Raw genomic sequence first — 57,671 nt, forward strand, 5'->3', positions numbered from 1 at the left:
CCTATGAAGCCTTGAAAGAAGCCATTCTTAAGATGGACATCTACACCTCGCCCGATCCGGTGATGCTCGATGAGCGCGCCCTGTCGGAACGGCTCGGTGTCAGCCGCACACCTATCCGCGAAGCCATTGCGATGCTGGAGCAGGATGGCTTCGTAAAGACCGTGCCACGCCGCGGCATCGTCGTTGTCAGAAAGACCAAGGTCGAGATCGTCGACATGATCCGCGCCTGGGCGGCGCTGGAAAGCATGGCCGCGCGTCTGATCACGACCACCGCACGCAAGAAAGATATCTCGGCGCTGCGCGACTTCTTTAAGGACTTCAACAAGGACCGTCTGCCGCAGGACCACGTTGAGGAATATTCGAAGGCGAATATCGCTTTCCACCAGGCACTGATCTCGCTCAGCGAGTCGCCAGTGCTGGTCGATATGACCAACGATATTCTGCTGCATGTGCGTGGCTATCGTCAGCTGACCATCGGACGCACGGACCGTACCGCGACGTCCCTGCCCGAACATCTGGCCATCATCGAAGCGCTTGAAGAGCGCAACACCGAGCTCGCGGAAAAGCGCGCGCGCGATCACACGCTCGGTCTGGCTTCTTATGTCGAAGCCCACGGCCAGGAATTGTTTACGTAAGCGCCGTCTCGCGACGGTTCACCACTCCGCACCACGTCCAATTGAGCAACGACCAACAGTCACAAGAAAAGTCAGGGAGAGCGGGATGTCCGCAGTAGTCCAGAGCATCGATACCAACGCAGCCGCCGAGCAGGAATTGACCGATGGCTTCCATCTGATCATCGATGCACTCAAGCTCAATGGCCTCAACACGATCTATGGCGTGCCGGGCATTCCGATTACCGACTTCGGCCGCATGGCGCAGGCCGAGGGGATCCGCGTGCTCTCGTTCCGCCACGAACAGGCCGCAGGCTATGCCGCATCGATCGCCGGCTATCTCACCAAGAAGCCCGGCGTCTGTTTGACCGTGTCGGCTCCCGGCTTCCTCAACGGCCTTACGGCGCTGGCTCACGCCACCACCAACTGCTTCCCGATGATCCTGATCTCGGGCTCGTCCGAGCGCGAGATTGTCGACCTGCAGCAGGGCGACTATGAGGAAATGGATCAGCTCGCGATCGCCAAGCCGCTATGTAAGGCCGCGTTTCGCGTGCTGCATGCGGCCGACATCGGCATCGGTCTCGCCCGCGCGATCCGCGCCGCAGTGTCCGGTCGTCCCGGCGGCGTCTATCTCGATCTGCCTGCCAAGCTGTTCGGTCAGGTGATGAACGCCGACGCCGGCAAGAAATCGCTGGTCAAGGTGATCGACGCCGCGCCGGCGCAGATCCCTGCCCCGGATTCGATTAAGCGCGCGCTCGACGTGCTGAAATCGGCGAAGAAGCCGCTGATCATCCTCGGCAAAGGCGCCGCTTATGCGCAGGCCGACGATGCCGTGAAGGCGCTGGTCGAAACCTCCGGCATTCCGTTCCTGCCCATGAGCATGGCCAAGGGCCTTCTGCCTGACACCCATCCGCAGTGTGCGGGTGCTGCACGCTCCACCGTGCTGAAGGATTCGGACGTCGTCATGCTGATCGGCGCACGCCTGAACTGGCTGCTGTCGCACGGCAAGGGCAAGAGCTGGGGTGATGCACCGAAGAAGTTCATCCAGATCGACATCGAGCCGAAGGAAATGGACTCCAACGTCGAGATCGTCGCACCTGTTGTCGGCGATATCGGCTCCTGTGTCGCCGCTCTGCTCGATGGCATGGGCAAGGGCTGGCAGAAGGCGCCGGTAGACTGGGCCAATGCCGTCACCAAGAAGCGTGAAGAGAACGTTGCCAAGATGGCGCCGCGCCTGATGAACAACAACTCGCCGATGGATTATCACGGCGCGCTCGGCGTTCTGCGCACCATCATCGCCGAACGTCCCGACGCGATGCTCGTCAATGAAGGTGCCAATACACTCGATCTCGCCCGCGGCATCGTCGACATGTATCAGCCGCGCAAGCGCATCGATGTCGGCACCTGGGGCATCATGGGCATCGGCATGGGCTATTGCATCGCCGCTGCGGTCGAGACCGGCAAGCCCGTGCTCGCGATCGAAGGCGACAGCGCCTTCGGTTTCTCCGGCATGGAGGTGGAGACGATCTGCCGCTACAATCTGCCGGTCTGCATCGTTGTCTTCAATAATGACGGCATCTATCGCGGCACCGACGTCAATCCGACCGGCGGTTCCGACGTGGCACCGACGGTCTTCGTCAAGGGCTCGCGCTACGACAAGATGATGGAAGCCTTCGGCGGCATCGGCGTGAACGCGACCTCGCCCGACGAACTCAAGCGCGCCGTCAATGCGGCGATGGATTCCGGCAAGCCGACGCTCATCAATGCGGTGATCGATCCGGCGGCCGGCAGCGAGAGCGGCCGTATCGGCAACCTCAATCCGCAGAGCGTGCTCAGCAAGAAGAAATAACACATCAGGCGGGGTCGCGAGACCCCGTCTCCTTTTCTCATATGCCGAGGCGGCAAAACTAGTTTACGGGAGCAAAACAATGACACAGGCGCTCAAAGGCGTTCGCATTCTGGACTTCACCCACGTTCAATCTGGCCCGACCTGCACGCAGTTGCTGGCATGGTTTGGCGCTGATGTGATCAAGGTCGAACGGCCCGGCGTTGGCGACATCACCCGCGGCCAATTGCAGGACGTGCCGAATGTGGACAGCCTGTATTTTACCATGCTGAACCACAACAAGCGCTCGATCACCCTCGACACCAAGAACCCGAAGGGCAAGGAAGTGCTCACCGCGCTGATGAAAGAGTGCGATGTTCTCGTCGAGAACTTCGGACCCGGCGTGCTCGACCGCATGGGCTTCCCGTTCGAAAAGATTCAGCAGATCAACCCGAAGATGATCGTCGCCTCGATCAAGGGGTTTGGTCCAGGTCCCTATGAGGACTGCAAGGTCTATGAGAACGTCGCGCAGTGCACCGGCGGCGCAGCTTCCACCACCGGCTTCCGCGACGGCCTGCCACTCGTCACCGGCGCGCAGATCGGCGATAGCGGCACTGGCCTGCATCTCGCACTCGGCATCGTCACCGCGCTGTATCAGCGCACGCAAACCGGCAAAGGCCAGAAGGTCACCGCCGCGATGCAGGACGGCGTGCTCAACCTGTCGCGCGTCAAGCTGCGCGACCAGCAGCGCCTCGCTCACGGTCCGCTCAAGGAATACAGCCAGTTCGGCGAAGGCATTCCGTTCGGCGATGCCGTGCCCCGCGCGGGCAACGACTCCGGCGGTGGTCAGCCCGGCCGCATCCTGAAGTGCAAGGGCTGGGAAACCGACCCGAACGCCTACATCTACTTCATCACTCAGGCGCCGGTGTGGGAGAAGATCTGCGACGTGATCGGCGAACCGACCTGGAAGACCGACCCGGCCTATGCCAAGCCGGCGGTGCGCCTGCCCAAGCTCAACGCGATCTTCGCGCGCATCGAACAGTGGACGATGACCAAGACCAAATTCGAGGCGATGGAAATCCTCAATCAGGACGACATCCCGTGCGGCCCGATCCTGTCCATGAAGGAACTGGCCGAAGACCAGTCACTGCGTGCGACCGGCACCGTGGTCGAGGTCGATCACCCCGAGCGCGGCAAGTATCTGTCGGTTGGCAATCCGATTAAGCTATCGGAAAGCCCCACCGAAGTGACGCGCTCGCCCCTGCTCGGCGAACATACCGACGAAATCCTCAGGCAAGTGCTGGGCTTCAGCGATCATCAGGTGGCCGAAATCCACGATTCAGGCGCGCTCGACCCGCCGCGCAAGGTTGCCGCTGAGTAATTTCACCAGTTATTTCAAATAATTACATGCGAAAGGCCGCCGATTGGCGGCCTTTTTCATTTATGGTGATCCAAGCGGAACTTTAATAAGAAAATCAAATCGACCTATATCGCACTGCGAAATCCTCATGCTGCCATGCAAACAAGACAATTGTCCTTGGCATCTGGTATACGTAAATTGATCCCAGATGATGAGGCGCCAAGACGCGGCGGCCTCCAGCAAAGGATCAAATCATGTCGAAGACTGCTTCTCTCGACCTTACCACGTCCACCAGCTTCTTCGCTCGTTTCATTGCCTCGCTCGATCGCGCGCTGATGGCCAGCGCACGCATCTCGGCCCGCAACGGCGACCTGCCCCGCTTCGGCCTGTAAGGCTGCAACTTCACTACGTTTGCGCGGCTAGCCCGCGCAAAATTCTCTGCGTTCCTCCCGACGACTGGCCCCGGATTTCCGGGGCCGTTTTTTTTGTTTGTGTAGTTGCATCGCAGCGACGTCTCGCGCTCCCTGCGACATTTCAGCCTCCCCGGCTTTTAACGGCTCTAATCGCTTGCCGCTTGGCATATCGCATACCAAAATGCGCGAACGGTAATGCTTCACGTCTGAATAGAAAGCATACCTGGGGAGGACAAAGGCTGCGCTGCCTTCGCGGGCACGCGATGCCGTATGCGCAATGACAGAGCGATCCAGACCCACTCATCCTTTTTGCAGGCGAGCCGCTTCGATGCTCGACAGTCTGACGTGCGCATATGGCGCATGCAAGGGCGCGTTTGAACACCTGCAGTCAGGACATTCGAAGGAAGACCCGACCACGCACTGACGATTTCAAAGTCGACGAACGATCGACGCTATCAAAACGAATGGGAGAGAAACAATGAAACGCCTTGGTTCATGTCTCACGCTGGCCGCCGCTGCATCCATTCTCTGCCTGGGAGCGTCTCTCCCGGCATCTGCTGCATGGGAGCCGACGCGCCCCGTCGAATTGATCGTTCCCGCAGGCACCGGCGGCGGCGCTGATCAGATGGCGCGCACCATTCAGGGCATCATTACCAAGCACAGCCTGATGAAGCAGCCGCTTGTCGTCATCAACAAGTCGGGTGGCGCGGGCGGTGAAGGTTTCCTCGACGTGAAGTCGGCGAACAACAATCCGCACAAGATCATCATCACGTTGTCTAACCTGTTCACGACGCCGCTCGCCACCGGCATTCCCTTCAATTGGAAGGATCTCACCCCGGTCGCAATGCTGGCACTCGACGAGTTCGTGCTGTGGGTAAATGCCGACAAACCGTACAAGACGGTGAAGGACTATATCGACGCCGTGAAGGCTGCGCCGGCCGGCACGATCAAGATGGGCGGCACGGGCTCGAAGCAGGAAGACCAGATCATCACGGTCGCGGTCGAGAAGGCGATCGGCAGCAAGTTCACTTACATCCCTTACAAGGGCGGCGGTGAAGTTGCAGTGCAGCTCGTTGGTCAGCACGTCGACTCAACCGTGAACAATCCGATCGAGGCAGTCGCGCAGTGGCGCGGCGGCAAGGTGCGTCCGCTCTGCGTCTTCGACAGCAAGCCGATGGCCTATGACGAGCAGGTCGCCGACGGCAAGGGCTGGAAGGACATTCCGACCTGCAAGTCACAGGGGCTCGACATCGAATATGTGATGCTGCGCGGCATCTTCATGGGGCCGAAAGCGACGAAGGATCAGATCGATTATTATGTCGAACTGTTCAAGAAGGTCCGCGCGACGCCCGAGTGGCAGGACCTGATGAAGAGCGGCGCCTTCAACACGACCTTCATGACCGGCGGTGAATATGCCAGCTGGGTTGGCACCGAAGAGAAGCGCCACGAGACGCTGATGAAGGAAGCCGGCTTCCTCGCGCAAGGCAACTGACGCAGGCGCCATGACGCCGGACCTGATCGCACATCAGGTCCGGCACATGCAACACGCTGATCGACGCTGATCTCTCACACAGAGTTGTCCATGACCACGCAGCAATCTCACAACGTAGGCCCGTCCCACAAATCCGTCGAAGCCGGCGTCACCACCGTCATCGGCCTGTTCGGCGCCATCGTCGTCTATGGCAGCGTCAAGGCCGGCATCAACTGGGGCGCAGAGGGACCGAAAGCCGGATTCTTTCCGTTCTATATCGGGCTGTTCATCATCATCTCCAGCCTCGTCAATATCTGGAACACGCTGCGCGAGGACGACGGCAGCCTTTTCGCCGAATGGGGCCAGTTGCGCCAGGTTTTCAGCGTCGTCATTCCCACCGGCATCTATGTCGGCGTCCTGCCGTTCATCGGACTCTACGTGTCCTCGATGATTTTCATCGCATGGTTCATGCGCTGGCTTGGCAAATATGAGTGGCCGATCATCGCCGCGATCTCTCTCGGCATGCCTGTCGTCACCTACCTGATCTTCGAACGCTGGTTTCTCGTGCCGCTCCCCAAAGGACCGCTTGAGGATCTGCTCGGTCTCTGATTTCCGCGATCTTTAATTCCGTTGCGTCTGCCGGTCTCTTTCTGAGGACTACTCGAAATGGAAGAAATTGCTAATCTGTTCCAGGGCTTTGCGGTCGCGCTGCAGCCATTCAACATCGCGGTGATGGTGCTCGGCATCGTGCTGGGCGTCATCATCGGCGTGCTGCCCGGCCTTGGCGGCGCCAATGGCGTTGCAATCCTGCTGCCCCTCACCTTCAGCATGCCGCCGACATCGGCCATCATCATGCTGTCCTGCATCTATTGGGGCGCATTGTTCGGAGGTGCGATCACCTCGATCCTGTTCAACATCCCCGGAGAGCCATGGTCGGTGGCCACGACATTCGACGGCTATCCGATGGCGCAGCAGGGCAAGGCTGCCGAAGCACTAACCGCCGCCTTCACCTCCTCTTTCGTTGGCGCACTGTTCGCCGTCGTCATGATCACCTTGGTCGCGCCGCTGGTCGCAGGCTTCGCCTTACGATTCGGACCCGCGGAGAAGTTCGCGGTCTATTTCCTGGCGTTCTGCAGTTTCGTCGGGCTGAGTAAGGAGCCACCTTTCAAGACCATTGCGGCGATGATGATCGGTTTTGCCCTCGCCGCGGTCGGCCTCGATTCCATTACCGGACAACTGCGACTCACGTTTGGTTCGACCGAACTTCTCAATGGCTTCGACTTCCTGATCGCAGTCATCGGCCTGTTCGGCCTTGGCGAAATCTTCCTCACCATGGAGGAAGGCCTGCGCTTCCAGGGCGGCAAGGCGAAGATCGATCTTCGCGTCGTGCTCCGTACCTGGATGAGCTTGCCGCAATACTGGATGACGTCACTGCGCTCCTGCGTGATCGGTTGCTGGATGGGTGTCACGCCCGCAGGTGCGACACCGGCATCGTTCATGAGTTACGGGATCGCCAAGCGCGTCTCCAAGAACGGCAACAATTTCGGCAAGGGCGAGATCGAAGGCGTTATCGCTCCGGAAACGGCCGCGCATGCCGCCGGTACCGCAGCCCTACTTCCGATGCTCTCGCTCGGCGTCCCCGGTTCGCCAACTGCCGCTGTGCTTCTTGGTGGTCTGCTGATCTGGGGCCTGCAGCCCGGCCCGATGCTATTCGTCGAGCAGAAGGAGTTCGTCTGGGGCCTGATCGCCTCGATGTATCTCGGCAATCTCGTCGGCCTGATCATCGTGCTGACCTGCGTACCGATCTTCGCAGCGATCCTGCGGGTTCCATTCAGCATCATCGCACCTCTTATCCTGGTGCTCTGTGCGATCGGAGCCTACTCCGTCCACAACTCGACCTTCGACGTGGTGATGATGCTGGTATTCGGAATCATCGGTTACGCACTGAAGAAGTGTAACTATCCCCTCGCCCCGCTGGTGCTGGCCATCGTGCTTGGCGACAAGGCCGAGGAAGCCTTCCGTCAGTCGCTGCTGGGGTCGCAGGGATCGCTCGGGATCTTCTTCTCGAACACGCTGGTGAGCAGCATCATGATCCTCGGCCTGATCGCGCTGTTCTGGTCGGTGATCCAGAACGGCTTCACCCGGCTGCGTACTCGCACTGCAGCAGCGTAAGTAACGATACAGATAACTGTTCAAACCCAAAAGCCGGCGGTCTGGACCGCCGGCTTTGTGCTGTCTTGTAGTATCGCAGTACAGCATTCAGTCATGCGAAACTTGCAGCGGCAAATTGGCAAGATTTCGCTTGTTAGTTGGCATATCATATACCAAACTATCCTTCGCAGCTGTCGAGCTCTCAATAGAACAGCGCTTTAGGAGGAACTATGACTGATGCAGTTCACGGGGTGGCACCAGCTGCCGCACGTGTCAGCGATGCCTACCGCTGGACACAACTTGCCATCGGCGTTGGCGCGATGGTGATGATCGCCAACTATCAATACGGCTGGACGTTCTTCGTCCCCGACATCCAGAAGAAGTTCGGCTGGGATCGTGCGTCGATCCAGTGGGCCTTCACCCTCTTCGTTCTGTTCGAGACCTGGCTGGTGCCGGTCGAAGGATGGTTCGTCGATAAATACGGCCCGAAGCTCGTCGTCCTTATCGGCGGCATTCTCTGCGGCATCGGCTGGGCGATCAATGCACAGGCGGAAACGCTCAACGGCTTCTATCTCGGCATGATCGTTGCGGGCATCGGCGCTGGCGGCGTCTACGGCACCTGCGTCGGCAATGCCCTGAAGTGGTTTCCTGACAAGCGCGGCCTCGCGGCTGGCATCACCGCTGCAGGCTTCGGTGCCGGCTCCGCCCTCACGGTCGCGCCGATCCAGGCCATGATCCAGGATTCCGGCTTCCAGACTGCATTTCTGTATTTCGGTCTCGGACAAGGCATCATCATCGTGATCCTCTCCTTCTTCCTGTTCGCGCCAAAGGCTGGGCAGGTACCGGCGGTCACGCAGAACGCCAACGTGATCCAGACCCGCCGCAACTACGCGCCGACAGAAGTCATCCGCCATCCGATCTTCTGGCTGATGTACTTCATGTTCGTGATCGTCGGTGCCGGCGGCCTGATGGTGACGGCCAACCTGAAGCCCATTGCGGCCGACTGGAAGATCGACAACGTACCCGTCACGCTGATGGCCATGACGATGACGGCGGTTACCTTCGCAGCCACCATCGACCGCGTACTCAACGGCCTGACACGTCCGTTCTTCGGCTGGATCTCCGACATGATCGGCCGCGAGAACACGATGTTCATCGCCTTCGGCATGGAAGGCGTCGGAATCTGGGCGCTGTATATGTGGGGTCACGATCCGCTGTGGTTCGTGCTGTTGTCGGGCTTCGTGTTCTTCGCCTGGGGTGAGATCTATTCGCTCTTCCCATCGACCTGCACCGACACCTTCGGCTCCAAGTTCGCAACGACCAATGCCGGCCTACTCTATACGGCAAAGGGGACGGCAGCACTTCTGGTGCCGGTCGCGAACTACATGCAGCAGTCGTCGGGCACGTGGGACAGCGTCTTTCTCATTGCAGCCGGCGCCAATATCCTGGCTTCACTGCTCGCCATTGCGGTGCTGAAGCCTTGGCGTAAGGTCGTCGTCAGCAAGGCGCTTGCGACCTAAAAAACGCAAAAGCCTCAAGAAAACAACGCGCTCAGCCCTGGCTGGGCGCGTTTTGCGTGGGCGATGCGCTGCTCGCCAAGGCGTGATCACCTTCACGCAACAATCGGCCAAAACCACCTTGCATCGTGGAATATAATATACCAGTCTCCGACCAAGCGACGCCTGCGGCAATACGCCACAACCTTAGCGACACCACGCCGCAAGGGAAAAAGCGCGCATCGGAGGAAACACGATGGCTCAGCCAGACTTCACCACCGCGTCCAACCCACCCGGCAGCTTCCGCTGGATTCAACTCGTGATGGGCATCGTCTGCATGGCGATGATCGCCAATCTGCAATACGGATGGACGCTGTTCGTCGATCCCATCGACGCCAAGTATCACTGGGGTCGCGCCGCGATCCAGCTCGCCTTCACGCTGTTCGTCGTCGTCGAAACCTGGCTGGTGCCGGTCGAAGCGTGGTTCGTCGACAAATACGGTCCCCGCGTCGTCATCATGTTCGGCGGAGCCATGATCAGCCTCGCCTGGGTGCTGAACTCCTATGCGGACTCACTGGTGATGCTTTACGCCGGCGCCGTCGTCGGCGGCATCGGCGCCGGTTCGGTCTACGGCACCTGCGTCGGCAATGCTCTGAAGTGGTTTCCCGATCGCCGCGGCCTCGCTGCGGGCGCCACGGCGGCAGGCTTCGGCGCTGGCGCTGCGATCACCGTCGTGCCGATTGCGCATATGATAGCCGAGAGCGGCTATCAGCACGCCTTCTTCACCTTCGGCATCGGCCAGGGCGTGATCGTGTTCATGCTCGCCTTCTTCATGCGTCCGCCTGGGCAGGCCGTGCCGGTGACGAGGAAACAACTCAATCTGCCGCAGACAAAGACGGATTTCACGCCGCCGCAAGTGCTGCGCAGCCCGATCTTCTGGGTCATGTATCTTGTCTTCGTGATGGTCGCCGCCGGTGGCTTGATGACCGCAGCGCAGATCGCGCCCATCGCCCACGACTACAATATTGCGAATTCTCCGGTGACACTGGCCGGCTTCCAGATGGCAGCACTGACCTTCGCCATCTCGCTCGATCGCATCTTCGACGGGTTCGGCCGCCCGCTCTTCGGCTGGTTGTCCGATCAGATCGGTCGTGAACACACCATGTTCATCGCCTTCGGCACCGCCGCGCTGATGCTGCTGACGCTGTCGGCCTATGGCCACAACCCACTCGTCTTCGTACTGGCGACGGCGGTCTATTTCGGCGTCTTCGGTGAGATCTACAGTCTGTTTCCGGCGACGTCAGGCGATACGTTCGGCGCCAAATACGCCGCGACGAATAACGGCATGCTCTACACCGCAAAGGGCACGGCGGCATTGTTGGTACCACTCGCGAGCCTGATCGCAGCGAGCTATGGATGGCAGGCCGTGTTTGTGATCGCCGTTGCGCTCAATGCCACGGCTGCGTTGCTCGCTTTGTTCGTTATCAAGCCGATGCGACGTGCATTCATTCTGGGGAGCGAGCCTGCCGTACCGGAAGCCGCGGCGCACAGCGCCAAGACCGCCTGATCGATCGAAGCTTGTTCAAGATTTAAGGGGCGCACGCGAGCGCGCCCCTTTTTTCATGCCCAACTGGCATGCCAGACCTCCAACTGGATTCGCTGGTGCGATAGAAGCACGGCGAAAAACACACGCCACGCAGCAATAAACGTCAGAAACACTGACTTTCTTTCTTGACCACCGGGCTTCGATATCCTCGTTTCCGCGTTGACAACTGGCATACCGTATACCAATCTTGCGCCTACAAGATCGATCCTCAGCCGATCAGCCAAGGGAGGTTATTGCCATGCAAGTCGGAGATATCCTGCGTAGGAAGAGCACCCGTATCGCCACTGTCCGCATGAACGAGACCGTCGCCATCGCGGCGCAGTTGCTTCGGACGGGCAATATCAGCGCACTGGTCGTGAAGGACGTGTGCCGCACCGAGGGCAACACCGCGGTCGGCATGTTCTCCGAGCGCGACGTGGTTCGCGCGATCGCCGAACACGGCGCCGCCGGCGTCAATCGTAAGGTCTCGGATATGATCTCGGTCCAGGAATTGATTTCCTGCCACTCGACCGACACGCTCGAACATGTGCGACACTTGATGAACAAGCATCACATTCGGCACGTCCCGGTCATCGACGATCACACGCTGATCGGCGTGATCAGCATCCGTGACATCAGCAGGGCGCTCGATCATGAGGATGTACCGCAAGCGCATGCAGCGGTCGCCTGAGGCCTAGCCTCAAGCTCACTTCGCGTTTCATACCGGTATCGACACGGACCGCCAGCGGTCCGTGATGCCAGTTCTTTTGCCTTGTCCGCGCCCGTTGCCTTGGTGACATTTCATGAAGATCTGCATCTACGGCGCCGACGCCATCGGCGGCTATCTCGGCGTTCAGCTCGCGCGGGCTGGCGCCGATGTCAGCCTTGTCGCGCGCGGCGCGCATCTTGCGGCGATGCGCGCAAATGGACTGAAGCTGCTGATAGCAGGAGAAGAACACGTCGTGCATATCCCCTGCACCGACGATCCAGCAGAACTCGGCGAGCAGGATTATGTCATCATTTTCCTGAAGGCCCATTCGATCACCGGTGTGATCGAACAGATGCAGCCGCTGCTCGGACCAAGGACACGCATTGTCACCGCGATGAATCTCCCACGACATGACCCTGCTGCCGGGCGATCTGATCTGCTGCGGCACCCCTGTCGGCGTCGGCGTGATGAAGGAGCCTGTCAACACCGTAACCATCGCGATCGAAGGTATCGGCGAGCTACATAACGAATTCCACCAATAGGAATTAGGCACTCGCCCCGCCAAATCCGCATGGCGCACCGCCGGCTGTCCGATGGACATTCACCCGGTGCGACGGCATCCTCCGCCCCCCAAAGATCAACAAGCCTCATCGGGCCCACCCGATGCGCCTGCGAGGGAACAGAGGACCAATCATGATCAAGACGCGCTTCACCGAGCTCGTGGGTGTCGAACACCCGATCGTCCAGGGCGGCATGCAGTGGGTCGGCCGCGCCGAGCTCGTCGCCGCAGTTGCCAATGCCGGCGCGCTCGGCCTGATCACCGCACTGACCCAGCCGACGCCGGAAGACCTCACCAAGGAAATCGCGCGCTGCCGCGACATGACCGACAAGCCGTTCGGCGTGAACCTGACCCTTCTGCCGACCATCAAGCCGCCACCCTATGCGGAATATCGCCAGGCCATCATCGAGGCCGGCATCAAGGTGGTCGAGACTGCCGGCAACAAGCCGCAGGAACACGTCACCGAATTCAAGAAGCACGGCATCAAGGTCATCCATAAATGCACCAGCGTGCGCCACGGCCTCTCCGCCGAGCGGATGGGCGTCGATGCGATCTCCATCGACGGCTTCGAATGCGCCGGCCATCCCGGTGAGGACGACACCCCCGGCCTGATCCTGATCCCGGCCGCGGCCGACAAGATCAAGATCCCGATGATCGCCTCGGGCGGCTTCGGTGACGGCCGCGGCCTTGTCGCCGCGCTGGCGCTTGGTGCCGAGGGCATCAACATGGGCACGCGCTTCATGTGCACCAAGGAAAGCCCGATCCATCAGCTGGTGAAGGAGCGCATCGTTGCCAATGACGAGCGCGAGACCGACCTGATCTTCCGCACCATGCGCAACACCTCGCGCGTCGCCAGGAACGCGGTAAGCAAACAGGTCGTCGCCATGGAGAAGGAAGGCGCCACTTTCGAGCAGATCAAGGAACTTGTCGCCGGCGCCCGCGGCAAGCTGGTCTACTCGCACGGCGATGCCGAAGACGGCATCTGGTCGGCCGGCCAGGTCCAGGGCCTGATCCACGACATTCCGAGCTGCCAGGAACTCGTGTCGCGCATCATGCATGATGCCGAGACGATTATCCGCGCACGCTTCGAAGCCATGCTTGATGGCAGCCAGCGCCAGGCCGCTGAATAGACGGAACGGAAAGCAGAGCCATGAAAGCTTATGTCTACGGCGCCAACGGCGCTGCGATCGGTGATGCCCCGAAACCCTCACCCACGGGCACGCAGGTGCTGGTCAAGGTGAAGGCCTGCGGCCTCAACCGCGCCGACCTCGGCATGACCAAAGGCCATGTCCACGGTGCTGCCGGCGGCGTCGGCACGGTGCTGGGAATGGAATGGGCGGGTGAGATCGCCGAACTCGGCCCGGAGGCCAAGGGCGTCAAGGTCGGGGATCGCGTGATGGGTTCCGGCGGTGCGGCCTTTGCCGAATTCGCAGTCACCGATCACGGCCGGCTGTTCCACATGCCAGCCAGCATGAGCTTCGAGGATGCCTGCACCCTGCCCGTCGCCATCACCACGATGCACAATGCGCTGGTGACGAATGGCGGACTGCAGCCCGGCCAATCCGTGCTGATCCAGGGCGCCAGCTCCGGCGTCGGCCTGATGGCGCTGCAGATCGCCAGACTCAAGGGCGCAAAGACGGTGATCGGCTCATCCACCGACCCTGCACGTCGCGCCCGGCTGAAGGACTTCGGCGCCGACCTCGCCATCGATTCGAAGGATGCCGGCTGGGTCGATCAGGTGCTCAAGGCCACGGACGGCGACGGCGTCGATCTGATCGTCGACCAGATCTCGGGCCCCGTCGCCAACCAGAACCTGAAAGCCACGAAGGTGATGGGACGCATCGTCAATGTCGGCCGCCTCGGCGGCACCCACGGCGATTTCAATTTCGATCTCCATGCCGCACGCCGCATCACCTATATCGGCGTGACCTTCCGCACGAGGTCACTGCAGGAGATTCGCGACATCTTCAGTGCGGTGCGTGCGGACATCTGGCCCGCCATCGAAGCCGGCCAACTGAAACTGCCGATCGACAAGGTCTACACATTCGACGACATCGGAACGGCGTTCGACCACATGGAAGCAAACAAGCATCTCGGCAAGATCGTGGTCACGTTGTAACGCGCGTTCTGCGAGTCTTCGATTTCAACGCCGCGCGTGATTCTCATGCGCGGCGTTCCTGTTTCGGACTCATGCAAGTACCGAACAGTGATGAAATTCTCCGGTGGATACGATTTATTTCACGTTAACGTTTCGTTGACTCTCGACAGCCCTGGCAAAGTGGATTCTTATTGGTCTTGCGATTCGAAGTGGCGGGGCAGTTGTTTCGAGCGACGCGGGCGAGATTCTTCCGAGGGGGCTAAGTATGTCGCGTGCGCATGCGGACAACGCATGCGTCCAATCCGATTCGATCAAAGGATTGGCGCAGTCTATCGCGAAACCGGCCTATCACAGGCTGCTGATCGCAGAGCCGGCACTTCGCCGGGCCGTCCCTACACTTATCATCGCTTTTCTCATTACGATCTTCTTCGGCGCCTTCGTGCAGGTGGTCGATCAGAGCCGGCAGAAGCAGGCATCGATGAAGCGCGATCTCGCGGCGCTCGCCGATCTGCTCGCCGAGCGTCTCGAACGCAACGGCACCATCCGTCAGGATCGTTCTGCTGCCGTCGAGCGCCTGCAGAGCCTGCTGCCCAGTCTGATTCCATCCTGGGGGATCGCTGGGGGACGCCACGTCATCGTGCTGGGCGCCGATCAGAGCATTCTCGCGCGCGTGCCGATCGACCTGCCGCCGGGCGACGCCAATCGCATCCTCGACGTCCTCAGCGCAACACAGACCATGGCTGCGCAGGGTCAACGCACCGACGTTGTCGATGTGAAACTGCCCGACAACAGCCATGCATTGGCCACCCGTCGCATCGTCAAGGCGCTGCCGGGTCAGGTGGTCGTCATTCAGGAGAATAACGAGCCGATCTGGCGCTCGGACTCCGCGCTGTCGATCACGCTCTCGGCTACCACCGGTTTCGTGGTGCTGATCCTCGGCTTCGCCTTCCACTGGCAATCGACCCGCGCTCGCGAGGGCGACGCGATCAACGACGCCGTACGCGGCCGCATCGACACCGCCCTCAATCGCGGCCGCTGCGGATTGTGGGACTGGGATCTGTCGCGCGGCCGCATCTTCTGGTCGCAGTCGATGTTCACCATGCTGGGCCTCGACAGCCGCAGCGACCTGCTGACCTTCGGCGAAGTCAACGCGCTGGTACAATCCGACGACATCAACCTGTTCGAGATCGCCGATCAGCTGATTTCGTTCAAGATCGATCACATCGACCAGACCTTCCGCATGCAGCACAGCAACGGCCACTGGATCTGGCTGCAATTGCGCTGCGAACTCGCGCAGGGCCAGAACGATGGCAGCCAGCACCTGATCGGCATCGCCATCGACGTCACCGAACAGAAGAGCCTCGCCGAGAAGACCGTCGAGGCCGACGTCCGGCTGCGCGACGCCATCGAGACCATTCCCGAAGCCTTCGTGCTGTGGGACGCGGAGGATCGCCTGGTCCTCTGCAACTCGCATTTCCAGCGCCTGCACAAGCTGCCGGACTCGGCGGTGTCGCCGGGGACGTCCTACGAGACCGTGCTCGAAGTCGGCAGCATGCCCGAGGTCCGCTCGCGTCTCGCGGAATCCGGCGCTGCGGCCCCTGGCGCCCGTACCTTCGAAGCGCAGATCGAGGACGGCAGCTGGCTGCATATCAGCGAGCGCCGCACCAAGGACGGCGGCTACGTCTCCGTCGGCACCGACATTACCCGCATCAAGGAGCACGAGCACAAGCTGGTCGACAACGATCTGCGCCTTCGCGCCAGCGTTATCGATCTCAAGCACTCCCAGGCTGCGCTGGAGAAACAGGCGCTCGAACTCGCCGACCTCGCCCAGAAATATTCCGACGAGAAGAACCGCGCCGAGGAAGCCAACCAGACCAAGTCGAAATTCCTGGCCAATATGAGCCACGAACTGCGCACGCCGCTGAACGCGATTATCGGCTTCTCGGAAATCATGGGCAGCGGCATGTTCGGCAATCTCGGCTCCGACAAATATGCCGAATACTGCCACGACATTCTCACCAGCGGTCACTATCTGCTCGAAGTCATCAATGACATTCTCGATATGTCGAAGATTGAGGCAGGTCGCATGCAGCTGGACCTTGAGCCACTCGATCTCGGACAGACGCTGTCCGAATCGCTGCGTGTCGTCTCCGGCCGCGCCGACGACAAGAATCTGACACTCAGCGCGGACATCGCGGCCGATGCACCGGTGGTGGCCGACCGCCGCGCCATCAAGCAGATCCTGGTCAATCTGCTCTCGAATGCCGTGAAGTTCACACCCGATGGCGGCCGTGTCACCGTGCGCAGCCGCGTGCTGCGCGACTCCGTCGCACTGATGATCGCCGATAGTGGCATCGGCATCGCCCCGCAGTCGCTGAAGCGTCTGGGACGCCCGTTCGAACAGGTCGAGAGCCAGCTCGCCAAGACCTATCACGGCTCGGGCCTCGGCCTGGCTATCGCCAAATCGCTGACCAACCTGCATGGCGGATCGATGAAGCTGCGCTCCAAGCTGGGCACCGGCACCGTGGTCTGCGTCACCATCCCGCTCCGCGGCAGACACAGGCCAGCGGAAATCTCCGAGGCCGCCTAGGCGTCGATTGCTTCCCACCTGACCGGACCGAGCCAACGCCCATGGCATGATGCCCAAGCGTCAAATGGCCGCTTGGGAGGCCCCTGCCCATACCTATACTAAAGGTTGCAGGTCGCTATATTGGCGCGTCGGCACGGCCGGTCTGGACTGGGACCGCTGTTCTTTCTCGTGTGACCTATCAATTTTCAAAGCCACCATCTGCGAAGTATTTGCCAACAAGACTGTAGCGGCTGCCGACTGAAGGGAGTTTCTGAACTCACGAACCACACTGCTCTTCAGCACATGGAGGAGCAGTCCAGACAAGAGCGACACGGAGATTGTCGCCTGTTCAATAAACAAAAGCATTCCAGTGGAGGAAACGACGATGAAACTGAGCCATCTCGCCGCGGCGGCATTCTGTCTGACAGTGCCAGGCATGGCAGTCGCGCAAGACTATCCCGCGAAATCCATCACGGTGATCGTGCCTTTCACTGCCGGCGGCGCCAGCGATACGACAGCGCGCATGACGACGCAGAAGATGCAGGAAAGCTTCGGGCAGTCCTTCATCATCGAGAACAAACCCGGCGCCAACGGCTCCATCGGCGCAACGCAACTCGCTCGCTCAAAGCCGGATGGCTACACTCTGATGGTGGGCTCGATCGGGGTCATCGCGATCAATCCGGTGCTTTACAAGGACCCGGGCTATCACCCGCTCCAGAATTTCGATCTGCTCAGTGTCGCTGTGCGCAATCCCAACGTGCTGATCACGCGCCCCGATTTCCCGGCCAATACCGTCCAGGAACTCATCGACTATCTCAAGAAGAATCCCGACAAAGTCACGTTCGCCTCATCGGGCGTGGGCTCGTCCGACCATCTGACGGCGGTGTTGTTTTGGCAGAAAACGGGGACCACCGGCATCCACACGCCCTACAAGGGTGGCTCGCAGGCCCATACGGACCTGATGGGCGGACATGTCGACGTCTCCTTCCAGAATCTCGGCGCAGTCGCCAACTACATCCGAGGCGGCAAGATGAAAATTCTGGCCGTTACCAGTGACGCGCGCTCTGATTCATTCCCGCAGACGCCAACGATGAAGGAAGTCGGCGTCGACGATCTCAATATCTATTCGTGGCAGGCCTTCGTCGCGCCCAAAGGCCTTCCGGCCGATGTGAAGACCAAGCTCGAAACATCGATCACCACCGCCCTCACCTCGCCCGATCTCAAGAAGCGGCTGACCGACAGCGGCTTCGAGGTCGTCGCCAATACGAGCGCGGAATTTCAGAGCTTCCTGGAAAAAGAACTCGCCCGCTGGAAGACGGTTGTCGAGATCGGCAAGGTCAAGCCGGAGCAATGATAACGCCGCGCTCGTCTCGACCGGACGGTCGATGCAACTGATCCCTGGAAATTGCGGCTCGCCGAGCTTGAATTTCCAGGAGGAGGCTAACTTGCGCCTTCCACAACCAGGCGGAACACCTGGCGCACATCAGCCTGCGTCTCATGCACGCGTGCTTGCAGCGAAGAGAAGTCCGGCTCGTTGCTCACGCGTGCGAGTATGCGCAACAGATCGGTGCCTGCAGTCTCTGGCTTGAACTTGTCGCTCACGCATAGCCGCAGCACCTGCGTGAGGTCGTGATAGAGCCGCACCGCGGGACGCAGCACATCGGCGGCAGCCGGCGGCAGAATGCCCAGCCGCGCCGCGCTCTCGAGCACCTGTTGCGTGCTGATGCTGAGGATCTCGGGCTTCTCTGCCGCATGCACCAGTTGCAAATATTGCGCGATGAATTCGATATCGACCATGCCGCCGGCAGCATGTTTCAGGTCCCAGATATCGTCTTCGCCCTTTTCCTCGGCGATGGCCTGACGCATCTCGGCAACGTCATTGGCGATGATCGTCGTTTCACGTGGACGCGTCAGCACGTCGCGGATGACCAGTTCGATTTTCTCGCGGAACGCGGGCGTCGCCGAAATCACCCGCGCGCGCGTCAGCGCCATGTGCTCCCAGGTCCAGGCCTCGGTCTCCTGATATTCAGCGAAGGAATCGATGCGTGACGCCAGCGGCCCGGCCCGGCCCGACGGGCGAAGCCGCATATCGACCTCGTAGAGCACGCCATAATTGGTGCGCGTGGTGAAGGCGCTGATCAGGCGCTGCGTCAGCCGAGCGAAATATTGCGCGCCGTGCAGCGGGCGTGGTCCATCGGAATCCGGCGCGTCATGATCGAAGTCGTAAATCAAAATCAGATCGAGATCCGACGCCGCCGTCATCTCGCGGCTGCCGAGCTTGCCCATGGCTACGATCGCGGTCTGCTGATCCTTGATGCGGCCGTGCTGGGCGACGAACTGATCGAGCACGAGCCCATGCAGCGTATGCGCAATGCCTTCGGCGACGTCGGCGAATGCAATCCCGGCCTGCTGCGCCGACACCGTGCCCGACAGGATACGCGTGCCGATCAGGAACAGGCTTTCCTGTCCGAACAGCCTCAGACGATCGAGAAACTCTTCATAGGAATTGGCGTCTTCGAGCGTCGCCGCCAGCCGCGTCGAAAGCTCGCGCTGGTCCGGCATGGCGCCGAAGAAGCGCGGATCGATGAGCCCATCCATGATCTGCGGCTGCCGCGCAAGCATGTCACCCAGACGCGGCGCCGCGCCAAGTACAAGCGCCACCAGCGCGACGAGATCGCGGTTCTGGCTGAGCAGCGAGATCAGCCGGCCGCCGCGCTGTAACGCCTGCAGAAAGCGGTCGAACGCGACGACCGCAAGATCTGGCTCTTCGGCATCGGCCAGCCCCACGATCAGCGAAGGCACGAATTCCATGAACGCCTGCCGCGTACCCTCATATTTGAGGGCGCGATAGTCATCCGTCATCCAATGCTGCACCGTCTCCGCCACCATCGCGGGCTTGCGGAATCCGAGCTTGGTGAAATGTTCGAGCAGCCGCTGATCCGTTGCGCCTGCTTTGTAGTCGACAGCCGGCAGATGGACGTTGTCGGTCGGATCTCCCTCGAACAGGCGGCCATAATGCCCCTGCACGCAATTGAGATGCCCGAGCAAATCGCTGGCAAATGCCTCGCGGCTGCCATAGCCGAAGAAGCGCGCAAAGCGTTCCATGGCGCCGACGTCATCGGGCAGCGAGTGAGTCTGTTCGTCGGCCACCATCTGCAGCCGATGCTCGACACGGCGCAGGAATTCATAGGCGAGCGTCAGTTCATCGCGCGCCTCAAAGGTGATCCAGTTGCTGGCAGCGAGAATATTCAGCGCCTCCAGCGTCGGCCGCACGCGTAATTCGGGATGACGCCCGCCGGCAATCAACTGCTGGGTCTGCGCGAAGAACTCGATCTCACGAATGCCGCCGCGCCCGACCTTGACGTTATGGCCCTCGACGGAGATTTCATTCTGCCCGCGAAACGTCTGCATTTGCCGTTTCATGTCGTGGACATCGGCCAGCGCGGCGAAATCCAGATGCTTGCGCCAGACGAACGGCGCGATCTCGGCCAGCAGGGCCTCACCGGCCTTGAAATCGCCGGCACAAGGAAACGCCTTGATCATTGCCGCGCGTTCCCATGTGCGCCCCTCGCGCTCATAATAATGCAGTGCCGATGCCGTCGAGACGGCTACTGGCGTCGAGGCCGGATCGGGTCGCAGCCGCAGATCGACGCGGAACACATAGCCGTCGCCAGTGCGCTGCTGCAGCAGCCGCGACACGCCCTGCGCGATGCGCACAAAGAATGAATTCGGCTCGATATCCTCGGCCAGCGTATGCGCCTCGAGATCGAAGAAAACGATCAGGTCGATGTCGCTGGAATAGTTCAGCTCGCCGGCGCCCATCTTGCCCATCGCCAGCACGATCAGGCCGCTACCATGCTCCGGATGATCGGGATCCGGCGGCAGGATGCGCTTGCGTGCCATGTCCTGGCGCAGCAGATAACGCACCGTCGTCTGGACGGAGGACACAGCGAGATCGGTCAGCGCCCGCGTGACGCGCATCACCGGCCAGACGCCGCCGATATCGCACAGCGCAATCAACAAGGCCGCTTCGGATTTCATGCGTCGCAGCAGATGCATGACATCGGGATCGCCGCCGGCGGCAGCGACATTCGCGGAGGTCTCGGCGATCAGAGTGGTGAGCAGGCGCTCGGGGTCACAATGCAGCAGACGCAAGGCACGCCCGGCATCGGCGCGGATCAGATCGAACAGATAGGGCGAGGCCTCGGCAATGCCGAGCAGGATCGCCCTGGCATGCGGAAATTGGTCGGTGATCGCGCGAAATGCGGCAGCATCGTCCGGCGCGATATCGGCGAGCCATTCGCCGAAGCGCTGCTCGGCATCGGCGGGGGCGAACAGCTGCGGTCCGCTGACGAATTGCGCGGCCAGCGGGAGCTGGCCCTCGCCTGTTGCGGCTGAGGTCATGCCGACTTCTGTGGCACATTCCCCGTTTGACCCGCAAGGCCTTCGGCTGCCACTGCGGGCAGCGCCAGTGTGACCCGCAACCCTGGATGATTGTCGCCCAGCTGCAATTCACCGCCGTGCAGCGTGGCCACGGCAGATGCAAGACTGAGACCGAGGCCGGAACCGGGCAATGTGCGGCTCGCTTCCAGCCGCACGAAGCGCTCCACCGCATGTTTCCGATCGGCTTCGGGAATGCCTGGACCATGATCCGACACGCTGAGCAGCACCTGATCGCCCTCGCGCCGCGCCTCGATCACGATGTCCTTGGCAGCCGCAGCGCCCGCGCTATCGGCATTCTCGTCCGTGATCGCAGGTTTGCCATATTTGATGGCGTTTTCGACGAGATTGGCGAGCGCCTGGCTGATCAGTTCGCGATTGCCGCGCAGCGGCGCAGCCGCGGTCTTGACGGTCAGCGTAAGATCGCTGTCTTCAGCCAGCGGTTCATAGAGCTCGTGGATGCCCTCGGCCACTTCAGCAGCGTCGAAATTGTCCATATTGCCGCGCGCCTGCCCGGATTCAGCACGTGCGATCATCAGCAGCGCATTGAAGGTCCGGATCAGGCCATCGGATTCCTCAATGGTGCGTTCCAGCGCCGCACGATATTCGGCCTCGTTGCTGGATCGCGCCAGCGCCTCCTCCGCCCGATTGCGCAGCCGCGTGAGCGGCGTCTTGAGGTCATGGGCGATATTGTCCGAGACTTCCTTCAGTCCTGTCATCAGCGCTTCGATGCGCTCCAGCATGGCATTGAGATTTTCCGCGAGACGGTCGAGTTCGTCGCCACTGCGTCCGACCGGCAGACGACCGGAGAGATCGCCCGCCATGATGCGCTGGGTGGTGCCGGTCATCGCGTCGATCCGCCGCAGCACGCGGCTGGCGACGAAGATCCCGCCGCCGAGTCCAAGAACAACGACAATCAACACCGACCACTTTGCGGCATCGCCGACGATGTCGAATAGACGCCGGCGTTCTTCGAGATCATGGCCGATCAGCAGCCGGAAGCCGCTGCTCAATTGCGTCACCTTCACCAGCGCGCGATGGTTGGAAGAGTCGGGATCGTCGAGGCGGCGATAGGCGGTCTCGGACCAGCCCGTGGTCGCCATCACGCCGGGCGCCAGTGAAGACACGTTGCCGGCGATGGATTGACCCGCCGGTGTCGTGATCAGATAGAGGTTGGCGCCAGGCCGCAGCGCCCGGTTCTCGATGGCGCCCACGATTCCCCGCAAGCCGCGCCGCCCGAACAGATCGCTCAGCTCGGTCATTTCGTCATCGACCGTGGTCGTGATCTGATCGTTGATCAGCCGGTGTGTATTCCAGGCGAAATAGCCGAGCAGCGATGCTGCAAACAGCGCGAACAGCAGCAGATAGGCCAACGTCAACCGGAAGGCCGTCGTGCGAAACAGTTTACCGATAGCCGTCACGGGTCACGCTCGGGACGTGCGGAAATGGAAGGTTCTGGAAGTCATCCCCTGTTCTAGCAGGCGCAAGCTGTAACAAACAGGGCGTGAATATGAGATGTTGGTAATGTCGCCCGACTGCAGGAATTTTCTCTTTCAGCCAGGTTCATTCCGGAAGGCCGGCTTTTCGCAGGCCTTCCGATGCAAGTGCGAAGTCCTGCGGTCGCCGCACCAGCAGCCAGTCGTCAATATTGCTGAGCCGCAATGTGGGATCGAGCCGGCGCACATGGCCCATCGCCTCACGCGCCTCTTCCATTCGCCCACCCAGGGCATGCGCAGCGGCCTGGAATGCGGCGACCCGAAGAATGTTCGGCACCTCGCGCGACGCCTCCCGCAAGCAACCGAGCGCGGTATCAAAGCGTCGCGAATAGAGATGCGACATCGCGATTCCCGTATGCATCTGGAATGTCTCGGGATCGAGCGGACTGAGCCGCATGGCGCGTGAAAAATAGGCGATGGCCTCGTCGTGTTCGCCGAGCGAGACGCGTTGATAGCCGCCGAGGTACCAGATCGTCGAGAGATTGGGATTGAGCACCAGCGCACGATCGACATAGGCGACGCAGGCATGCAGGTCGCCACCGAAATGCGGCCACGCGTGGCCGCCGCGTGTCAGCGCTACCGCATCGTTCTTTCCGAGGGTGACGGCGCGTTCGGCAAGCTGCGCCGCTTCACGCCCGTCAGCCACACGATCGGAAAGCCAGCGGTTCATCTTGCGCCAGTAGAAGCATCCCGCGGCCATCCCATAGGCCGCAGCGAAGTCTGGATCGAGCTCGATGGCTTTGTAGAAATTCGCCAATGCCGCATCGATCCCATCGCGCGTCGACACATGAAAATTCGCCAGTCCGCGCAGGTAGTAATCATAGGCGTCGAGGCTTTCGGTCGGCTTCCGCTTGGCGCGTTCGATCTCCGCAAATTCAAGCTGCGGCGCGATAGCGCCCACGACGCTCTCCGTGACCTGGTCCTGCAGATCGAAGATGTCATCAACAACACTCTCGAAGCGCTCGCCCCACAGATGCATGCCCGTGGTGGTATCCACGAGCTGTCCGGTGATGCGCACGCGGTTCGCCACACGGCGCACGCTGCCTTCCAGTACATAGCGCACGCCAAGTTCGCGCCCGACCTCGCGGACGTCCACGGCACGGCCTTTAAACGTGAAACTGGAGTTGCGAGCGATGACGAACAGCCAGCGAAGCCGCGAAAGCGCGAGGATGATGTCCTCGACCATGCCATCGACGAAATAGTCCTGCTGCGGATCGCCGCTCAGATTGAGGAACGGCAATACTGCGATCGACGGCCGATCGGGCAACGTCAGCGCGGCGTCCGGGTTCACCGTCGATGTGGCGTGATCGGCAACCGCCGCGTCAGACCGCGCCGGCATTGCCGTCTCGGTCACATCGCCGACGAAACGAAATCCCTTGCGCGCCACCGTCTTCAGCAGCCGCTGTTCATCGCCGCTATCGCCCAGCGCTTTGCGTACCGCATTGATGTGACTGGCCAGCGTCGATTCGGACACGATCCGTCCCACCCAGACGGCGTCGAGAAGCGCATCCTTGCTGACAACGTGGTCGCGGTTCTTCACCAGATGCAGCAGCAGGTCGAAAGCCTGCGGCGTGATCGCCACTTTGTCGCTGCCATGCGACAGCTCTCTGCGGTCGGGATCGAGGACATAGCCTGCGAACAGATACGGCACTCGGCGCTCCATGACTGCCTGCGTTTTCGGCCGGCGGCAATGAACCGTCAAGACCTTCAGGAGGCAACAGAACCGACCCCACAACTGGCCTGTCGCGCGCCATCGGCGGTGACGTGCCAGCCGGCCCTTTCTGAACGAACATCCAAGCGAAACTCAAGAGAAAACGAAGATTGCGGCAAAGTCTTCCTGTGCGCCGCGGCGCATGGTCCGCCCACACGATCGTCACCGTGTGAAAGGGAGAAAATATCATGAAAATCGTCGTCATCGGAGGTAGCGGCCTCATCGGTACGCAGGTCGTGAGCGGCTTGAGGAAGCTGGGCCACAAGGTCCTCGCCGCCTCGCCGTCGACGGGCGTCAACACGCTGACGCGGGAAGGACTGGCCGAGGCCATGTCCGGGACAAACGTCGTCATCGACGTGGCGAATTCACCATCATTCGAGGACGGGCCAGTGATGGAATTCTTCCAGACATCCACCCGCAACCTGCTCGCGGCGGAAAAGGCCGCAGATGTCCAGCATCATCTGGCCCTGTCTGTGGTCGGGACCGAGCGCCTTCAAGCCAGCGGCTATTTCCGTGCCAAGCTGGCCCAGGAGGATCTCATCAAGGCGTCTGGAATGCCCTACACGATCCTGCGGGCGACGCAGTTCTTCGAATTCATCCCCGCCATCGTGCAAGGCGGCGTGGACGGCGACGTGATTCGCCTGGCGCCGGCCCTGATCCAGCCCATCGCATCTGCGGACGTGGCAGCCGCCATGGTGGACCTGGCCCTGGGCACCCCGGTGAACGGCGTCGTCGAGGTGGCCGGGCCCGAACCGCTCCCGCTCGACGCACTCGGGCGCAAATATCTGACGACAAAGCAGGACCCACGCCAGGTCATCGCCGACATCCACGTGGGTTATTTCGGCACGCCGATCAATGACCGCTCCCTGACGCCCGATGCCGGCGCGCGCATCGGAGCGATAAATCTCGACGACTGGCTCAAGGGCTGATCGACGCAAGCTGCCTCTCCGCCAACCAAGGACCGACCATGACCGACGACGTTCCGCGCTCGACACCCTCCCGCCGCGATCTGCTCGCAGCTGCCGCCATCACCGCGATCACTGCCGGCTTGCCCTCGATCGCCGAGGGCAAGGCCGGCGACAAGCCAACCAAACCTCACGCTCACAAAGGACATCGCACCATGAGCACCATCACCACAAAGGACGGCACCGAGATCTATTACAAGGACTGGGGCAAGGGCCCGGTCGTTACCTTCTCCCACGGCTGGCCGCTCAATGCGGACGCGTGGGACGGCCAGATGCTGTTTCTGGCCCAGCATGGCTATCGTGTCGTCGCCCATGACCGCCGCGGTCATGGCCGCTCCAGCCAGGCCTCAAACAACAATGACATGAACGGTTATGCCGACGATCTCGCCGCAGTCATCGAGACGCTCGATCTGAAGGACGCGACGCTGGTCGGCCATTCCACGGGTGGCGGCGAAGTCGCACGCTACATCGGCCGCCACGGCACCAAGCGTGTGAAGAAGGCGGTGCTGATCGCGGCGGTGCCACCGATCATGCTGAAGACACCAGCCAATCCGGAAGGATTGCCGATCGAGGTGTTCGACGGCATCCGCGCCGGCGTGGCCGGAGATCGGTCGCAATATTACAAGGATTTGGCGATCGCCTTCTACGGCGCCAACCGGCCCGGCGCGAAAGTCTCGCAGGGCACGCTGGATCAGTTCTGGCTGTGGAGCATGCAGGCCGGCGCGAAGAATGCCTATGAGAGCGTGAAGGCATTCTCGGAGACGGATTTCACGGAAGACCTGAAGAAGTTCGACATCCCCACCCTCGTCCTGCATGGCGAGGACGATCAGATCGTGCCCGTGAAGGATTCCGCAGTGAAATCAGCCAAGCTGATCAAGGGTGCCAAGGATGTCTATTATCCCGGCGCACCGCACGGCATCACGGCGACCCATGCAGATCAGGTCAATGCCGAGCTGCTGAAATTCCTGAAGAGCTAGCACAGGCAACCTTCACGGTCCGGTAGAGCGAGGCGACGAACATGCAACAGATCAATGACAGGCAACTGGCGGGAGTGACCGTCCCCGATACGGCCATCATCGCCAGCGCGATCGACCACGCCCGGAACAGTTGCGAACCATACCTGTTCAACCATGTCGTCAGGTCATGGTTGTTTGCGGTGCGGCTCGCTCAACTGCAGAACATCGAGCACGACGGCGAGGTTCTCGCCGTCGCAGCACTACTGCATGACATCACGCTCAATGAACGCTTCGCCGGACCGCGTCGCTTCGAAGTAGAAGGCGCCGACCTCGCGCGTCTCTTTGCACGGGAGCATGGCTTCGACCGAAGCCGTGCACAGTTGATCTGGGATAGCGTTGCGCTCAATTCCACGCCGTCGATTGGGCTGTTCAAGGAAGCCGAAGTCGCGCTCTGCACCGCCGGCATCTGCTTCGATGTCGTCGGCCTGCAGTATGACCTTATTCCGCCGAGCGACGTTGCGGCGATTGTCGCGGAATTTCCACGTTTGGGAATGAAGCAGAAAATGACTCGCTGCTTCTGCCATATCGCCCGGACCCAACCCGGCACCACTTACGACAACTTCATTCGCGATTTCGGCGAACGTTTCGTGGCGGGCTACAAGGCAAGCTCCGTCGTCGAACTGGTGATCAACGCGCCGTTCGACGAAGAACAGCCATAGACGGCGCGACGGACCGCCGCTGTATCTTTATTAGAATCAGGTTCCGGGAGAATGTCACGATTGTCGTAAGGCAACCTCGCCCGCTGCCATAGCTTCGCCGGCGACCTGATTGAGCGCGAAAGTGTGGGAATCACGGGTAAACCTGCCTAATCTCCTTAGTTATGGGTGAGGATAAAGCTCCATGGATCTTGGCAGATCCGGTTGGAGGCCGACAACAACCAGAACGACATCGGCAACTCGGCCGATTAATCCTACCAAATACCGCTATCGGGCAGTAGATGAAGTAGCTTGGGGGAGGAATTGAGGCTGATGCAGATGCTTGCTCGACGGTTGGATAGCCGGCAGCTTTCTGTTTCCTTGATCGTGATCGGATGCGTTCTTTTAGGCTTCCTGCTCCGCTTCCTCGCTCGGGAGCATACCACCACTGACGCCGTTCGATACCTGATCCCCTGGTACATATTCGCGCGCGACCGCGGTATCGGCGGGCTTGGCGAAGCCTTCACCAACTACACGCCGTTCTACAGTTACCTGTTGTTGATCACGGCGCAATTCAATGGGCTGGGCCAGCCCCTCACTCTGGTGAAGGCGATCTCGTTCGTATTCGAGTTCGGCTGCGCGATCGTGGTAGCTCTGATCGTGTGGTCGGCGAATAAGGCACCATCGCGCGCGTGCGTTGCCTTTTGCTGTGTCTGGCTTGCACCGACAGAGATCTTCAACGGCGCTGTGTGGGGCCAGGCCGACTCGATCTGGACATTCTTCACGCTCGTTTCGATAGCGGCATTCATGCAGCATCGGAACGGCATCTTGCCATTCGCGGTCGCAGTCGCGGTGAAGGCCCAAGGCGTATTCCTGGGGCCATTCGTCCTTGGCATGATGTTGCGTGACAAGATTCACTGGGCATGGCTCGCCGCCGTTCCCGTGGTCTATGCAGCTCTCGCCGTTCCTGTGGTTGTCGCCGGCAGACCCATCGCCTCGGTGTTCAGCATCTACATGGAGCAGGCTGAGACGTTTCACCGTCTCACCATGAACGCCGCGAATATCTGGGTGTTCGCAGGGAGCGTTCCCTACCAGATGGGTGTCACCATCGGGCTCGCATTGGCGGTACTCGGCGGGCTGGCACTGGCAGCCTTGCTCGCGCGGTCCAAGCGAGAAGGGCCAGAGTTCATTTTGCTCGTCGCATGCGCATCTCTGATGATCATGCCCTACCTGCTTCCGAAGATGCACGATCGTTACTTCTTTGCGTTCGAGGTCGCGTCCATCGGGCTCGCCTGTCTCAATGCGCGTTACCTGCCGTTTCCGGTGATCGCTCAGGTCTCCGGCGTGCTGTCCTATCTCGGATTCGAACGCGAGATCGTGATGGGCCTGCTACCAGCGGCGCTGTGTAACACGTTGCTGGCTATATACCTGGTGCTCGACCTCTCGCGTGATGAGAGCGGCTTCCGCTTTCCGAAACTTGCGTGGCTCGGCTACGCCGCATCGACTGCAGGACTGTTCGCTTACCTGCTGCTGGCAGATGCAGGGGAGAACATGTCTCTCACCTACCTGCTCTTCACGGGGCTCGTCGTGGCCACGGCGCTGATGGTCATTAAAGGCTCGCGCTGCGCCTTGGTTCCCGAACGGTCAGTCGCCGGGTCAGCGCCCGCGCACCGGCCCGTCAATTGAGATCAATCACTTTCGCAGTCCGGGACGATTGACGCGATGATGATCGGCAACGACCGCGTAAAGCGTCAATCTTCTGACTGAACCTAGATTTGACTCACTTCATGCCGTCGCGAACCATATACCCTGCGCCGCGAATGGTGTGCAGCAGCGGACGCTCAAAACCCTTGTCGATCTTCGAGCGCAGGCGCGAGATATGGACATCGATCACGTTGGTTTGCGGATCGAAATGATAATCCCAGACGTTTTCCAGCAGCATGGTGCGGGTGACCACCTGCCCGGCATGTTTCATGAGATATTCGAGCAGCCGGAATTCGCGGGGCTGCAGGATCAGTTCCTGGCCACCGCGCGTCACGCCATGGGACAGCCGGTCGAGTTCGAGATCACCGACGCGATAGGTCGTTTCTTCGGCGGGACCACCCTGGCGGCGCGACAGCACTTCGACGCGCGCGAGCAGCTCCGCGAATGAATAAGGCTTTGGCAGATAGTCGTCACCGCCGGCGCGCAGGCCCTTGATGCGGTCGTCGACCTGGCCCAGCGCCGAGAGGATCAGCGCCGGCGTCCGGTTACCCTTGTCGCGCAGGCCGCCGATAACGGAGAGTCCATCGCGCTTCGGCAACATGCGATCGACCACCAGCACGTCGTAATCGCCGGAATCGGCGAGCGCGAAACCTTCCTCGCCATCGCTGGCGTGATCGGCGACATGGCCGACCTCACGGAAAGCCTTGACCAGATAGTCGGCGGATTCGCGGTCGTCTTCGATGATGAGCAGACGCATCTGGGGATCGGATTCGCTGTGGATCTTGTGAGTCTCGGTCACCATGGCGCGCACCGGGCTTTCATGCAAGGCGGCGGAATGCCCGCCGGGTATCCTTCGGGGCAGAAAGAAGAATAGGCGGTGAAGCTGGGGGAAACTTCACCGCCCATTGGCCTTTCAACGGAGGGGGGCGTTTTCCATCGAAAGGAAGCAGCGGGAGCGAGTTTGTGGCTCGCCCCCTGGAAAGAGCCGTCAGCGGGGGCGACTATGCCGGCGACACTCTCCGTTCATGTGCGGTGATCAGCTCTTCGCGAGGGGAACGGCCACGAACTTCGATGAGCCGTTCGAGCGAACCCTGATCAGCACGCTGTTCTTGTTGTCGTTGTGCGCGGCGACAATCGCCTCGCGCACATCGCCGGGATTGGTCACGCTCTTGCCGGCGACTTCGAGAATGACGTCGCCTTCCTTGAAGCCACGCTCGGCAGCGGCGCTCTTCGGATCGACGCCGGTCACGACCACGCCGTCCTTGCCGGCACCGGCGACACTGCTCGCGGGCGAGACAGTGAGGCCGAGCCGCGGCACGTCGCTGCCGCGCGATGACGATCCCTTGTCACCGCTATCGACATCGGCCTTCGCCTCTATCGTGTTCGGCAACTGGCCGAGGGTCATGGACAGAACCTTGTCCTCCCCCTTGTGCAGCACGTTGATCTTCACCGTGTTGCCCGGCGCGAAGCCGCCAATGGTGCGGGCGAGTTCGCGTGCATCCTTGACCGGCGTGCCATTCACCGCGGTGATGACGTCACCCGACTTGATGCCAGCCTTGGCTGCCGGACCATCGGCCTGCGGCTCGGCGACCAGCGCACCTTCCGCCTTCTTCAGGCCGAGACTGTCGGCGATATCCTGGGTCACCGGCTGAATCTGCACGCCGATCCAGCCACGCGAGACCGAACCCTTGTCCTTGAGCTGCGCCACCACCGTCTTCACGGTCGAGGCCGGGATCGAGAACGCGATGCCGACGCTGCCGCCCGAGGGCGAATAGATCGCGGTGTTGACGCCCATCACTTCGCCCGACGTATCGAAGGCCGGACCACCCGAATTGCCCTTGTTCACGGGGGCATCGATCTGGATGAAATCGTCATACGGACCGCTGCCGATGTCGCGACCCGAGGCCGAGACGATGCCTGCGGTCACGGTGCCGCCGAGTCCGAACGGGTTGCCGACTGCCAGCACCCAGTCGCCGATCCGCGGCTTGCCGTCAGCAAGCTTGGCGAACGGGAAATCGGTGCGGCCCTCGACCTTGATCAGCGCCAGATCGGTGCGCGGATCGGTGCCGATCACCTTGGCCGAATAGGTCTTGCCATCGTCGGTCGAGACCTCGACCTTGTCGGCGCCATCGACCACGTGATTGTTGGTTACGGCGAAACCGTCAGCCGAGATGAAGAAGCCCGAGCCCTGACCGCTCACGACGCCACGGCCGCCGCCGCGCGGACCACCGCGCATGCCCGGGGGCACGCCGTCCTGGCCGAAGCGCTTGAAGAAGCGCTCCATCGGGGAGCCCGGCTGGAACGGCGAGTCGCCGTTGTTGTCGTCATCCTTCGATGCGACCTTTTCCTTCATGTTGACCTTGACCGAGATCACGGACGGCTTCACGCGCTCGACGATATCGGCGAAGCCGACCGGCTGCGCAGCCTGCGACTTGACCTGCTTGTCGACCTGCGCGTGCGCAGTGGTGGTGAAGATGTCGACCGGACCGTTGGAGGGCGACAGGCCATAAGCGGCAACACCAAGGCCCGCAACGACCGACGCCATCAGCGCGAATTTACGCGCAGAGAACAGCGAGCGGCGGGGTGCCTTGTAGGACGGCAATTCGGAAAAATCGGTGGGGCGGTCGGACATCGAGAAAATCTCCAGAGCAACGGCGCGGGGGCAAGGCGCCTTGTGTGATCTGAAGATGGAGGTTTCCACCTTACCGCGGGCTGGCAGGGGAATTAAGGTTTGGTAATCTGGCGGATACAGGTGTGGCGGGATGACGCGGGGGGACAACGCGCCTGAATCACCCCGATATCGGCAGATGCAGCGGCGGTATCAGCCGCCGGTCTTTTGAGCCGTCTCCGGGAACAGACCGGCCAGGATTTCGCCGGCCATGTTGAAGGCTGCAACGCCGCGGAACAGTGCAGCGATTCCGGCACTTGCGTGCAGCTCCTCAAGCGTGGCCCCGGCCTTGATCGCAGCCTTTGCGTGATTGGCAGCAGCTTCGGACGTCTGGACCAGCAGGATTGCGAACGACATCAATTGCACGGTCTTCTGGTCCAGTGCTGTCGGCGTCAACGCCGCAATCCGCCAGTCCTCCAGCGCCGTGACCAGAGCGGGATCGACGCGCATGCCCAGTTCCAGCCGCTTGGCGATCTTCGGCGGCGTGAAGCCAATCATGGTCTCGTAGCGGGACTTCAGCTCGTCGAGCTCTGCAATTTTCTTCGTCATATGATTCCCGTTTTCAAATCGATTACCGCCGACGTCCTACTCGACCTTGGCACCCGCTGTCTTGACCACCTGGCCCCATTTTTCCGACTCGGCGCGCAGAAACGCAGCGAATGCGTCGCCGGATAACGTGCCGGGCTCGGCGCCGACATCGGCGAGACGTTTCGCCATGTCGGGGTCCTTCAGCACCTTGGTCACTCCGTCGATCAGCATCTTCGTCACATCCGGCGGCATCTTGGCCGGCGCGACGAGGCCAAACCATGACGACGCCTCGAAATTCGCGACACCCGCCTCCGCCATGGTCGGCAGCTCCGGGAACAGAGGCGAGCGCGCTGCGCCGGCCACGGCAATCGCGCGGATCGTGCCGCCCTGAACCTGCGGACGAATGGCCGGCATGTTGTCGAACATCATCGGGATCTGACCGGCGATCAGGTCATTCATCGCCGGCGCCGCGCCGCGATACGGCACATGCACGATATCGATGCCGGCGCGTGCCTTCAGCAGCTCTCCCGCCAGATGATTGGTTGATCCCAAGCCGGACGAGCCGAAATTGAGTTTGCCCGGCGACGCCTTGGCGAGCGCGATCAGCTCAGCCACCGTCGTCGCCTTCACGCCGGGATTGACCGCCAACACGATCGGAACCGATGCGATCAACGCCACCGGCGTGAAATCCTGCGCGGGATTGAAGGGGAGTTGCGCGTAGAGCGACTGATTGACCGCGAGCGGTCCGGGCGCCGTCAGCAGCAACGTATAGCCATCGGCGGGCGAGCGCACGACGGCATCCGCGCCAATGTTGCCGCCGCCGCCGGCACGGTTGTCGATCACCACCGACTGTCCCCAGAGCTCCTGCAGCTTGGTGCCAAGCAAGCGGGCAACGACGTCGTTCGATCCGCCGGCGGGAAACGGCACCACGATCTTGATGCCGCGTTCGGGAAACCCTGCATGGGCAACCTGGCTGACCAGCGAAACCATGACCAGAGCCACCAGTGCAGAAACCACGTGCCGCATGCGAACCTCCAAATAATCGATTTTTCTTGCTTCGTCGATTTTATGTTGGCACTACTTAAGGCTGTCGTCAAATCGGCTGATTGCCACCGTTTATTTTCAGCGAACAAAGATCGCTTATTTGAAGGGAGTTGCCACGATGAGTGCGCATACGCCTGGCGCCCCACCGAAGCCCTGCCCCGGCCCCGATCGCCATCCGAAGCGTCCGGCATTCGTGATGCCGCGTGGTGCCTGCGATACCCATGTCCACGTCTTCGGTCCGCAGGCCGAATTTCCGTTCAGCGAACAGCGCAGCTACACGCCCGAAGACTGCACCTATGACGACCTGATGCAGCTCCACGAAACGCTCGGGATCAACCGCGCCGTCATCGTGCATGGCGGTGCTCACGGCACCGACAATCGTGCGACCCTTGCGGCCCTCGACCTCAATCCGAAACGACTGCGCGGGGTGGCGGTGATCCCGTCGGGCCTGCCGCAGCAGGAGCTCGAAGACATGCACCTCCGCGGCATGCGGGGCTGCCGCATGTCCACCGTCGTCAGCGGCGGCGCATCCTTTGCGCATCTGGCGGGCCTCGCGGACGAGACCTTCGATCTCGGCTGGCATCTCGTGCTGCATTTCAACAAAGCGAGCGAACTGGTCGATGTCGCGCCTCAACTGATGCAGGTCCGCAGTCCGTTCGTGCTGGATCACCTCGCCCGGATCAGCGCCGCGGAAGGCGTCGATTCCGAACCGTTCCAAACCTTGCTGCGATTGCTCGACACCGACCGCTGCTGGATCAAGCTCGCCAGCCTGTATCGCCTCTCTGCAGAGCCCTATCCGCATCGCGACATGCTGCCGATGATCGCGTGCGTGGTCGAAGCGCGTCCCGACCGCATCCTCTGGGGCAGTAACTGGCCACATCCGATCTGCCCGGTCGCGATGCCGAACGATGGCGACCTCGTCGATCTCATCCCGCTCTGGCTGCCGGATCCCAAAGCGCAGCAATTGGCACTGGTGGATAATCCGGCTTCGCTTTACGGCTTCGAGAGCATCGGACAGGCATCATGAGCACCGCACACACCACTACGGCCGGCGCGATCCCGACCACATTGTCCACCACGCTCGTCGCCCGCTTGCGGGACTCCATCATGCGCGGCGACCTACTGCCGGGCAGCAAACTCAATCTTGATCGCCTGCGCACCGCCTTCGGCGTCAGCCTCAGCCCGCTGCGCGAAGCGCTGTGTCGTCTGGAGAACGACGGACTCGTCGCGCTGATCGACCAGCGCGGCTATCGCGTCACGCCGGTCTCGGCGAGCAATCTCGCCGAAATCATCCGGCTACGCGTCGAACTCGAAGGCCTCGCCGTCAAGGAAGCCATCGAACACGGCGATGTCGCCTGGGAAGGACGCGTGCTCGGCTCGCTGCATCAGCTCAGCCGCTGCAAGCGCGGCTCACGCTCAGCCGCCGAGCAGGAAGCCTGGGAGATTGCGCATCGCGCCTTCCACGCCGAACTGATCTCGGCGTGCCAGATGCCGTTGCTGCGGCAGTTCTGTGCGACGCTGCACGACCAGAGCGATCGCTATCGTCGCATCTTCCTGAAGAAGCATCAGCCGGATCGCGATGTGCCTGCAGAACACACGGCCATGGCCCATGCGATGATCGAGCGGCGCACGCGCGATGCAACACGGATCCTGCGCGAGCATATCGAACGCACGGGTCGGAATATCCAGGCGGTGTTGCCCGCCGAATAGACGCCGGCCGCGGCAACAGCTGCACTAGTGGATTGACGCTTCCCCCGTTTGATAGGGACGAGGACGAGTTCGGGATTGGCCGTCCAAACAAAGGGCTTTGGATCGGCGTTGGTTTCGGTAACGAAGCGATCGATGACGGCTTTGAGATCATCCACGGATCGGAACACGCCGCGTTTGAGGCGACGTCTCGCAAGCTTTGCGAAGAAGCCTTCGACAGCGTTGAGCCATGATGCCGAGGTTGGTGTGAAGTGGAACGTCCAGCGGGATGCCGGGCCAACCATTCTTGCACCTTGGGATGTTTGTGGTTGGCGTAGTTGTCGATGATGGCGTGGATCGCCTTCGTGCCGGCACCTGGCCCTCGATGGTGTTGAGGAAGCGGATGAACTTCTGGTGACGCTGGGGCTGCATAATGCGGCCGATAACGGTGCCGTCGAGGATATTCAGGGCCGCAAACAGAGTGGTCGTGCCGTTCGTAGTCGTGGGTCATCGTCCCGACGCGGCCCTTCTTCATCGGCAAGCCGGGTTGAGTGCGGTCGAGCGCCTGGATTCAATGAGTCCTGAGCCTCAGCGGCCATATGTAAAAATACGGCAACTCGCGTATTTTGTATTAAGATCATCAGGCAAATGAATGCATGGATTCCAATCTTTGATTGGATCTGACTTATATCCTAGCGCCGTTGTAGCGGGGCGATGCATGAGCGGACTGCTGAGGACGATCATTGCCGACGATCATGCCTTCATTCGGCAAGGTCTGAAACAGCTTCTGTCGACCGTGGACAGGCTTACGGTCAGTGGAGAAGCGGCGGACGGTGAAGCCGTTCACCGGCTGCTGAACGAAAGCTCCGCCGATCTTCTCATACTCGATCTCGGCATGCCGGGTGTGAACGGGTTTCAATTCATAGCCAACCTGAGAACCGAATGGCCGGAGCTGCGAGTTCTTGTCGTGACCGCCAATGTTGAGCCACGTTCCGTTCGGGCAGCTTTTTCTGCAGGCGCGAATGGCTATTTGACCAAGAGCGGCGATCCATCCGAACTCATCGCTGCAATCGATGCCATCAGAAAAGGCAACGCCTATGTGGCGGAGGAGGTTCGTTTTGCGGTGGACCAGCATGACGGCCCGAACGTCTCCCCCGAGCCCACGGCTGCGATCATATCTCCGGTCACGCTTACACGGCGAGAGCGGCAAATCCTGGGGATGATCCCTCACGGTGCCACCAGCCGCGACATCGCCAACCGGCTCGGCATTAGCCCGCTGACCGCCCGGAAACATCGCGAGAATCTGATGCGGAAGCTTGATCTGCACAGCGGTGCTGAATTGACAGCCTACGCAATTCGTCTCGGCCTTCCAGCGGGCTAGCGCAACGGCAACTCGCGAACGAAGCCGCCGCACCTACCGGCGCGCGAAGAGGTTTCGATGCAAGAAGACAAGATACGCGAGGCGCTCGTCGAGCTTTTGTATCGCAATTCCTACGGGGTGGTGGTCGCCAACATCCTCATCTCCCTGGCGGCAGCGTACGTACTGAGGAGCGTCGTATCGGCGAGCTGGTTGATCGGATGGCTCGGCGCATTGTATCTGCTCACTGCCATACGCGTTCTGGCGGCGCGCCGGTTCTTCAGCCGAGATAGAGAGCCGACGTCCGCGTTGCGATGGGCCTGGCTTGCGGCTGCGTTTTCCTGCGTGTCAGGCCTGCTATGGGGAATGCTCGGCTGGGTTGGGTTCCTTCCTGAGGCGCCCATTCCTTTTTCATTCACGGTCATTGTCTTGACCGGTCTGATCTGCGGCACAGTTCCGTCGCTCTCGGCCTTTCCGCCTGCTCTCGTCGGCTCGATCATCGCAACGGTGCTTCCGATCACCGTACGCTCGATTACCAATGGAGGTGACATCTCCGGCGCATATCTCTCCCTGCTTGCGGGGCTTGTGGCCATCAATCTCTATTACTGCCGCACAACGTACCACATGCTGCGTGAGACCATCAGGTTGCGCCTGGAAAATGTCGAACTGGTGAGCCACCTGCAGGAAGAACGCGACCGCGCGCAAGCGGCCGATCATGCGAAAACGCGTTTCCTTGCGGCCGCCAGTCATGACCTGCGCCAGCCGATCCATGCCTTGAGTCTACTGATCGCCACGCTCGCGGCGCTGGGTCACCGCGGCGCTGTCGCATCCGGCGATGCTCGCGATCTGGCCGGCAAGGCAAAATCCATTGTCGGCAATCTCAGCGCCCTCCTGAATGGACTGCTCGACATCTCCCGGCTCGATGCCGGCGTCGTCACTGTTGCGAAGGAGACGGTGAATTTGTCCCAACTTTTCAATCAACTCGGCAACGAATTCGCGCCCGTGGCGAAGGATCGCGGCCTTGATTGGCGTGTTGTTGAAAGCCGTCTGCTGGTGGACAGCGATCCCATGATGCTGAAACGGGTTTTGGACAATCTGCTGTCGAACGCTTTTCGATACACGAGATCCGGCGGCGTTCTGCTCGGCTGCCGTAGGCGCGACGCTTCGGTGGAAATCCAGATATGGGATACCGGCCCCGGCATCCCCGCAGATCAGCAAGCAATGGTGTTCGAGGAATTCGTACAATTGCAGAACCCGGCGAGGGATCGCGCGCTTGGCCTCGGCCTTGGCCTCGCCATCGTTCGCCGCACCGCCGTACTGCTGCAACATCCGCTAAAGCTGGTCTCCGTCACCGGGCGCGGCTCGATGTTTTCCGTTACGGTTCCGATAGCCAGTGCGGTGGAAACTCCTTTGCCCGACAACAAGGCATCACCAGCCGGCATCGCCGTCGGCATCATGGTCGTGGAAGACGAGAGGGATGTTCTCGATATCATGGTCCAGTTGCTCACACTGCAGGGGCATCGCGTCTATGCCGGCCGATCTGCCGCCGAGGTGCAACAGATTCATGCAGAGGCGATCGAGGCCGGCGATGCACCGGTCGATCTGATCATTGCCGACTACCGCCTCGGAGATGGGGCTACGGGCCTGGACGTAATCGAGGCTCTTTGCGCCCATATCGGCCGCTCGGTCCCTGCCGTTATCGTGACCGGCGATACCTCGCCGTCGCGGATCAAGGAAGCCATCGCCAGCGGTCATCGTATTCTGCATAAGCCGATCACCGGCGAGGAATTGCACGAAGCAATCGTTGCAGCCTGTGTTGACGGCAAGGAATCGATCGATAGCGGTCGCTAAAATATGTAGCTGCCCACGGATTGGCGATCACCCGGCCACGGTTGAGATTATGTCTCGGCGCTGATCTCCCACGGCGGCGCCACCTGCGGCGGCGCAGGGCCTTTCGACATTAGCCTCCTTGCCGACGACGAAATACGACATCTGCCGTATCGCTCGCGCATGAACCCAGCGATATCGTTCACCCCAACTGGACGCGCTCGAACAGCAGCCGATCTTGAATTCGGCAGTTGGAAGCAGGAGCGCGCTTTCAAAGTGACAGTCGAATTTTCCAAACGCGTGCAAGAAGGAAATTTGGAGATGGCAGTTACCAAGAGCTCCCACATCCGTCGACCAACGCCTCCGTCTCCTCTCAAAGCGTGGGCCATCGCTGTCCTGGCTGGCTTCGGCATTTTGCACGTTGTCGGAGGATACATGCTGAACCACGTGTCGAGTATCCGACCGATCGAAACGGCAACAACGGCGATCCACGGCGACTAGATGGATTTGTTGTTGTCACTTGAGTGAGTTCGGACGCCCCGCGCTGTCCCGCTATTGAAGACGATCACCGTTCCAAAGGAAGCGATGCCATGTCAGATATAGCGGCTTATTTGACGCTAAGCGGGGCGGTCTTTGCGGGCGCGTTCGTTTCCGGCCTTTCCGGGTTTGCGTTCTCGGCGGTCGCCGGTGCTGTCCTGCTACACGTTTTTCCGCCTATGGAAGCTGTGCCATTGATGATGGCTTGCAGCATCACTGTACAAGCGGCCACTCTGTTTGCGCTACGCAAGAGCATGCAATGGAAAACCAGCCTCGTTTTCATCGCGGGTGGACTGCTGGGCATTCCGATCGCGATCTATCTCCTGCAGAATGTGGGTACTGGAACCTTCAGACTGGGTTTTGGAGCTCTCGTATCGCTTTACGCGACATATGCCTTGTTCCGGCCAACGCCTGCCTGCTCGCGTCAGATGGAGAGCCAGAGCAGAAACGCGCTGGTAGGGTTTGGTGGGGGACTGGTCGGCGGATTGACTGCGATGCCCGGCGCGCTTCCTGCGATCTGGTGCGACATCCATGGTCTCCCGAAAAATCAGCAGCGCGGTCTGGTTCAACCCTACATAGGGGTGATGCAGCTTTTCGCCCTTGCTCTCATGCTTTCGCACCACAGCCTTTCGTTAAAGGTCTTGATCAACTTTGGCATGTCTCTACCCGCCTTGGCTGCTGGAACGGCTTTAGGCATCGTCCTGTTCGGACGGGTCAACGAAGCAGCCTTCAAACGAATTATCCTGGGCTTGTTGCTGTTTTCGGGACTTTGCCTTGTGATCTAGATGCGAGCTCTCACTAGTCGGCTGCTGGCCGGGGTCGGCGAACTAAACCGGCTTGTCCTGCACCGTTTCCTTGGCAATCAGCCGCTCGATCCGCGCTTCTTCCTCAGCGGTGAGCTGCATCACGGCATCATCATCGCCTGCAGCCCTGCCCCGTCGCCGGTTGTGCCACCACAAGGCGAAGCCGCCGCCGATCAGCACCAGCGGCGTCAGCAGCCACAGCAGCAGCGTATGCAGGTTGAGGCGCGGCTTCAGCAACACGAATTCGCCATAGCGCGCCACCAGGAAATCCAGCACCTGCTTGTCGCTCTCGCCGGTGGCAATGCGCTCGCGCACCAAGAGGCGCAGGTCGCGCGCCAGCGGTGCATCGGAATCGTCGATGGACTGGTTCTGACAGACCATGCAGCGCAGCTCCTTCGACAGGTTGCGCGCGCGGCCTTCCTGGGCCGGGTCCTTCATGATCTCGTCGGGCTGCACCGCATGCGCGAGCGGCGCAGCGAGCAGGAACATGACGGCGATGAGGCTTGCGACAATGCGTGTCACACCATCACTCCGCCGGCTGCAGTGCGCGCGATGCCTTGGCCGGCTTCGGCGCGCCGACGCGTAGCCGCCGGTCGGACAGTGACAGCAGCCCGCCAAAAGCCATCAGCACCGGCCCCCACCAGATCATCAGCACCAGCGGCTTGTGATACATCCGCACGGCGACAGCGCCACCCGCGGCTTCCTCCCCGAGCGAGATATAGAGCTGGCTGGCGCCGCGCGACAGCAACGCGGCTTCCGTGGTGGAGGACTGCCGCGCCGCGAAGTTGCGCTTCGATGGCGTCATCTCGCCGATCTCGTCGCCACCGCGCGTCACCCTGAAGCGTGCGATGCTCTCACGGAAATTCGGCCCCTGCCGCTGCGTCACGTCCTTGAGCGTGAGCTCATAGCCGGCAAGCTTCGCCACATCGTTCGGCTGCATGGTGCCGATATATTCGGTATTCCAGGTGCTCTCGCAGACGATACCGATCAGCGCGACGCCGATGCCGGCATGAGCAAAGGCCGTGCCCCAGGCCGCGCGCGGCAATCCGCGCGCACGGCGGAACGCCGCACCGAACGGTAAACGAAACAGCATGGTGCGTTCGGCGATATCGACGATCGATCCGGAAATGACGAACACGCCGAGCCCGATCGCCAGCGGCGCCAGCGCCGCGCCGCCGGTCGTCCATGCCCAGACCAATGCCACCGCCAGTAGCGCGGCGATTCCGGCCGCCATCAGCCGCTGCGTCACGCCTCTGAGATCGCCGCGCTTCCACGCCAGCAGCGGCCCGAACGGCATCGCCAGCAGCAACGGCACGAACAGCGGGCCGAATGTGAGGTTGAAGAACGGCGCGCCGACAGAGATTTTCTCGCCGGTCAGCATTTCCAGCGCCAGTGGATACAGCGTGCCGATGAACACCGTGGCGCAGGCCGTGGTGAGGAACAGGTTGTTCAGCACCAGCGCGCCCTCGCGCGAGATCGGCGCGAACAGCCCGCCCTGCTTCAGCGATGATGCCCGCCACATATAGAGCGTCAGGCTACCGCCGATGAACACGCACAGGATCAGCAGGATGAACACGCCGCGCGTCGGGTCGGTTGCAAAGGCATGGACGGAGGTGAGCACGCCGGAGCGCACCAGGAAGGTGCCCAGCAGCGACAGCGAGAAGGTCAGAATCGCCAGCAGGATGGTCCAGACCTTCAGCGCATTGCGCTTCTCCATCACCACAGCGGAGTGCAACAGCGCCGTGCCGGACAGCCATGGCATCAGCGAGGCATTCTCGACGGGATCCCAGAACCACCAACCACCCCAGCCGAGTTCGTAATAGGCCCAGTAGGAGCCCATCGCGATTCCGAGCGTCAGAAAGATCCACGCCACCAGCGTCCATGGCCGCACCCAGCGCGCCCATGCGGCATCGATGCGGCCTTCAATCAATGCGGCGACGGCGAAGGAGAATGCGATGGAGAAGCCGACATAACCGAGATAGAGCATCGGCGGATGCACCGCGAGGCCGATATCCTGCAGCACCGGATTGAGATCGCGGCCCTCGAGCGGCGGCTGTGCCAGCCGCAGGAACGGATTCGAGGTCATCAGGATGAACAGATAGAACGCCGCGGCGATCCAGCCCTGCACCGCCAGCACATGCGCGCGCAGCGACAGCGGCAGATTATTGCCGAAGGCGGCGACGAGCCCGCCGAACAGTGCGAGGATCGACACCCACAGCAGCATCGAGCCTTCGTGGTTTCCCCACACGCCGGTGATCTTGTAGAGCAACGGTTTTGCGGAGTGCGAATTCTCGAACACATTGGCGACCGAGAAATCCGACGTGACGTAGAGCGTCGTCAGCGCGAGAAACGACAGCCCCGCGAACAGCAGCTGCGCCAGTGCCGTGGAGCGCGCGACATTCATCAATGCGGGATCGCGCAGGCGCGCACCGATGATCGGCACCGTCGACTGGATCAACGCCAGCGCCAGCGCTAGCACCAATGCATAGTGTCCCGCTTCGGCAATCACTGCAAAACACTCTGTTTTGCAGGGGTCACCACGGGCTTGGCGGCGCCCTGCGACATCACCGGCTTGCCGCCCTCGCCTTCCTGCCAGCGCCCCTGTTTCTTGAGCGCGTCAGCGACTTCCTTCGGCATGTAGTTCTCGTCATGCTTCGCCAGCACCGTATCGGCCTTGAACACGCCCGACGCATCCATCGCGCCTTCGGCGACAACGCCCTGCCCCTCGCGGAACAGATCCGGCAGGATGCCCTTGTAGTTCACCGGCAAGGTTGCGCCACCATCGGAGACCTTGAAGCTCACGGCGAGATTATCGCCGCGCACCAGCGAGCCCTGCTCCACCATGCCGCCGAGGCGAAAGCGCTTGCCAACGGGGATCTGCTTTTCGGCAACCATCTGCGGCGTCGAGAAGAACACGATGGAGTCGCGCAGCGCGTTCAGCACCAGCCCGGCCGCGATGGCGAGCACCACCAGCGCTCCACCTATCATCGTCAATCTTCGCTGCTTGCGCGTCATTGGAAGTCACCCATCCAGCCCGGAGTCCTTCAGGCCATCGTTCAGCTTGCGCAGCCGCTCGGCATCCGTGCCGACCGCCTCCCGTGCATCTGCCAGCGCGCTCTTTGCCTTGTCGCGCTCACCGAGCACCATATAGGCACGCACCAGCCGCAACCATCCCTCGACATCGCTGCCATCCTGCTTGAGCCGCGTGGCAAGCCGGTCGACCATGCCATGGATCATCGCATTGCGGTCGCCTGCATTCATGCCCTGTACCGACGCGATCGTGTCTTCCGACAGCGCCGGCAGGTTCGGGCCTGATTTCGGAGCGCTGCCGCCGACACGCGCCAGGGCCGCCGTGACCACCGGACGCCACGGCGCATCCGCAGGTCCCTTTGCCAGCATGTCGCGCCAGATCATCGCCGCGTCGCTGCCACGCCCGTCCTGCTCGGCCGCGAGGCCCAGGAAGTAGCGGGCCTTGACCTCACCGGCATCGAGCGCGACAGCGCGTTCGAATTCGGTCTTGGCATCCGCGGTGATGACACCATTGGCGGCCATCGCTATGGCCTCGCCGAGATCGGCGCGGCGCGCGGCTGTATCGCCGGCATAGGTGATCGCATTGCGGAACGCGCGCACCGCATCGTCGGTACGGCCGATCTTCGCCAGCACCGGCGCCAGCACGGTCCAGCCACGGCCGTCGGTCGGGTTTTTCTCGAGATGCTGCTCGACCTGTGCGACGAGATTGTCCAGCGGCTGGGTGGGACTGGGCGACTGGTTGCGCGCGGCGAGCGGAAAGTCCGGCATGGCAGGCGAGCCGAGCGGCAGATAGAAGCCGATGGCCAGCAGCGGCAGGCCGATCAGCGCCACCAGCGCCACCGCGCGGCGAAAGCCGGGACTGCTGCCCACGGACGCCGCGCCCTCCGCGTCGACCGCTGCCAGCAGACGACGGCTGATCTCGACACGTGCCGCTTCCGCCTCGGTCGGCCCGATCAGGCCGGCGGCGGTATCGCGGGTGATTTCAGCGAGCTGATCCCGGTAGACAGTGGCCTCGGTACCCCCGGCATCGGAGCGGGTCCGGCCAAGCGGCCACAACACGGCGAAAGTCGCCGCGGCGGTCATCAAGGCGAACACAAACCATAAGGCCATCAATGGGTTCCGGCGTAGTCTTGAGTCGATCTAAACGACGTCTTTGCCGGGTTACACCATGGCCATCGACGCCGCGCAATTGACTTTTATGCCATCGCGATGTCCAGCCGCTTGTTCTGGATCAAGAATTGCGGCGGCTACGAGCCCGCTTTCCGAGTAATGCCCCCTCCGCGACGTGGATGCCCTCCGGGAAGACCCATCAACGCGATTGATGAAACCGCTATCGGGCCTGCCGCGCGCCGACAAAGGCCGCGGTTATTTCATCCGGCGCAATGATGAAGTGCGCAGAGCGTGCATTCTCGCGCGCCGGATCATGAAGCAACTTGCATTCGCTGAACGGGAATGGACCCGACCACGAATTCAGGATCACAATCATGAAGCTCTATCACCATCCACTGTCCGGCCACTCTCATCGCGCGCATCTGTTCGCTTCGCTCCTTGGCCTGCCCCACGAACTCATCGAGGTTGACCTGAAGTCGGGCGCGCACAAGACGCCGGATTTCCTTGCGCTCAATCCGTTCGGTCAGGTGCCGGTCCTCGATGACAGTGGCACCATTGTCTCCGACTCGAACGCGATACTCGTTTATCTCGCCAAGACATCCGGCCGAACCGAGTGGCTGCCCGATGACGCGAAGGGAAGCGCGGCGATCCAGCGCTGGCTGTCTGTCGCTGCCGGCCAACTGGCCTATGGTCCTGCTGCTGCACGGCTGATCACCGTTTTCGGCAGGAACTTCAATCCGGAGGAAGTCATCGAGCGCGCGCACGCCTTGTTGGCACTGGTCGAAGCGCATCTCGCCGATCGCGACTGGCTTGTCGGCAATGGTCCGACCATCGCGGATGTGGCGCTCTACAGCTACATCGCAAGCGCGCCGGAAGGAAATGTCGATCTGTCCGGCTATCCCAAGGTGAACGCCTTCTTGCGCCGCATCGAAGCGCTTCCTGGTTTTGTGCCTTTCGCCAAGACCCCCGTCGGCCTCGCCGCTGCGGCTTAACTGCGTGTGTCGGGCGTATCCAGGCATACGCCCGACACCGCCGACGAGAGAGCGGACCGATGACCGATATTATGTTGCTATCAAAACTAGACATCTGGCACGCCGGCGAGAAGGCGATTCAGGAAAAGGTCGGCGTTTCGACTCACATGGATGAGCTCGGCAGGCGCATCGTGCGCGACTACATGCCGACGCAACACCGGGATTTCTACGCCCAGATTCCCTTTATCGCGCTCGGCAGCGTCGACGGCGCAGGTGACGCATGGGCCACATTTGTCACCGGCAAGCCCGGCTTCATCTCATCGCCAACAGCGCAATCGCTCGATATCGATGTCGTCAGGGAGCCAAGCGATCCCGCCAGCGAAGGGATGCACGAGGACGATGCAATTGGCCTGCTCGGCATCGAACTTCACACGGGCCGCCGGAATCGCGTCAACGGCATCATCGGGCCGTCGGACAATTACGCCATTCATTTTGATGTCGACCAAAGTTTCGGCAATTGCCCGCGCTACATCCAGCTCCGCGATTATGAGTTCGTCCGCGATCCACGCAAACTGTTTACGGGAAATATCGAAGAGAAAGCCGAAATCGACGCAACGGCACGCCGCATGATCGAAGCCGCCGACATGTTCTTTGTCGCGTCCTATGTCGAGCGAGAATCCCGTCGACAGGTCGACGTCTCGAGCCGCGGCGGCAATCCCGGTTTCGTTCGCGTTGCCGACGACGGTACGCTCACAATCCCGGATTTCGCAGGCAATCTCTTTTTCGCGACGCTGGGCAACATCCTCATCAACGGCAAAGCCGGACTCTTGTTTGTCGATTTCGAGACCGGCGACGTGCTGCAGATGACCGGTGACGCCCGGGTCATACTGGACTCCCCGGAGATCGCCGCCTTCCAGGGCGCCGAGCGCCTTTGGCAATTCAACGCGCGGCGTGTCGTTCTTCGGCGCGGTGCCCTGCCCCTGCGCTGGGCGTTCCGACCGGACGGATGGGCGCCGAGCACACTCATGACAGGCAGTTGGGAGCAGGCAGCCGGTCGTCTGCGGGCTGCAGAACTTGCGACCAAATGGCGGCCATTCAAGGTCATCAACATCGTCGATGAGAGCGCAACGGTCAGGTCGTTCCATCTGGAGCCGACCGACGGCGCCGGTCTCCTGCCTCATCGCGCCGGGCAGTATCTCCCGATCAGACTGCCGATTGACGGAGCGGAGAAGACCACCATCCGAACCTATACACTGTCGGTCGCGCCTTCGGATCACGTCTACCGCATCAGCGTCAAACGCGACGGACTGGTGTCACAGCGGCTACACGGCGGCATCAATATTGGCGACGTGATCGAAGCAAGGGCGCCCGCCGGTGAATTCACCATCGATGCCGCTGAGGCACGACCAGCGGTGCTTCTGGCGGGCGGCATCGGCATCACGCCGATGCTCGCGATGCTGCGGCATGTGATTTACGAAGGGCTGCGGACGCTCAAGACTCGACCAACCGTGCTTTTTCAGGCAGCCCGTTCGAAGAACGAGCGCCCCTTCGGCAACGAATTGGATGAACTTGCGGCGTCCGCTGGAGACGCAGTCCGGGTCATCCGAGTTCTCGGCGATATCACGGATGCCGAAGAAGGTCCCGACTACGACGCTGCGGGGCGTATCGACATAGCCCTGCTATCACGGTTCATGCCGGTTGGCGACTACGATTACTATCTCTGCGGACCGTCCGGATTCATGCAGTCGATCTATGACGGTCTTCGTGCACTGAACATCGCTGACAACCGTATCCACGCCGAAGCATTCGGCCCCACGTCACTGGTACGAACCGTCGACAGCCCGGCGACAGCGCCGGCGCGCCAGCCATCGTCGTCGACATCGGTGCATGTCGTGTTCACAGAGTCATTGAAGGAAGCGCGCTGGACGCCAGAGTCGGGATCGTTGCTCGACCTCGCGGAATCGCGCGGCCTGAGCCCCGATTTCAGTTGTCGGGAAGGACATTGCGGCACCTGCCGAACGAAGCTTCTGGCGGGAGCGGTGACCTACGTCAAAGAGCCAGCCGCTGCGGTGGCCGACAATGAAGTGCTGATCTGCTGCGCCGTTCCGGCCGCACATGACGGCAGCGAAACCAATCGCATTCAATTGGCGCTCTGATATCGGGATGGAGGCGATGCGGATGTCACATCGCCGACGAGCCATTTCGCATTGCCTGGCCTAGCCCGCCCGCTTCGGCTTGCGCTCGACCACGACCATGGCCTGTTCGGCGGCGCGGCTCATCAGCGAGGCATATTCCTGGCCGAACAACACCTGGCAGAAGCGGATAGCGGCCTTGGCCTGCATCTGCCGGTAGCTACGGACGCGGGCATCGCCGGCGCGCAGCGACTGCACCAGCGACTCCGTGGACTTCTCGACATATTGCTGCAGGTCGGAATAGGTCCGCAGCGTCACCTCGTTGATGGCGAGTTCGCTGGCATAGGTCCGGCACACCGCGACGAAATTGATCAGCGCCACGGTCTCCTCGACCTCGGCGAAATCGATCGTCGCCGTCGCGGCAATATCCTTGTCAGGGCGCTGGCGCAGCAGACGCCGCACCCTGCCCGGCACGCTCTCGATCTCCGACTGCAGCGTCGAGGAAATCTCCACCCGGATCGACGCCATCTGGCGGCCCCAGGTACTATCGTTGCGCATGTCGAGTTCGGTGCGCAGGCCACGCACGCCGTCATGGGCGACCTTGAGATGTTCGGGGGCGCTGTCGAACTTGCCGCGCCTGATATCGGAGCGCAGTTCGGCCGCGACGCGATTGAGATCGGACAGCGCCATGGTCACGGCGACACCATAGGGCGTTGCGGCCACGCGGATTTCATCGTCCGAGGCCGCGATCTTCACCGCCAGACGAATGATCTGCCATGGCGCCGCCAGCCGCTGCATCACCAGCGAGAGTGCGAAAGGCAGCACCTGCGGCGTGGTCAGCGTCGGCACGTTCAGCGCGCTATTCACCGAGGCGATCTGGCTATCGCCGAAGCTGCGCAGCACGCTCGGCAGCTTGCCCGCAAAGCCGTCGAGTTGCTCGCGCGCCTTCAGCACCGCGCCGATGGACGGCAGGTCCTCGACCGCATGGGTCGGCCCGATGCGGGCCGCGCCGCGATTGCCCGATGTGGCAGTGGTAATGGCGGCTGCTGCCGCCTGCTGGAATTTCTTGACCGCACGTTCGATGTCCGATGCGCCCGGCTCCGGCGACGCAGAGACGGCCGCCTCGAACTCGCGCACGGCGTCTGCGGCGTCGCGCTCCAGCCACTGCCAGATCGGCAGCAGCGAGGCGCGCCGGATCTGTCCGGGCCGGACATTGCCCACACCTTCGACAAGGAACGGCTCGAGCGATTTGAAGACGAGACGGGTGGGATCCTCGACGCGCGGGCGCACTGCATTCTCGTGGCCGCGAACCACGCCGCGCAGCAGGTCGAGCACGAAATTGGCGACCACGACGTCTTCGCCGCGCTCGATCGCGCGCTCATATTCGCGCATCAGCAGCATCTGCGACTGCTCGGGCAGTTGCGCCAAATACTCCCGCAAGCGATCGATCGAGGTTTTGTTCATGCAGCCTAGGAATCCGTGCTTTCCGGTCGATCTACAACCGAAAATCGCCACCGATTTTTGTAGCAGGCGCCCCGTTAAGAAGGCGTTGAGGAACCGGGATCAGGCCGCCGCCCAGGTGCCTTCGGGGCTGCGGCAGGCGGTACCGCGGGCGGTCTTGAGGTCACCATTGACGGTGACCGTGTGGGAAAAGCCGCGGCATTCCCGGCCCTTCTGGTTATAGGCCGGGCCAGCAACAATGTTGCCATAGCGTCCCGACGTGGCGTTGCGCCAAGGCACCGGAGCACCGGGTGCACCGCGGTCGAGGGCGGCGATCTGGGCCTCGTAGGCCAGCCGGCGGTCCTCGTCGTTGAGCTGGGCGCCGAGTTTGGCGCCGATCAGCCCGCCAAAGGCGGCATTGGTCACCGCGACTGCTGCGTTTTCCTCGGACAGGCCCACGGCCGACTTGGTGCTGCTATAGGCCCGGGCGATCGTATCGGAGCCGAGGCCCAACCCGCCGTCCGACGTCGTCACGTCGCAACCACCCAGCGTCAGCGCGACGGCGGCAACACAGAAGGCGTTGAACTTGACCATGGACCGCAGACCCCGAACGCAAACCGGAACACAGGAAACGTCAAAGACGTTACGAACGGGATAATTCGGGCGACAACGGGGCGCAAGGCGGGCGGGTTTCGGACCTGCTCGATCTCTTCAGAAACGGGGTGGGCTTGCATAGGCTGAGGAGGCCTGTCGCAAATCTATCGATAAAACTGGGCTGCCGGCCCACTGAGCCGAAGACCATATACGGCGCTCCAGCAGACGGGCGATTCTCAATAAGCGCATTCAAGGCGACACTCAGCGACGCTTATCCGTAGCTGAATTCCGGCCAATCCGGCTGCTGCCAGCTCCATCCCATGAGCTATCGCGGCCTTTCCCATAGCTCATACGATGGGTCAAAAATGAGTTATAGAAAGCGCGACTCCGCCTCATCCGGTAAGCACGACAGAAAAGAAGAAGCGAGCCAGGTTAAGGGAAGAACAGACTATCGATGTGTTGTGCGAGCACGAGGCGGGGGCGAAAGCCGCTGATCTCGCGCAGGCACGGCGTCTCCAAGGCGACACTGTACAATTGGAAAGGCAAATTCGGCAGAATGGATATCTCGGAGGCCACGCGGCTGCTGGAGGACGAAAACGCCAGGCTGAAGAAACTGCTGTCCGAACAGATGCTGGAACCGCTGCGCTGATCAAACAGGTCCCGTCACATAACAGGGGTAGCTCTTCTGCTTCTCTTTGACAGAAGCGATATCAAGCTCGATTACCACGAACGGGTTTTCCGGAGACGTCATGTCGATTAATTCTCCAGTAGGCGCGCACGCGAAACCTTTGCCTCCAAATATCGGCCCACTTGATCCTTGCCCAACGCGGTTCGAGCTTACGACATAACAGCCTGAAACAATCGAGGCCATCGCGCCTGCTGTGCGAAAAATATCCACGGTTCGACCCGTGGCTCTCGGTACAACGATCAACTCGGCGCCTTGTTTACGGTAATGGCGCGCGTGTTCGTTGAACATCACTTCCGTGCATAGCAGCACTCCTACGCATACACCGCAAACTACGACCGGCTCGAATTCGCGCGATTGGGTCGTGTACCAATTCGACTCATACCAGCCCAATTCCGCTGGAAAATATTGCTTTGTGTGGAGATGTCTTACTTCTCCACCTTCAAGACAGAAAGCTTCATTTGCAAGCCGCGCCCCCTCCCAAACAGGTCGAGAAGAAATGACCGCTGGGATATTTAGCCTTTCGAGTGCCGCTACGCCTGCCCGATGACACTCAATGCTATATTCGGCCAGTTTCGGATCGAAATCCGGGGTTGACGCAATCCAGGGACCGAAAGGCAACTCATTCGTTACCAATATATCGACTGTCGTCTTGGAAAGATCGTTTGCCAAACTAAGCCATTGCTCGCTATCGGCCATTAAGTTTTCTGGCCACTCAACAAATCCTACCCGCATTTGCCATCCTCATGATTTCGCCTCGGCGTTAGATGAGATGCGTGTCGATAGCGAGAGCAAAAGACGCGGATCTAGCCTATGCGACGCCGTCGAGCCTCTTTGCGTAGGCCGCCAAGCCATCGCGCAGTGCCTCCTGCAATCTCGGCGCGCGCGCGCGGATCGCCTCATTTGCGACACCGACAGCCTCCGCCTCCATCGCCTTCTCGCGCGACAGGTGATCGTGCTGGAACAGCCATGTCGCCACCGCTGACCAGTCATACAGTGAGGTCTTCGACGTCACGCGTGCAACTGGTGGCGGAAAATTGCCGACACGATTGCCGCTGGCATAGTTGGTGATCGCCGCGCGCGACAGCCCGGTTCGCATGGCAATATCCGAAAGGCTCACCAGCGGGTCGGGCTCGACGCGATCGACCTGCGCGCCCGCCTTCATGACATTCTCGACCGCCGAGCAGATGGCCGCATCTATCGATGTCGCTTCGCGGGCAAAATCAGCAATGATGCGGCCTTTCTGGAACGAAATTGTCGCATCGTCGCAACCCGCGTCGAAAAAGCGATCAGCGAAATCCTCCGCGTCCGGATCGAGACCGGATGCAATGATGCTGAACTCAAATTCTGTCATCACTGTCCTCCTGTTCTCGGTGCGGGCAACGATCGATCTCGCGTCTCAGCTGGCGCGCATGGTTCTGCGGATTTCGGGGTGTCGACCAGACGAATACCGCACACCCTTCGCGATCATGATGCGCACACAAGAGCTTCGCCCATGCATGCCCTTTGACCTTCACCCATGACCAGCCATTTTGCTCGGCATAAGCAACCGCAGCTTCGATCTCTTTGTTCGGATGCAAAGGCCGCCTAGCCATCCTCACAGCCAATACCTATTCTACTGTTAACAAATGTCAACACCCTTTGGTTTCTCCCTAAACCCAAGCGGCCTGAGACCGCACCTACCGACAGTAACAGCACAACATTAAACTACAGGTTGCATATGGGGATACGCATTTCCAGACGCCGACGGGCAAGCCCTCACACACCCGGCAACACCAGCTCCGCCCGCAGCCCGCCGATCGGCGCCTTGCCGAGCGTCAGGCTACCGCCATAGAGCGCGGCCAGATCGACCACGATGGACAGACCCAGACCTGACCCCGGCTTGGTCTCGTCGAGCCGCTGGCCGCGGCGCGCGACCTGGGCGCGTTCGGTGTCCGACAGCCCGCGTCCGTCGTCATCGACGATGATCCGCAGCTTCGACGCCGGATCGGCACCGCCGGTGCGCTCGACCTGCACGCCGATGGTGACATGGGAGTCCGCCCATTTGCAGGCGTTGTCGACGAGGTTACCGACCATCTCCTCGATGTCCTGTTTTTCGCCACGGAATTTCGCCGCGGCATCGGCCTCAAGGTCGATGGTGATGCCGCGGTCCCGGTGAATCTTCTGCATCGTCCGGCACAGCGCCTCCAGCGCCGGCGCGACATCGGTGACGGTGCCGACGATGGTGACACGCGCTGCGATCCGCGCACGCTCGAGATGATGCGTCACCTGATCGCGCATCACATCGGCCTGCTCCAGCACCTTGCTCGCAAAGGGATCGACACCACGGCTGTTCGCCTCGTTGACGATCACCGACAGCGGCGTCTTGATCGCGTGGGCGAGATTGCCGACATGGGTGCGCGCGCGCTCGACGATGGCGCGGTTGGCATCGAGCAGCGCGTTCATCTCGCCCGCCAGAGGCGAGATCTCGACAGGGAATGTGCCCTCCAGCCGCTCGGCACGGCCGGACCGGATATCGGCAATGGCATCCGACATGCGCTTCAGCGGCGCGAGGCCGAAGCGGACCTGGAAGATCGTGGTGAGCACGAGCACGATCGAGAGGGCAGCGAATGTGCCGCCAAGATAATAGTCGAAGGTGCGGGTTTCCTCGAAAATCTCGGTGGCGTCACCGGCAACGCTGATGCGGAATTTGCCGTCGGCGCCGAGATCGACAGGACGTTCCACCATGCGCAGGCGCTGGTCTTCCGGCCCGTCCACATAGCCCTGGCGGATGCCCGACGCCGTCAGCTCGACGCCCTGGTCTTCGAGCTTGGGCAGCTTCTTGTCCCACAGCGAGCGCGAGGCCCGCATCTCGGTCTTCGCGCCTTCGGTGGGTGCGATTTCCCAGTACCAGCCCGACAGCGGCAGTTCGAACAACGGCTCGCCAAGCGATGGCGTATCGTGATCGGGCGCGTCCGGCGGATTGGCGACTTCGGCCACCAGGGTGCGGAGATAGAGATTGAGGCGGCGATCGAAGGCGCGCTCGGTCGCGCTGCGATAGACCGAAGACAGGACGATGCCGGTGATCAGGAGGATGACCACCACCCAGGCCGTCGCCGACAGGAACAGCCGCGTTGCGAGCGAGCTGTTGCGCATCAGCGCATGATCCCGGGGACGATCACGGCTGCGGCGGCGTGAGCAGATAACCGAGGCCGCGCACGGTCTGGATGATATCGACGTCGAGCTTCTTGCGGATACGGCCGACGAACACCTCGATGGTGTTGCTGTCGCGATCGAAATCCTGATCGTAGAGATGCTCGACCAGTTCGGTGCGCGAGATCACGCGGCCGGTATGGTGCATCAGATAGGACAGCAGCCGGTATTCGTGTGATGTCATCTTGATCGGATTGCCGGAAACGCTGACGCGGCCGGTGCGGGTATCCAGCGACACAGGTCCGCAAGTGAGTTCGGACTGGGCGTGGCCGGTGGAGCGGCGCAATAGCGCGCGGATGCGGGCCAGCACCTCTTCGAGGTGGAACGGTTTGGCGACGTAATCGTCGGCGCCGGCATCGAAGCCCTGGACCTTATCGCTCCAGCGATCGCGCGCCGTCAGGATCAGTACCGGCATGATGCGGTTGTTGCGGCGCCAGGCTTCCAGCACCGAAATGCCGTCCATCTTCGGCAGGCCGATATCGAGCACCACGGCATCATAGGGCTCGCTGTCGCCGAGAAAGTGCCCCTCCTCGCCATCGAAGGCGCGATCGACGACATAGCCGGCATCGGTCAGCGCCGTGGTGAGCTGACGGTTGAGATCGGGATCATCTTCGACAACGAGCAGGCGCAAGTGACTTCTCCGCGTTCACAATCCGAATTGATGCCCGGACGCGTGAACACTCCATGAATGGCGACGGCCGCCAACCTTACTTTTTCTTCACACCGTCTTTGACCAGAACCGCCTTGACCAGCTTCTCGACCATGCCGGGCGAATCCTGCCCGGTGAGCGCGCTGACCTTTTCGCGGGTGCGGCCGCTGATATAGACGCCTAGCACGCCGAAACGGAACCCCCAATAGGTCACCAGCAGCGCCGTGGCATTGACCAGCGCATTGATGGTCTGGATGTCCCCGGTCCAGAATTCGTGCATCAGCACACACCACAGCGCGGCGCATTCTACCGTCAATTCCAGCGCATAGGCCGGCCGCCACCAGCGCTGCAGCGGATCGTCGCTGACGATCTCGGCCCGGATCGTCGCCTGGGTCTCTGATATCGCCGCGCGCTGGGTCTCCGCCTCGGCGCGGATCATGTCAGCCCAATGCGCCTCGGCCTCGGCCAGCCTGGTCGGATCGGCCGCGGGGAGCGCCGCTTGCACCGCCGCCGGCGTCAGCGTCACCGAGCCCACCGCCTTGGCGAGGATTTCGCCGGCCACACCGCCGAGCGGACCGCCCAATGCCGTCCCCAGCATCGGCGCCCCCAGCGCAATCACCTGTTTGGCAAGGTCACCCCAGTCCATGGTCATGTCCTCCGGAAAGCCGCAACAAGCGCGGCGATGAATGTGGAAAGATTGGTGGGCTTAGTGGTGGGTTTGGCTGCCGGCAGTTCGGGCACCAGCGGCGGCGATGCGATCACGGGCGGTAGCCCCACGGACGGCGCGGTCGCCAGCGACACATCGCGCAGCGCAGTCTTCCATTTCGCCAGCCACGCCTTCCGCTCGGCGAGACCCACGATGCCGCCATTGAGCCGCCGGGTGACGCCGACGATGTCATCCGCTCTCGCAAATGGCAGGCAGCCGCAATTGATGAAATCCGACACAGCGCAAATGAGGAAGTAACGCGGATCGATCAGGTAGTCGGGATGCTTGATCACATCGATCCCCGTGGCCTTCCTGACCCGCTCATAGCCTTCGCGGCCCGTGGTCTGCGATCCGCCGCGGCCACGGAAATTCCAGCCGTCATCGGAACCGACGGCATTGCCCATGCGGCCGTTATAGACCTTGTTGGCGAGCGCCCGCGGATTGCCGGCATAAGGTGCGGCACTCGCCATGGTCGGAAAGCGCGACGGCCAGACCTGCATCATCCGCCCGGCGCTGTAGTTCAGATTTTCGACGACGTCGCGCCCTGCTCCGCATTCGTGCGAGATCTGCGCCATCACATGCGCGGCGAGCAACGGCGTGGTGATGCCGTAGCGCGCAAACACGGCCTCGGACGATTGCACCATACCCGACAGCAATCCGGGCACGCGGCTGTCGCCCTGCGGCCAGAGACGCCGCAAGGTTGTTTCATCGAGCTTCATGATGATGATCCTGTGGGGGAGAGAGATCGTCGCCGTCGCGCAACTAGGCGATGCGGTGGCCGTAGAAGCCGTTCTGCGCGGCGGCGATATAACCGTCATTGGTCTCCATCGCCGCCCAGACCGAAATGGCATCGCCGGCGGCGAGCTTGAGAAGCGCATGGCCGCTCAACATCGTCCTGTTGCTGACGAGCGCCGACGATGTCTGCACGCGGGTATCGTCGAGCAGCTCGACGCCGTTCTTGTACATGGCCGCCGTCAGCATGGTCGGCACCGCCGCATTGGCCTTGAACATCACGCGGAATCCGAGCGCATAGACGCCGGCGACCGGCGCGACAAACTGGTTGGTCGCGGGATCGAAAACGCTCTGGTCGTTATGCCGGCTATTGTTGAATTGCACCTTGGTGAAGGTGTTCGCCGCGCAATATTTATCGAAGTTCAGATAGGCGAGAAATTTCGGGGACTGCTCGAAACTGACCTGCCCGCTCGTCTTGTCGACTGCCAGCGCGGTCCGATAGGTCACGCCATCGGCGGAGACCTCGATCGAGAGATCGTCGCTGCCGAGCAAGCCGATCAACGCGCGCGGCGAATAATTCGACTGCAATGTGAAGCCGACATCCTTCGTTGCGTTCAGCTTGTTGAACGTCACCCGCAGGTCGCCGCTGCCGGGTGTTACGTCGTCATGCGACAGCAGCACGGCATCGGACTTGACGCTGAAGCGGTTGCTGCTGTCGGCAGCTGTGTTGATGCCGAGATGGTCGATACTGTCGAGCGCAAGATTGCGCAGGTCGCGCCACAGCGCACCATCGAACACCATCATCACGTCATCGGCCACCGACCAGACGCACCAGCCGGCTTTCGGCACGAGGAAAGCCCAGGTACCGTCCTGCCATGTGGCGATGGCCAGCGCATGGCCGCTCCAGGCCCCTGACGCCCCGGCCGCCACGATATGCCGTGCGCCCTCGGCCGGCGATGCCGGCGGAACGGTCCGCGTCACATCGAGTGCCGAGATCTGGATCGCCGCATCGAGAATGCGCAGCGCCTCATTATGGGTGACGTGCTTCTGCGCCTGCCCGCCATCGATGAAGGGCAGCTTGAGATTCGGCGTGTCGGTCATGTCTACGGTCTCGCGCTCTCAGCCGTCATTGCGAGCGCAGCGAAGCAATCCAGAAAACCAAGAGCTGGATTGTTTCGTCGCTATGCTCCTCGCAATGACGATCACAATGAAATTATACCCTCGGTCGCATGCCCGGCGCCGACGGTGCCGGAGAGCTGTGCGACGCGCAGATGCAGGCTCGGCTGCGGCGCGCCGAAATCGGCGACCTCGTCGGCCACCGCATAGAGCGCCTGCGACGTGTTGCAGGCGATACTGCGGACGACAGTGCTACCTGAGAGAATCTCGAGCCGGTACGCCTCGCCGTCTTCGCCAAGGGGCACTTCGGCATTCCAGCCATCGCCATCGAGACGCGTGCGCCTGATCCATGAGATCTGGATGCCATCGGGCTTGCGCACGGCTTTTACATGCACGGGCGCGAGCGGCAGCAGCGCGCTGCGATCGGGCGTCAGCGTCAGCGCGACGGCCGAGGCATCGTCATGGCTGCGACCATTGCCGACGACGCGCAGCGACAATGGTCGTTCGAGTGCGTCGAGTCCCCGTGCGATCGGTACCAGGCTTCTGTCGAGCACCACGAACGGCGCACCAACCGGCAATAGCGCTGCCATCGTGGATTCCGACCCCGCCTGCCCGCGCAGCAGCCGCGACAGCTTGTAGGTGTTGGCCTCGACCAGTTCGGCATTGGCGAACTGGATGATCTCCCAATCGCCATCCGCATTCCGCAGTGCTGCGGAATTGCTGCCGCCGAGCACCCGCGCGTCCGACAGCGACGCCAGCGCACCGCCATGAAGCCGCACGCGGCATGTACTGGCATTGTCCCATCGTGCGGTCGGCCCGGCCGGCAGCGCATCCAACGTCTCACCGATGACAGCAGGCGTTGCCGCCACGGCGGCCACCTGGAAACTCGCGCCGTCCTTCGATTGCCAGATCACCACCGAGCCCGGCCACGGATTGGCGAAGACAGCGAGCCGCGTCAGCACGCCGGGGTTGGCGCTGTCGATGACCGGCAGGTTCAGCGCGAGCACCTGCACCGGCCCGAGCGCGGGCGGCACTGGCGGCAGCTTGATCTCAGGCGCCAGCAGCGGCACGGCAAACACGTCGGGATCGATACTGCGCGCCGTCACCTGCCGCGCCTGCGTATCGACGAGCCCGCTGATCTCGAACAGCCGTCGCCGTTCGTTGAGCGTCAGCGCGATCACGTCGCCCGGCGCCAGTGCGAGCGCAGTCATGCCGACGGCGAACTCCGCGCGCTCGCGCCCCGCCCAGAGATCCTGCAACCAGACCTCGGCGCGCTGCGTCGCTGCCGTATCGCTGGTGATGACGGCAAGATCGGCATGCAGCATCCGGCTGGCGCCGCCGGTGAGTTTGCGCGATGTGACTGCCGAGCGCCGATAATCCGTCAGCGCATCGCTGAAGCCGATGCTGACCTGACGGGGCAATTCGGTCTCCTGCGCCCGCACCAGCCGCGCCAGCGCGCCGTCATCCGGCGCCACCAGATCGTCTTCTGACAATTCCGCCACCGGCAGCCCGCCGCGCGGGATGAAGCGCAACGTGCCATCCCCCGCCGTCGCGTCGAAGGCATAGGCCACCGACAGCGGCTCGATCATCGCCCGCGGCGCCATCGGCCGGTCCACGACATAGCCGTCGCAGCCGCCGGCCAGCGCCGAAGCATCGATCCCCGTCACACCGGCATCCGTTGCCAGCCTGTCGACCAGCGCATCCAGCGGCGCGCCGCCGAGCCGGCCGTTCAGCCAGTGGCCGGTATGCCAGTTGGTACCATCGCCCCAGATGTCATCGGCAGCCGGAAAGATCGGATAAGGCCGCGAATCCCAGGTCCAGACATGAATGGCCGATACATCGATCATCCGCCCGCCATAGACAGGCGACACCGGATTCTCCGCATCGCTGGCGCCGAAGACCGGATCGAAGGCGGAGATCAATGCTTCCAGATGGCGCCGCTGCATCAGGTCGTCGCGCGCGCCGCTGGAGAAATACGGCGCAAAGTTCTCCGACGATTTTGGATCGGGAAACACGCTCGGCTGGTTGGCGCCCTTGTCCACGGCGGGAC

The 57,671-nt window shown here is 61.7% G+C and carries 46 protein-coding genes and 4 pseudogenes (2 of these 50 running past the window's edge); 28 read left to right on the forward strand and 22 right to left on the reverse strand.

The window, feature by feature from the left end; all coding sequences use genetic code 11:
• From HP556_RS13955 to HP556_RS14030, 16 genes and pseudogenes are all read left to right on the forward strand, one after another.
• Positions 1–635, forward strand: the 3' portion of a protein-coding gene (locus tag HP556_RS13955) for a GntR family transcriptional regulator (RefSeq protein ID WP_068730533.1). The gene continues 97 nt to the left of window position 1, outside the view; 635 of the gene's 732 nt are visible here — the last part of the coding sequence; its start codon lies beyond the left edge, outside the window; its stop codon occupies positions 633–635.
• 85 nt (positions 636–720) lie between these two features.
• On the forward strand, positions 721–2,460 hold the full coding sequence (gene oxc, locus HP556_RS13960) for an oxalyl-CoA decarboxylase (RefSeq protein ID WP_175367405.1): 1,740 nt from the start codon (positions 721–723) through the stop codon (positions 2,458–2,460).
• Between the two features lie 79 nt (positions 2,461–2,539).
• Positions 2,540–3,817 (forward strand): formyl-CoA transferase, encoded by a 1,278-nt coding sequence (frc, locus tag HP556_RS13965; RefSeq protein WP_120290951.1) that lies wholly within the window; start codon positions 2,540–2,542, stop codon positions 3,815–3,817.
• 233 nt (positions 3,818–4,050) lie between these two features.
• On the forward strand, positions 4,051–4,188 hold the full coding sequence (locus HP556_RS13970; protein WP_175367406.1) for a hypothetical protein: 138 nt from the start codon (positions 4,051–4,053) through the stop codon (positions 4,186–4,188).
• Positions 4,189–4,687: 499 nt separating this feature from the next.
• Positions 4,688–5,701: a Bug family tripartite tricarboxylate transporter substrate binding protein gene (locus HP556_RS13975; RefSeq protein ID WP_089267115.1), complete on the forward strand. Its 1,014-nt coding sequence runs from the start codon at positions 4,688–4,690 to the stop codon at positions 5,699–5,701.
• 90 nt (positions 5,702–5,791) lie between these two features.
• Positions 5,792–6,289: a tripartite tricarboxylate transporter TctB family protein gene (locus HP556_RS13980; RefSeq protein ID WP_175367407.1), complete on the forward strand. Its 498-nt coding sequence runs from the start codon at positions 5,792–5,794 to the stop codon at positions 6,287–6,289.
• 57 nt (positions 6,290–6,346) lie between these two features.
• Positions 6,347–7,852 (forward strand): tripartite tricarboxylate transporter permease, encoded by a 1,506-nt coding sequence (locus HP556_RS13985; protein ID WP_089267113.1) that lies wholly within the window; start codon positions 6,347–6,349, stop codon positions 7,850–7,852.
• Positions 7,853–8,061: 209 nt separating this feature from the next.
• Positions 8,062–9,351, forward strand: a complete 1,290-nt coding sequence (gene oxlT, locus HP556_RS13990) for an oxalate/formate MFS antiporter (RefSeq protein WP_089267112.1) — start codon at positions 8,062–8,064, stop codon at positions 9,349–9,351.
• A 232-nt stretch (positions 9,352–9,583) separates the two neighbouring features.
• A complete protein-coding gene (gene oxlT, locus HP556_RS13995; protein ID WP_175367408.1) occupies positions 9,584–10,894 on the forward strand; it encodes an oxalate/formate MFS antiporter in 1,311 nt (436 codons plus the stop codon).
• Positions 10,895–11,171: 277 nt separating this feature from the next.
• Complete coding sequence (locus HP556_RS14000; RefSeq protein ID WP_175367409.1) at positions 11,172–11,603, forward strand: CBS domain-containing protein; 432 nt, start codon at positions 11,172–11,174, stop codon at positions 11,601–11,603.
• A 112-nt stretch (positions 11,604–11,715) separates the two neighbouring features.
• A pseudogene (locus HP556_RS14005) lies at positions 11,716–12,021 on the forward strand (2-dehydropantoate 2-reductase N-terminal domain-containing protein); the annotation flags it as partial.
• A pseudogene (locus HP556_RS14010) lies at positions 12,020–12,163 on the forward strand (fumarylacetoacetate hydrolase family protein); the annotation flags it as partial. The pseudogenes HP556_RS14005 and HP556_RS14010, both read left to right, overlap by 2 nt.
• Before the next feature lie 151 nt (positions 12,164–12,314).
• Positions 12,315–13,310, forward strand: coding sequence for an NAD(P)H-dependent flavin oxidoreductase (locus tag HP556_RS14015; protein ID WP_175367410.1), 996 nt, complete (start codon positions 12,315–12,317; stop codon positions 13,308–13,310).
• A gap of 20 nt (positions 13,311–13,330) precedes the next feature.
• Complete coding sequence (locus HP556_RS14020) at positions 13,331–14,299, forward strand: zinc-binding dehydrogenase (protein WP_175367411.1); 969 nt, start codon at positions 13,331–13,333, stop codon at positions 14,297–14,299.
• A gap of 244 nt (positions 14,300–14,543) precedes the next feature.
• Positions 14,544–16,868: a PAS domain-containing sensor histidine kinase gene (locus HP556_RS14025; protein WP_175367412.1), complete on the forward strand. Its 2,325-nt coding sequence runs from the start codon at positions 14,544–14,546 to the stop codon at positions 16,866–16,868.
• Between the two features lie 364 nt (positions 16,869–17,232).
• Positions 17,233–18,201 (forward strand): Bug family tripartite tricarboxylate transporter substrate binding protein, encoded by a 969-nt coding sequence (locus tag HP556_RS14030; protein ID WP_210269182.1) that lies wholly within the window; start codon positions 17,233–17,235, stop codon positions 18,199–18,201.
• A gap of 86 nt (positions 18,202–18,287) precedes the next feature.
• On the opposite strand, the gene HP556_RS14035 is transcribed toward HP556_RS14030, so the two are convergent.
• From HP556_RS14035 to HP556_RS14045, 3 genes are all read right to left on the reverse strand, one after another.
• Complete coding sequence (locus HP556_RS14035; protein ID WP_175367413.1) at positions 18,288–21,251, reverse strand: bifunctional [glutamine synthetase] adenylyltransferase/[glutamine synthetase]-adenylyl-L-tyrosine phosphorylase; 2,964 nt, start codon at positions 21,249–21,251, stop codon at positions 18,288–18,290.
• Complete coding sequence (locus tag HP556_RS14040) at positions 21,248–22,708, reverse strand: sensor histidine kinase (protein ID WP_093758959.1); 1,461 nt, start codon at positions 22,706–22,708, stop codon at positions 21,248–21,250. Before HP556_RS14040 ends, HP556_RS14035 begins: the two co-directional genes overlap by 4 nt.
• 142 nt (positions 22,709–22,850) lie before the next feature.
• A complete protein-coding gene (locus tag HP556_RS14045) occupies positions 22,851–24,434 on the reverse strand; it encodes a winged helix-turn-helix domain-containing protein (protein ID WP_175367414.1) in 1,584 nt (527 codons plus the stop codon).
• A 248-nt stretch (positions 24,435–24,682) separates the two neighbouring features.
• Between HP556_RS14045 and HP556_RS14050 the strand changes: the two genes are divergently transcribed.
• The 4 genes from HP556_RS14050 (at position 24,683) to HP556_RS14065 (ending at position 28,796) form a co-directional block, all read left to right on the forward strand.
• Positions 24,683–25,423: an SDR family oxidoreductase gene (locus HP556_RS14050; protein ID WP_175367415.1), complete on the forward strand. Its 741-nt coding sequence runs from the start codon at positions 24,683–24,685 to the stop codon at positions 25,421–25,423.
• Between the two features lie 38 nt (positions 25,424–25,461).
• The gene (locus HP556_RS14055) at positions 25,462–26,436 is read left to right on the forward strand and encodes an alpha/beta fold hydrolase (protein ID WP_199712083.1); all 975 of its coding nucleotides are present in this window, start codon (positions 25,462–25,464) and stop codon (positions 26,434–26,436) included.
• A gap of 41 nt (positions 26,437–26,477) precedes the next feature.
• Positions 26,478–27,134, forward strand: coding sequence for an HD domain-containing protein (locus HP556_RS14060; RefSeq protein WP_175367416.1), 657 nt, complete (start codon positions 26,478–26,480; stop codon positions 27,132–27,134).
• A gap of 309 nt (positions 27,135–27,443) precedes the next feature.
• The gene (locus tag HP556_RS14065; protein ID WP_175367417.1) at positions 27,444–28,796 is read left to right on the forward strand and encodes a hypothetical protein; all 1,353 of its coding nucleotides are present in this window, start codon (positions 27,444–27,446) and stop codon (positions 28,794–28,796) included.
• Between the two features lie 94 nt (positions 28,797–28,890).
• Here HP556_RS14065 and HP556_RS14070 read toward each other — a convergent pair whose 3' ends face one another.
• From HP556_RS14070 to HP556_RS14085, 4 genes are all read right to left on the reverse strand, one after another.
• The gene (locus HP556_RS14070) at positions 28,891–29,571 is read right to left on the reverse strand and encodes a response regulator transcription factor (RefSeq protein ID WP_068730718.1); all 681 of its coding nucleotides are present in this window, start codon (positions 29,569–29,571) and stop codon (positions 28,891–28,893) included.
• A 279-nt stretch (positions 29,572–29,850) separates the two neighbouring features.
• Positions 29,851–31,446, reverse strand: a complete 1,596-nt coding sequence (locus HP556_RS14075; protein WP_175367418.1) for a Do family serine endopeptidase — start codon at positions 31,444–31,446, stop codon at positions 29,851–29,853.
• 189 nt (positions 31,447–31,635) lie between these two features.
• Entirely contained in the window at positions 31,636–32,031 is a 396-nt protein-coding gene (locus HP556_RS14080) for a carboxymuconolactone decarboxylase family protein (protein ID WP_175367419.1), read from the reverse strand.
• A 36-nt stretch (positions 32,032–32,067) separates the two neighbouring features.
• A complete protein-coding gene (locus tag HP556_RS14085; protein WP_175367420.1) occupies positions 32,068–33,036 on the reverse strand; it encodes a Bug family tripartite tricarboxylate transporter substrate binding protein in 969 nt (322 codons plus the stop codon).
• A 136-nt stretch (positions 33,037–33,172) separates the two neighbouring features.
• Between HP556_RS14085 and HP556_RS14090 the strand changes: the two genes are divergently transcribed.
• Complete coding sequence (locus tag HP556_RS14090) at positions 33,173–34,081, forward strand: amidohydrolase family protein (protein WP_175367421.1); 909 nt, start codon at positions 33,173–33,175, stop codon at positions 34,079–34,081.
• Positions 34,078–34,764, forward strand: a complete 687-nt coding sequence (locus HP556_RS14095; RefSeq protein WP_120290919.1) for a GntR family transcriptional regulator — start codon at positions 34,078–34,080, stop codon at positions 34,762–34,764. Before HP556_RS14090 ends, HP556_RS14095 begins: the two co-directional genes overlap by 4 nt.
• A gap of 41 nt (positions 34,765–34,805) precedes the next feature.
• On the opposite strand, the pseudogene HP556_RS14100 reads toward HP556_RS14095, so the two are convergent.
• A pseudogene (locus HP556_RS14100) lies at positions 34,806–35,311 on the reverse strand (IS630 family transposase); the annotation flags it as partial.
• A gap of 147 nt (positions 35,312–35,458) precedes the next feature.
• Between HP556_RS14100 and HP556_RS14105 the strand changes: the two are divergent.
• From HP556_RS14105 to HP556_RS14115, 3 genes are all read left to right on the forward strand, one after another.
• A complete protein-coding gene (locus tag HP556_RS14105; protein ID WP_175367422.1) occupies positions 35,459–36,121 on the forward strand; it encodes a response regulator in 663 nt (220 codons plus the stop codon).
• Between the two features lie 57 nt (positions 36,122–36,178).
• Positions 36,179–37,948: a hybrid sensor histidine kinase/response regulator gene (locus HP556_RS14110; protein WP_175367423.1), complete on the forward strand. Its 1,770-nt coding sequence runs from the start codon at positions 36,179–36,181 to the stop codon at positions 37,946–37,948.
• A 566-nt stretch (positions 37,949–38,514) separates the two neighbouring features.
• On the forward strand, positions 38,515–39,246 hold the full coding sequence (locus HP556_RS14115) for a sulfite exporter TauE/SafE family protein (RefSeq protein ID WP_175367424.1): 732 nt from the start codon (positions 38,515–38,517) through the stop codon (positions 39,244–39,246).
• 42 nt (positions 39,247–39,288) lie between these two features.
• Here HP556_RS14115 and HP556_RS14120 read toward each other — a convergent pair whose 3' ends face one another.
• The 4 genes from HP556_RS14120 to ccmI are packed head-to-tail and all read right to left on the reverse strand — an operon-like array spanning position 39,289 to position 43,404.
• A complete protein-coding gene (locus HP556_RS14120; RefSeq protein WP_175367425.1) occupies positions 39,289–39,786 on the reverse strand; it encodes a cytochrome c-type biogenesis protein CcmH in 498 nt (165 codons plus the stop codon).
• Positions 39,787–39,790: 4 nt separating this feature from the next.
• Complete coding sequence (locus HP556_RS14125) at positions 39,791–41,773, reverse strand: heme lyase CcmF/NrfE family subunit (RefSeq protein ID WP_175367426.1); 1,983 nt, start codon at positions 41,771–41,773, stop codon at positions 39,791–39,793.
• Positions 41,770–42,279, reverse strand: a complete 510-nt coding sequence (gene ccmE, locus HP556_RS14130) for a cytochrome c maturation protein CcmE (protein ID WP_089267088.1) — start codon at positions 42,277–42,279, stop codon at positions 41,770–41,772. Before ccmE ends, HP556_RS14125 begins: the two co-directional genes overlap by 4 nt.
• Positions 42,280–42,285: 6 nt before the next feature.
• The gene (gene ccmI, locus HP556_RS14135) at positions 42,286–43,404 is read right to left on the reverse strand and encodes a c-type cytochrome biogenesis protein CcmI (protein WP_175367427.1); all 1,119 of its coding nucleotides are present in this window, start codon (positions 43,402–43,404) and stop codon (positions 42,286–42,288) included.
• Positions 43,405–43,778: 374 nt separating this feature from the next.
• Between ccmI and HP556_RS14140 the strand changes: the two genes are divergently transcribed.
• Both HP556_RS14140 and HP556_RS14145 read left to right on the forward strand, forming a co-directional pair.
• Entirely contained in the window at positions 43,779–44,396 is a 618-nt protein-coding gene (locus HP556_RS14140; protein ID WP_175367428.1) for a glutathione S-transferase family protein, read from the forward strand.
• Between the two features lie 59 nt (positions 44,397–44,455).
• Complete coding sequence (locus HP556_RS14145; RefSeq protein ID WP_175367429.1) at positions 44,456–46,531, forward strand: 2Fe-2S iron-sulfur cluster-binding protein; 2,076 nt, start codon at positions 44,456–44,458, stop codon at positions 46,529–46,531.
• 60 nt (positions 46,532–46,591) lie between these two features.
• On the opposite strand, the gene HP556_RS14150 is transcribed toward HP556_RS14145, so the two are convergent.
• Both HP556_RS14150 and HP556_RS14155 read right to left on the reverse strand, forming a co-directional pair.
• Entirely contained in the window at positions 46,592–47,971 is a 1,380-nt protein-coding gene (locus HP556_RS14150; protein ID WP_175367430.1) for a hypothetical protein, read from the reverse strand.
• Positions 47,972–48,070: 99 nt separating this feature from the next.
• The gene (locus HP556_RS14155) at positions 48,071–48,541 is read right to left on the reverse strand and encodes an RT0821/Lpp0805 family surface protein (protein ID WP_175367431.1); all 471 of its coding nucleotides are present in this window, start codon (positions 48,539–48,541) and stop codon (positions 48,071–48,073) included.
• A 372-nt stretch (positions 48,542–48,913) separates the two neighbouring features.
• Between HP556_RS14155 and HP556_RS14160 the strand changes: the two are divergent.
• Positions 48,914–49,178, forward strand: a pseudogene (locus HP556_RS14160) (transposase); the annotation flags it as partial.
• Between the two features lie 12 nt (positions 49,179–49,190).
• Here HP556_RS14160 and HP556_RS14165 read toward each other — a convergent pair.
• The 8 genes from HP556_RS14165 to HP556_RS14200 form a co-directional block, all read right to left on the reverse strand.
• A complete protein-coding gene (locus HP556_RS14165) occupies positions 49,191–49,961 on the reverse strand; it encodes a carbon-nitrogen hydrolase family protein (protein ID WP_175367433.1) in 771 nt (256 codons plus the stop codon).
• Positions 49,962–50,037: 76 nt separating this feature from the next.
• Positions 50,038–50,580, reverse strand: coding sequence for a helix-turn-helix transcriptional regulator (locus HP556_RS14170; RefSeq protein WP_175367434.1), 543 nt, complete (start codon positions 50,578–50,580; stop codon positions 50,038–50,040).
• A gap of 404 nt (positions 50,581–50,984) precedes the next feature.
• Positions 50,985–52,361: a sensor histidine kinase gene (locus HP556_RS14175; RefSeq protein WP_175367435.1), complete on the reverse strand. Its 1,377-nt coding sequence runs from the start codon at positions 52,359–52,361 to the stop codon at positions 50,985–50,987.
• 22 nt (positions 52,362–52,383) lie between these two features.
• On the reverse strand, positions 52,384–53,049 hold the full coding sequence (locus HP556_RS14180) for a response regulator transcription factor (protein ID WP_089267078.1): 666 nt from the start codon (positions 53,047–53,049) through the stop codon (positions 52,384–52,386).
• Between the two features lie 76 nt (positions 53,050–53,125).
• Complete coding sequence (locus HP556_RS14185) at positions 53,126–53,713, reverse strand: 3TM-type holin (protein WP_175367436.1); 588 nt, start codon at positions 53,711–53,713, stop codon at positions 53,126–53,128.
• A gap of 2 nt (positions 53,714–53,715) precedes the next feature.
• Positions 53,716–54,492, reverse strand: coding sequence for a glycoside hydrolase family 19 protein (locus tag HP556_RS14190; protein WP_175367437.1), 777 nt, complete (start codon positions 54,490–54,492; stop codon positions 53,716–53,718).
• A 43-nt stretch (positions 54,493–54,535) separates the two neighbouring features.
• Positions 54,536–55,606 carry a DUF2793 domain-containing protein gene (locus HP556_RS14195; protein ID WP_175367438.1) on the reverse strand — a complete coding sequence of 357 codons (1,071 nt, stop codon included), beginning with the start codon at positions 55,604–55,606 and terminating at the stop codon, positions 54,536–54,538.
• 101 nt (positions 55,607–55,707) lie between these two features.
• Positions 55,708–57,671, reverse strand: the 3' portion of a protein-coding gene (locus tag HP556_RS14200) for a baseplate multidomain protein megatron (RefSeq protein WP_175367439.1). It continues 1,891 nt past the right edge of the window; the window shows 1,964 of its 3,855 coding nt (coding positions 1,892–3,855); its start codon lies off the right edge, out of view; the stop codon is at positions 55,708–55,710.

It is taken from the genome of Tardiphaga robiniae (assembly GCF_013359755.1).
GTDB lineage: Bacteria > Pseudomonadota > Alphaproteobacteria > Rhizobiales > Xanthobacteraceae > Tardiphaga > Tardiphaga robiniae.

Excerpts from the sequence above, each read along its gene's own strand:
- oxc (WP_175367405.1), top strand. The coding sequence starts at position 721 with ATGTCCGCAGTAGTCCAGAGCATCGATACCAACGCAGCCGCCGAGCAG.
- frc (WP_120290951.1), top strand. The coding sequence starts at position 2,540 with ATGACACAGGCGCTCAAAGGCGTTCGCATTCTGGACTTCACCCACGTT.
- HP556_RS13970 (WP_175367406.1), top strand. The coding sequence starts at position 4,051 with ATGTCGAAGACTGCTTCTCTCGACCTTACCACGTCCACCAGCTTCTTC.
- HP556_RS13975 (WP_089267115.1), top strand. The coding sequence starts at position 4,688 with ATGAAACGCCTTGGTTCATGTCTCACGCTGGCCGCCGCTGCATCCATT.
- HP556_RS13980 (WP_175367407.1), top strand. The coding sequence starts at position 5,792 with ATGACCACGCAGCAATCTCACAACGTAGGCCCGTCCCACAAATCCGTC.
- HP556_RS13985 (WP_089267113.1), top strand. The coding sequence starts at position 6,347 with ATGGAAGAAATTGCTAATCTGTTCCAGGGCTTTGCGGTCGCGCTGCAG.
- oxlT (WP_089267112.1), top strand. The coding sequence starts at position 8,062 with ATGACTGATGCAGTTCACGGGGTGGCACCAGCTGCCGCACGTGTCAGC.
- oxlT (WP_175367408.1), top strand. The coding sequence starts at position 9,584 with ATGGCTCAGCCAGACTTCACCACCGCGTCCAACCCACCCGGCAGCTTC.
- HP556_RS14000 (WP_175367409.1), top strand. The coding sequence starts at position 11,172 with ATGCAAGTCGGAGATATCCTGCGTAGGAAGAGCACCCGTATCGCCACT.
- HP556_RS14015 (WP_175367410.1), top strand. The coding sequence starts at position 12,315 with ATGATCAAGACGCGCTTCACCGAGCTCGTGGGTGTCGAACACCCGATC.
- HP556_RS14020 (WP_175367411.1), top strand. The coding sequence starts at position 13,331 with ATGAAAGCTTATGTCTACGGCGCCAACGGCGCTGCGATCGGTGATGCC.
- HP556_RS14025 (WP_175367412.1), top strand. The coding sequence starts at position 14,544 with ATGTCGCGTGCGCATGCGGACAACGCATGCGTCCAATCCGATTCGATC.
- HP556_RS14030 (WP_210269182.1), top strand. The coding sequence starts at position 17,233 with ATGAAACTGAGCCATCTCGCCGCGGCGGCATTCTGTCTGACAGTGCCA.
- HP556_RS14035 (WP_175367413.1), bottom strand. The coding sequence starts at position 21,251 with ATGACCTCAGCCGCAACAGGCGAGGGCCAGCTCCCGCTGGCCGCGCAA.
- HP556_RS14050 (WP_175367415.1), top strand. The coding sequence starts at position 24,683 with ATGAAAATCGTCGTCATCGGAGGTAGCGGCCTCATCGGTACGCAGGTC.
- HP556_RS14055 (WP_199712083.1), top strand. The coding sequence starts at position 25,462 with ATGACCGACGACGTTCCGCGCTCGACACCCTCCCGCCGCGATCTGCTC.
- HP556_RS14060 (WP_175367416.1), top strand. The coding sequence starts at position 26,478 with ATGCAACAGATCAATGACAGGCAACTGGCGGGAGTGACCGTCCCCGAT.
- HP556_RS14065 (WP_175367417.1), top strand. The coding sequence starts at position 27,444 with ATGCAGATGCTTGCTCGACGGTTGGATAGCCGGCAGCTTTCTGTTTCC.
- HP556_RS14070 (WP_068730718.1), bottom strand. The coding sequence starts at position 29,571 with ATGCGTCTGCTCATCATCGAAGACGACCGCGAATCCGCCGACTATCTG.
- HP556_RS14075 (WP_175367418.1), bottom strand. The coding sequence starts at position 31,446 with ATGTCCGACCGCCCCACCGATTTTTCCGAATTGCCGTCCTACAAGGCA.
- HP556_RS14080 (WP_175367419.1), bottom strand. The coding sequence starts at position 32,031 with ATGACGAAGAAAATTGCAGAGCTCGACGAGCTGAAGTCCCGCTACGAG.
- HP556_RS14085 (WP_175367420.1), bottom strand. The coding sequence starts at position 33,036 with ATGCGGCACGTGGTTTCTGCACTGGTGGCTCTGGTCATGGTTTCGCTG.
- HP556_RS14090 (WP_175367421.1), top strand. The coding sequence starts at position 33,173 with ATGAGTGCGCATACGCCTGGCGCCCCACCGAAGCCCTGCCCCGGCCCC.
- HP556_RS14095 (WP_120290919.1), top strand. The coding sequence starts at position 34,078 with ATGAGCACCGCACACACCACTACGGCCGGCGCGATCCCGACCACATTG.
- HP556_RS14105 (WP_175367422.1), top strand. The coding sequence starts at position 35,459 with ATGAGCGGACTGCTGAGGACGATCATTGCCGACGATCATGCCTTCATT.
- HP556_RS14110 (WP_175367423.1), top strand. The coding sequence starts at position 36,179 with ATGCAAGAAGACAAGATACGCGAGGCGCTCGTCGAGCTTTTGTATCGC.
- HP556_RS14115 (WP_175367424.1), top strand. The coding sequence starts at position 38,515 with ATGTCAGATATAGCGGCTTATTTGACGCTAAGCGGGGCGGTCTTTGCG.
- ccmE (WP_089267088.1), bottom strand. The coding sequence starts at position 42,279 with ATGACGCGCAAGCAGCGAAGATTGACGATGATAGGTGGAGCGCTGGTG.
- ccmI (WP_175367427.1), bottom strand. The coding sequence starts at position 43,404 with ATGGCCTTATGGTTTGTGTTCGCCTTGATGACCGCCGCGGCGACTTTC.
- HP556_RS14140 (WP_175367428.1), top strand. The coding sequence starts at position 43,779 with ATGAAGCTCTATCACCATCCACTGTCCGGCCACTCTCATCGCGCGCAT.
- HP556_RS14145 (WP_175367429.1), top strand. The coding sequence starts at position 44,456 with ATGACCGATATTATGTTGCTATCAAAACTAGACATCTGGCACGCCGGC.
- HP556_RS14150 (WP_175367430.1), bottom strand. The coding sequence starts at position 47,971 with ATGAACAAAACCTCGATCGATCGCTTGCGGGAGTATTTGGCGCAACTG.
- HP556_RS14155 (WP_175367431.1), bottom strand. The coding sequence starts at position 48,541 with ATGGTCAAGTTCAACGCCTTCTGTGTTGCCGCCGTCGCGCTGACGCTG.
- HP556_RS14165 (WP_175367433.1), bottom strand. The coding sequence starts at position 49,961 with ATGCGGGTAGGATTTGTTGAGTGGCCAGAAAACTTAATGGCCGATAGC.
- HP556_RS14170 (WP_175367434.1), bottom strand. The coding sequence starts at position 50,580 with ATGACAGAATTTGAGTTCAGCATCATTGCATCCGGTCTCGATCCGGAC.
- HP556_RS14175 (WP_175367435.1), bottom strand. The coding sequence starts at position 52,361 with ATGCGCAACAGCTCGCTCGCAACGCGGCTGTTCCTGTCGGCGACGGCC.
- HP556_RS14185 (WP_175367436.1), bottom strand. The coding sequence starts at position 53,713 with ATGGACTGGGGTGACCTTGCCAAACAGGTGATTGCGCTGGGGGCGCCG.
- HP556_RS14190 (WP_175367437.1), bottom strand. The coding sequence starts at position 54,492 with ATGAAGCTCGATGAAACAACCTTGCGGCGTCTCTGGCCGCAGGGCGAC.
- HP556_RS14195 (WP_175367438.1), bottom strand. The coding sequence starts at position 55,606 with ATGACCGACACGCCGAATCTCAAGCTGCCCTTCATCGATGGCGGGCAG.